The 57,671-nt window shown below is 39.1% G+C and carries 59 protein-coding genes and 3 pseudogenes (1 of these 62 running past the window's edge); 22 read left to right on the top strand and 40 right to left on the bottom strand.

Annotated features, from left to right (window positions below):
• Both AQUSIP_RS11655 and AQUSIP_RS11650 read right to left on the bottom strand, forming a co-directional pair.
• Window positions 1-821, bottom strand: the 5' portion of a protein-coding gene (locus AQUSIP_RS11655) for an IS481 family transposase (protein WP_114835537.1). The gene continues 226 nt to the left of window position 1, outside the view; only the first 821 of its 1,047 coding nucleotides appear in the window; the start codon lies at window positions 819-821; its stop codon lies beyond the left edge, outside the window.
• A gap of 81 nt (window positions 822-902) precedes the next feature.
• Window positions 903-2,255, bottom strand: a complete 1,353-nt coding sequence (locus tag AQUSIP_RS11650; protein ID WP_170131897.1) for a U-box domain-containing protein — start codon at window positions 2,253-2,255, stop codon at window positions 903-905.
• A 397-nt stretch (window positions 2,256-2,652) separates the two neighbouring features.
• On the opposite strand from AQUSIP_RS11650, the gene AQUSIP_RS11645 reads away from it, so the two are divergent.
• From AQUSIP_RS11645 to AQUSIP_RS11630, 4 genes are all read left to right on the top strand, one after another.
• A complete protein-coding gene (locus AQUSIP_RS11645) occupies window positions 2,653-3,483 on the top strand; it encodes a hypothetical protein (protein WP_114835517.1) in 831 nt (276 codons plus the stop codon).
• Between the two features lie 346 nt (window positions 3,484-3,829).
• Entirely contained in the window at window positions 3,830-4,060 is a 231-nt protein-coding gene (locus tag AQUSIP_RS11640) for an antitoxin (protein WP_114835516.1), read from the top strand.
• Complete coding sequence (gene vapC, locus AQUSIP_RS11635; protein ID WP_114835515.1) at window positions 4,060-4,464, top strand: type II toxin-antitoxin system tRNA(fMet)-specific endonuclease VapC; 405 nt, start codon at window positions 4,060-4,062, stop codon at window positions 4,462-4,464. Before AQUSIP_RS11640 ends, vapC begins: the two co-directional genes overlap by 1 nt.
• A 416-nt stretch (window positions 4,465-4,880) precedes the next feature.
• Window positions 4,881-5,222 carry an RCC1 domain-containing protein gene (locus AQUSIP_RS11630; protein WP_114835514.1) on the top strand — a complete coding sequence of 114 codons (342 nt, stop codon included), beginning with the start codon at window positions 4,881-4,883 and terminating at the stop codon, window positions 5,220-5,222.
• A 51-nt stretch (window positions 5,223-5,273) separates the two neighbouring features.
• Here AQUSIP_RS11630 and AQUSIP_RS11625 read toward each other — a convergent pair whose 3' ends face one another.
• Window positions 5,274-6,320 carry an IS481 family transposase gene (locus AQUSIP_RS11625; RefSeq protein ID WP_114835537.1) on the bottom strand — a complete coding sequence of 349 codons (1,047 nt, stop codon included), beginning with the start codon at window positions 6,318-6,320 and terminating at the stop codon, window positions 5,274-5,276.
• A 165-nt stretch (window positions 6,321-6,485) separates the two neighbouring features.
• Here AQUSIP_RS11625 and AQUSIP_RS11620 point away from each other — a divergent pair, with 165 nt between their 5' ends.
• The 3 genes and pseudogenes from AQUSIP_RS11620 (at window position 6,486) to AQUSIP_RS11610 (ending at window position 9,201) form a co-directional block, all read left to right on the top strand.
• Window positions 6,486-7,463, top strand: coding sequence for an RCC1 domain-containing protein (locus AQUSIP_RS11620; RefSeq protein WP_114835533.1), 978 nt, complete (start codon window positions 6,486-6,488; stop codon window positions 7,461-7,463).
• Window positions 7,432-7,922, top strand: a pseudogene (locus AQUSIP_RS11615) (recombinase family protein). The gene AQUSIP_RS11620 and the pseudogene AQUSIP_RS11615 overlap by 32 nt, the downstream one beginning before the upstream one ends.
• Before the next feature lie 232 nt (window positions 7,923-8,154).
• Window positions 8,155-9,201 carry an IS481 family transposase gene (locus AQUSIP_RS11610; protein WP_114835537.1) on the top strand — a complete coding sequence of 349 codons (1,047 nt, stop codon included), beginning with the start codon at window positions 8,155-8,157 and terminating at the stop codon, window positions 9,199-9,201.
• A gap of 187 nt (window positions 9,202-9,388) precedes the next feature.
• Here the strand turns inward: AQUSIP_RS11610 and AQUSIP_RS11605 are convergent, their stop codons facing one another.
• Entirely contained in the window at window positions 9,389-11,290 is a 1,902-nt protein-coding gene (locus tag AQUSIP_RS11605; protein ID WP_114835519.1) for a protein kinase, read from the bottom strand.
• Between the two features lie 249 nt (window positions 11,291-11,539).
• Here AQUSIP_RS11605 and AQUSIP_RS11600 point away from each other — a divergent pair, with 249 nt between their 5' ends.
• Entirely contained in the window at window positions 11,540-11,974 is a 435-nt protein-coding gene (locus tag AQUSIP_RS11600) for a cupin domain-containing protein (protein WP_170131898.1), read from the top strand.
• Window positions 11,975-11,991: 17 nt separating this feature from the next.
• Window positions 11,992-13,365, top strand: a complete 1,374-nt coding sequence (locus AQUSIP_RS11595; protein WP_114835521.1) for a thiamine pyrophosphate-binding protein — start codon at window positions 11,992-11,994, stop codon at window positions 13,363-13,365.
• 32 nt (window positions 13,366-13,397) lie between these two features.
• Here AQUSIP_RS11595 and AQUSIP_RS11590 read toward each other — a convergent pair whose 3' ends face one another.
• Window positions 13,398-14,444, bottom strand: a complete 1,047-nt coding sequence (locus AQUSIP_RS11590; RefSeq protein WP_114835537.1) for an IS481 family transposase — start codon at window positions 14,442-14,444, stop codon at window positions 13,398-13,400.
• Between the two features lie 100 nt (window positions 14,445-14,544).
• On the opposite strand from AQUSIP_RS11590, the gene AQUSIP_RS11585 reads away from it, so the two are divergent.
• Window positions 14,545-14,886 (top strand): thiamine pyrophosphate-dependent enzyme, encoded by a 342-nt coding sequence (locus AQUSIP_RS11585; protein ID WP_148326099.1) that lies wholly within the window; start codon window positions 14,545-14,547, stop codon window positions 14,884-14,886.
• Window positions 14,887-14,950: 64 nt separating this feature from the next.
• On the opposite strand, the gene AQUSIP_RS11580 is transcribed toward AQUSIP_RS11585, so the two are convergent.
• Window positions 14,951-15,376 carry an HIT family protein gene (locus tag AQUSIP_RS11580; RefSeq protein WP_114835185.1) on the bottom strand — a complete coding sequence of 142 codons (426 nt, stop codon included), beginning with the start codon at window positions 15,374-15,376 and terminating at the stop codon, window positions 14,951-14,953.
• A gap of 268 nt (window positions 15,377-15,644) precedes the next feature.
• On the opposite strand from AQUSIP_RS11580, the pseudogene AQUSIP_RS12625 reads away from it, so the two are divergent.
• The 3 genes and pseudogenes from AQUSIP_RS12625 to AQUSIP_RS11570 all read left to right on the top strand — a co-directional run.
• A pseudogene (locus tag AQUSIP_RS12625) lies at window positions 15,645-15,815 on the top strand (LysR family transcriptional regulator); the annotation flags it as partial.
• Between the two features lie 12 nt (window positions 15,816-15,827).
• Window positions 15,828-16,556, top strand: coding sequence for a type 2 periplasmic-binding domain-containing protein (locus AQUSIP_RS11575; protein ID WP_232058704.1), 729 nt, complete (start codon window positions 15,828-15,830; stop codon window positions 16,554-16,556).
• 92 nt (window positions 16,557-16,648) lie between these two features.
• Window positions 16,649-17,119 carry a PepSY domain-containing protein gene (locus tag AQUSIP_RS11570; RefSeq protein ID WP_114835183.1) on the top strand — a complete coding sequence of 157 codons (471 nt, stop codon included), beginning with the start codon at window positions 16,649-16,651 and terminating at the stop codon, window positions 17,117-17,119.
• A gap of 18 nt (window positions 17,120-17,137) precedes the next feature.
• Here AQUSIP_RS11570 and motB read toward each other — a convergent pair whose 3' ends face one another.
• From motB to flgB, 21 genes are all read right to left on the bottom strand, one after another.
• The gene (gene motB, locus AQUSIP_RS11565; protein WP_114835182.1) at window positions 17,138-18,052 is read right to left on the bottom strand and encodes a flagellar motor protein MotB; all 915 of its coding nucleotides are present in this window, start codon (window positions 18,050-18,052) and stop codon (window positions 17,138-17,140) included.
• A complete protein-coding gene (gene motA, locus AQUSIP_RS11560) occupies window positions 18,052-18,990 on the bottom strand; it encodes a flagellar motor stator protein MotA (protein WP_114835181.1) in 939 nt (312 codons plus the stop codon). Before motA ends, motB begins: the two co-directional genes overlap by 1 nt.
• Window positions 18,991-19,002: 12 nt before the next feature.
• Window positions 19,003-19,704: a flagellar basal body P-ring formation chaperone FlgA gene (flgA, locus tag AQUSIP_RS11555; protein WP_114835180.1), complete on the bottom strand. Its 702-nt coding sequence runs from the start codon at window positions 19,702-19,704 to the stop codon at window positions 19,003-19,005.
• A gap of 3 nt (window positions 19,705-19,707) precedes the next feature.
• Window positions 19,708-20,145, bottom strand: coding sequence for a hypothetical protein (locus tag AQUSIP_RS11550; protein WP_114835179.1), 438 nt, complete (start codon window positions 20,143-20,145; stop codon window positions 19,708-19,710).
• Between the two features lie 2 nt (window positions 20,146-20,147).
• Window positions 20,148-20,429 (bottom strand): flagellar biosynthesis anti-sigma factor FlgM, encoded by a 282-nt coding sequence (locus AQUSIP_RS11545; protein WP_114835178.1) that lies wholly within the window; start codon window positions 20,427-20,429, stop codon window positions 20,148-20,150.
• A gap of 68 nt (window positions 20,430-20,497) precedes the next feature.
• Complete coding sequence (gene flgJ, locus AQUSIP_RS11540) at window positions 20,498-21,427, bottom strand: flagellar assembly peptidoglycan hydrolase FlgJ (protein ID WP_114835177.1); 930 nt, start codon at window positions 21,425-21,427, stop codon at window positions 20,498-20,500.
• A gap of 9 nt (window positions 21,428-21,436) precedes the next feature.
• Window positions 21,437-22,585, bottom strand: coding sequence for a flagellar basal body P-ring protein FlgI (locus AQUSIP_RS11535; RefSeq protein WP_114835176.1), 1,149 nt, complete (start codon window positions 22,583-22,585; stop codon window positions 21,437-21,439).
• Between the two features lie 94 nt (window positions 22,586-22,679).
• Window positions 22,680-24,101 (bottom strand): RNA polymerase factor sigma-54, encoded by a 1,422-nt coding sequence (gene rpoN, locus AQUSIP_RS11530; protein ID WP_114835175.1) that lies wholly within the window; start codon window positions 24,099-24,101, stop codon window positions 22,680-22,682.
• A 40-nt stretch (window positions 24,102-24,141) separates the two neighbouring features.
• The gene (gene fliP, locus AQUSIP_RS11525) at window positions 24,142-24,894 is read right to left on the bottom strand and encodes a flagellar type III secretion system pore protein FliP (protein WP_114835174.1); all 753 of its coding nucleotides are present in this window, start codon (window positions 24,892-24,894) and stop codon (window positions 24,142-24,144) included.
• Window positions 24,895-24,925: 31 nt separating this feature from the next.
• Window positions 24,926-25,255, bottom strand: coding sequence for a flagellar biosynthetic protein FliO (gene fliO / locus AQUSIP_RS11520; RefSeq protein WP_114835173.1), 330 nt, complete (start codon window positions 25,253-25,255; stop codon window positions 24,926-24,928).
• Window positions 25,245-25,667 carry a flagellar motor switch protein FliN gene (gene fliN, locus AQUSIP_RS11515; RefSeq protein ID WP_114835172.1) on the bottom strand — a complete coding sequence of 141 codons (423 nt, stop codon included), beginning with the start codon at window positions 25,665-25,667 and terminating at the stop codon, window positions 25,245-25,247. The genes fliO and fliN overlap by 11 nt, the downstream gene beginning before the upstream one ends.
• A gap of 11 nt (window positions 25,668-25,678) precedes the next feature.
• Window positions 25,679-26,614 (bottom strand): FliM/FliN family flagellar motor switch protein, encoded by a 936-nt coding sequence (locus AQUSIP_RS11510; RefSeq protein WP_114835171.1) that lies wholly within the window; start codon window positions 26,612-26,614, stop codon window positions 25,679-25,681.
• Window positions 26,615-26,708: 94 nt separating this feature from the next.
• Window positions 26,709-27,938 carry a flagellar hook-associated protein FlgL gene (gene flgL, locus AQUSIP_RS11505; RefSeq protein ID WP_114835170.1) on the bottom strand — a complete coding sequence of 410 codons (1,230 nt, stop codon included), beginning with the start codon at window positions 27,936-27,938 and terminating at the stop codon, window positions 26,709-26,711.
• A 2-nt stretch (window positions 27,939-27,940) separates the two neighbouring features.
• Window positions 27,941-29,905, bottom strand: coding sequence for a FlgK family flagellar hook-associated protein (locus AQUSIP_RS11500; protein WP_114835188.1), 1,965 nt, complete (start codon window positions 29,903-29,905; stop codon window positions 27,941-27,943).
• Between the two features lie 31 nt (window positions 29,906-29,936).
• Complete coding sequence (locus AQUSIP_RS11495) at window positions 29,937-30,665, bottom strand: flagellar basal body L-ring protein FlgH (RefSeq protein ID WP_114835169.1); 729 nt, start codon at window positions 30,663-30,665, stop codon at window positions 29,937-29,939.
• A gap of 8 nt (window positions 30,666-30,673) precedes the next feature.
• On the bottom strand, window positions 30,674-31,462 hold the full coding sequence (gene flgG / locus AQUSIP_RS11490) for a flagellar basal-body rod protein FlgG (protein WP_114835168.1): 789 nt from the start codon (window positions 31,460-31,462) through the stop codon (window positions 30,674-30,676).
• A 20-nt stretch (window positions 31,463-31,482) separates the two neighbouring features.
• A complete protein-coding gene (locus AQUSIP_RS11485) occupies window positions 31,483-32,223 on the bottom strand; it encodes a flagellar basal body rod protein FlgF (protein WP_114835167.1) in 741 nt (246 codons plus the stop codon).
• Window positions 32,224-32,241: 18 nt separating this feature from the next.
• Complete coding sequence (locus AQUSIP_RS11480) at window positions 32,242-33,447, bottom strand: flagellar hook protein FlgE (RefSeq protein WP_114835166.1); 1,206 nt, start codon at window positions 33,445-33,447, stop codon at window positions 32,242-32,244.
• 10 nt (window positions 33,448-33,457) lie between these two features.
• A complete protein-coding gene (locus tag AQUSIP_RS11475; protein WP_114835165.1) occupies window positions 33,458-34,147 on the bottom strand; it encodes a flagellar hook assembly protein FlgD in 690 nt (229 codons plus the stop codon).
• A gap of 7 nt (window positions 34,148-34,154) precedes the next feature.
• Complete coding sequence (gene flgC / locus AQUSIP_RS11470) at window positions 34,155-34,589, bottom strand: flagellar basal body rod protein FlgC (protein ID WP_114835164.1); 435 nt, start codon at window positions 34,587-34,589, stop codon at window positions 34,155-34,157.
• A 2-nt stretch (window positions 34,590-34,591) separates the two neighbouring features.
• Complete coding sequence (gene flgB / locus AQUSIP_RS11465; RefSeq protein WP_114835163.1) at window positions 34,592-34,975, bottom strand: flagellar basal body rod protein FlgB; 384 nt, start codon at window positions 34,973-34,975, stop codon at window positions 34,592-34,594.
• A 236-nt stretch (window positions 34,976-35,211) separates the two neighbouring features.
• Between flgB and AQUSIP_RS11460 the strand changes: the two genes are divergently transcribed.
• Window positions 35,212-35,529 carry a hypothetical protein gene (locus AQUSIP_RS11460; protein WP_114835162.1) on the top strand — a complete coding sequence of 106 codons (318 nt, stop codon included), beginning with the start codon at window positions 35,212-35,214 and terminating at the stop codon, window positions 35,527-35,529.
• A gap of 27 nt (window positions 35,530-35,556) precedes the next feature.
• On the opposite strand, the gene AQUSIP_RS11455 is transcribed toward AQUSIP_RS11460, so the two are convergent.
• From AQUSIP_RS11455 to AQUSIP_RS11435, 5 genes are all read right to left on the bottom strand, one after another.
• The gene (locus AQUSIP_RS11455; protein ID WP_114835161.1) at window positions 35,557-35,874 is read right to left on the bottom strand and encodes a hypothetical protein; all 318 of its coding nucleotides are present in this window, start codon (window positions 35,872-35,874) and stop codon (window positions 35,557-35,559) included.
• Window positions 35,874-36,272: a flagellar export chaperone FliS gene (gene fliS, locus AQUSIP_RS11450; protein WP_114835160.1), complete on the bottom strand. Its 399-nt coding sequence runs from the start codon at window positions 36,270-36,272 to the stop codon at window positions 35,874-35,876. Before fliS ends, AQUSIP_RS11455 begins: the two co-directional genes overlap by 1 nt.
• A 7-nt stretch (window positions 36,273-36,279) precedes the next feature.
• On the bottom strand, window positions 36,280-37,698 hold the full coding sequence (gene fliD / locus AQUSIP_RS11445; protein WP_170131868.1) for a flagellar filament capping protein FliD: 1,419 nt from the start codon (window positions 37,696-37,698) through the stop codon (window positions 36,280-36,282).
• A gap of 70 nt (window positions 37,699-37,768) precedes the next feature.
• Window positions 37,769-38,602, bottom strand: a complete 834-nt coding sequence (locus AQUSIP_RS11440) for a flagellin N-terminal helical domain-containing protein (RefSeq protein WP_114835158.1) — start codon at window positions 38,600-38,602, stop codon at window positions 37,769-37,771.
• Window positions 38,603-38,673: 71 nt separating this feature from the next.
• Window positions 38,674-40,032, bottom strand: a complete 1,359-nt coding sequence (locus tag AQUSIP_RS11435) for a flagellar hook-length control protein FliK (RefSeq protein WP_170131867.1) — start codon at window positions 40,030-40,032, stop codon at window positions 38,674-38,676.
• Window positions 40,033-40,198: 166 nt separating this feature from the next.
• Here AQUSIP_RS11435 and AQUSIP_RS11430 point away from each other — a divergent pair, with 166 nt between their 5' ends.
• The 5 genes from AQUSIP_RS11430 to AQUSIP_RS11410 are packed head-to-tail and all read left to right on the top strand — an operon-like array spanning window position 40,199 to window position 46,822.
• On the top strand, window positions 40,199-42,643 hold the full coding sequence (locus AQUSIP_RS11430; RefSeq protein ID WP_170131866.1) for an HAD family hydrolase: 2,445 nt from the start codon (window positions 40,199-40,201) through the stop codon (window positions 42,641-42,643).
• Window positions 42,644-42,658: 15 nt separating this feature from the next.
• Window positions 42,659-43,357 (top strand): hypothetical protein, encoded by a 699-nt coding sequence (locus tag AQUSIP_RS11425; protein ID WP_114835155.1) that lies wholly within the window; start codon window positions 42,659-42,661, stop codon window positions 43,355-43,357.
• Window positions 43,354-44,112, top strand: coding sequence for an FkbM family methyltransferase (locus AQUSIP_RS11420; RefSeq protein WP_114835154.1), 759 nt, complete (start codon window positions 43,354-43,356; stop codon window positions 44,110-44,112). Before AQUSIP_RS11425 ends, AQUSIP_RS11420 begins: the two co-directional genes overlap by 4 nt.
• A gap of 35 nt (window positions 44,113-44,147) precedes the next feature.
• The gene (locus tag AQUSIP_RS11415; protein ID WP_114835153.1) at window positions 44,148-46,211 is read left to right on the top strand and encodes a class I SAM-dependent methyltransferase; all 2,064 of its coding nucleotides are present in this window, start codon (window positions 44,148-44,150) and stop codon (window positions 46,209-46,211) included.
• Window positions 46,212-46,237: 26 nt separating this feature from the next.
• Entirely contained in the window at window positions 46,238-46,822 is a 585-nt protein-coding gene (locus AQUSIP_RS11410; protein ID WP_114835187.1) for a KpsF/GutQ family sugar-phosphate isomerase, read from the top strand.
• Window positions 46,823-46,864: 42 nt separating this feature from the next.
• On the opposite strand, the gene AQUSIP_RS11405 is transcribed toward AQUSIP_RS11410, so the two are convergent.
• Both AQUSIP_RS11405 and AQUSIP_RS11400 read right to left on the bottom strand, forming a co-directional pair.
• Window positions 46,865-47,224 carry a MoaF-related domain-containing protein gene (locus AQUSIP_RS11405; RefSeq protein ID WP_114835152.1) on the bottom strand — a complete coding sequence of 120 codons (360 nt, stop codon included), beginning with the start codon at window positions 47,222-47,224 and terminating at the stop codon, window positions 46,865-46,867.
• A gap of 55 nt (window positions 47,225-47,279) precedes the next feature.
• The gene (locus AQUSIP_RS11400) at window positions 47,280-47,930 is read right to left on the bottom strand and encodes an NAD(P)-dependent oxidoreductase (protein WP_114835151.1); all 651 of its coding nucleotides are present in this window, start codon (window positions 47,928-47,930) and stop codon (window positions 47,280-47,282) included.
• A gap of 94 nt (window positions 47,931-48,024) precedes the next feature.
• Between AQUSIP_RS11400 and AQUSIP_RS11395 the strand changes: the two genes are divergently transcribed.
• Window positions 48,025-48,921 carry a LysR family transcriptional regulator gene (locus AQUSIP_RS11395; protein ID WP_170131864.1) on the top strand — a complete coding sequence of 299 codons (897 nt, stop codon included), beginning with the start codon at window positions 48,025-48,027 and terminating at the stop codon, window positions 48,919-48,921.
• Between the two features lie 167 nt (window positions 48,922-49,088).
• Here the strand turns inward: AQUSIP_RS11395 and ltrA are convergent, their stop codons facing one another.
• The 4 genes from ltrA to AQUSIP_RS11375 form a co-directional block, all read right to left on the bottom strand.
• Complete coding sequence (gene ltrA, locus AQUSIP_RS11390) at window positions 49,089-50,342, bottom strand: group II intron reverse transcriptase/maturase (RefSeq protein ID WP_114835532.1); 1,254 nt, start codon at window positions 50,340-50,342, stop codon at window positions 49,089-49,091.
• Between the two features lie 899 nt (window positions 50,343-51,241).
• Window positions 51,242-51,589, bottom strand: coding sequence for a hypothetical protein (locus AQUSIP_RS11385; protein WP_114835307.1), 348 nt, complete (start codon window positions 51,587-51,589; stop codon window positions 51,242-51,244).
• Complete coding sequence (locus AQUSIP_RS11380) at window positions 51,589-52,590, bottom strand: ParB/RepB/Spo0J family partition protein (RefSeq protein WP_170131880.1); 1,002 nt, start codon at window positions 52,588-52,590, stop codon at window positions 51,589-51,591. The genes AQUSIP_RS11385 and AQUSIP_RS11380 overlap by 1 nt, the downstream gene beginning before the upstream one ends.
• On the bottom strand, window positions 52,580-53,455 hold the full coding sequence (locus AQUSIP_RS11375) for a ParA family protein (RefSeq protein ID WP_114835309.1): 876 nt from the start codon (window positions 53,453-53,455) through the stop codon (window positions 52,580-52,582). The genes AQUSIP_RS11380 and AQUSIP_RS11375 overlap by 11 nt, the downstream gene beginning before the upstream one ends.
• A 281-nt stretch (window positions 53,456-53,736) precedes the next feature.
• Here AQUSIP_RS11375 and AQUSIP_RS11370 point away from each other — a divergent pair, with 281 nt between their 5' ends.
• Entirely contained in the window at window positions 53,737-55,089 is a 1,353-nt protein-coding gene (locus AQUSIP_RS11370) for a replication initiation protein (protein WP_114835310.1), read from the top strand.
• Between the two features lie 105 nt (window positions 55,090-55,194).
• Window positions 55,195-55,716 carry a CC0125/CC1285 family lipoprotein gene (locus tag AQUSIP_RS11365; protein ID WP_114835311.1) on the top strand — a complete coding sequence of 174 codons (522 nt, stop codon included), beginning with the start codon at window positions 55,195-55,197 and terminating at the stop codon, window positions 55,714-55,716.
• 87 nt (window positions 55,717-55,803) lie between these two features.
• Here AQUSIP_RS11365 and AQUSIP_RS11360 read toward each other — a convergent pair whose 3' ends face one another.
• Together AQUSIP_RS11360 and AQUSIP_RS11355 are read right to left on the bottom strand one after the other, a co-directional pair.
• On the bottom strand, window positions 55,804-56,205 hold the full coding sequence (locus AQUSIP_RS11360) for a hypothetical protein (RefSeq protein ID WP_114835312.1): 402 nt from the start codon (window positions 56,203-56,205) through the stop codon (window positions 55,804-55,806).
• A gap of 131 nt (window positions 56,206-56,336) precedes the next feature.
• Window positions 56,337-57,074, bottom strand: a pseudogene (locus AQUSIP_RS11355) (sigma-54 interaction domain-containing protein); the annotation flags it as partial.
• Between the last annotated feature and the right edge of the window lie 597 nt (window positions 57,075-57,671).

Raw genomic sequence — 57,671 nt, 5'->3', positions numbered from 1 at the left:
TCACAGATGCCATTGGTCTGGGGTGATTGAGCTTTCGTTTTGGTGTGCTCAATATCATTGAGCGCCAAATACAACTCGTAATCGTGTTGCTCTACCTTGCCGCAAAACTCAGTGCCACGATCCGTTAATACGCGCAGCAAGCCCAAGCCTTGTTCTTCAAAGAATGGCAACACACGATCATTTAACAGGTCAGCAGATGTAATCGGTGTTTTTGTGGTATATAGCTTGCAATGAGCCACTTTGGAGTAGGTATCAACAAATGTTTGCTGATAAATGCGCCCAACACCCTTGAGATTGCCAACATAAAAGGTATCTTGTGAACCAAGATAGCCAGGATGTGCTGTTTCAATTTCACCGCAGGCCATATCATCGTCTTTTTTGCGTTCTAGCGCGGCCAGTTGTGCTTCAGTTAGAATTAAGTTCTCCTCGGCAGATTTCTTTTCCAGTGCGGTTAGACGCTGTTTAAATGATGCCAAATCATGCCTTAGCCAGATGCAACGAACACCGCTAGGAGAAACAAAAACACCTCTTTTCCTAAGCTCATTACTGACTCTTAATTGACCATGCGCGGGGTACTCAATGGCATAGTCCAATACAGCATTCTCTGTAGCTTCATCGGTGCGGTTCTTGATGTTTGGCTGCCGTCTGCTCTTGTCGAACAAGGTCTCAATGCCTCCTTGCTCAACTGCTGATTTATAACGATAAAACGTATCTCTGGAGAAGCCCATTACCTTGCAGGCTCTTGATACATTCCCTAGCTCTTCTGCCAAATTTAACAGACCGACCTTGTTTTTAATGATTTTTTGCGTACACTCGTACATAAGGTTACCTCTTTAATGTTTTGATTTTTACTCGACATAACTATCAAAACGGGTAACCTTACTTTTTTCAAGTAGCAAGTGTCAGATTAGATCGGAACTAATGCAGCTATTCCATGCTAGCGATTTCTTAACTTCGGTATCCACTTTATTTTCTTCATCAGCAATAAAATGTTCTCTTATTCTATTATTATTGAAGAGCGTAAGAGCACCATAGCTTGTTGTAACAACTTGCTCATTCTTTTTAGAAAAGAAGTCTTCCCATTTAGTAATTTTATTAATTATCTTAGCTATCTCCTGTTCCTCAGCAATGCACATGTCCATGATTTTTTTATTTTTGATGGCATATTTAATATTCATTAGAGGGAATTTTGCGTATTCATGGTTTATCAGTGGAGATAAAGCATTTTGAAACATAAAATAACTTGCAAGACACAGGGTGAAACTCATCATCAATTCAACGTCATTTTCCACTGCTAAAACAGGAGCCAGTAATGTTAGTAATGGTTGTAAACGATCTACAGCGACTCTTCTATTAAAACCTTGGTAACTACCTGTTACAGTAAGTGGAACTAGGACAGTTAAAATAGACATAAAAAATAGTAAATGGATGGCAACCTTGATACCATTATCAATAAAGTTGCTGTGATGATCAACCCATTTAAATATGTTCTTTAAATTCTTAAGATTTGTCATAGATTGCTGAGGGTTTATCGCATACATAAAGTTAGGCTGATTCAGCTCCTTTATTATGGCATTTCTAATATCTTGAATGGATTCAAACTTACTTTTATATTCTTTAATTGTATTTCTAAATATCTCAGCATCTTCAAACCGTTTTCTTCTTTTTAGGATAGATTCAGCTTCTATCATCTGTTTTAAATTAACAAGGATTAACTGCAAGAGCGCTTTATTTGGGATTAGATCAGAAATTGAAAGAGGTAATTGATTTATCGGATCATGGCTATTCATCATTAGCCATCTTATAATAGCATATGCCTCAAAATTGTTTCCCGCTGGTGTTAGAACTGGTCTAGTAGGAACAGATCGACCTATGGCGCATTGCGGAATTTGAGTATTTAATAATTTTTTTGATAAATTAGTGCGGCACAAAGCCTCAGCCAAAGGTTTATTATGAATAAGCAAGGAACAAAGATTTCTGTTTAATTGCAAATCCCTTATATGCACTAATTCCCGATTAGTTTGAGGGAAATAGATTTCTTCATAGATATCAGAAGCCTCCATAACATCTTCCAGTAGATAGGTATGGCCTGCATTAGAGACAAGCAAGTGTGATTCCAATTTTACAATTTGGGATTGATCGATCTTGACAATACCATTAACTTCAGTGACCTTAATAATTTGATCTTTTATGATTCGTTCCATAAAATCACGAACTTCTTTGGCACTTAAAAAATGGATTGGAGTTAATTTCATGACCTCTCCCCTGAGTGGTTCTTGTTTAAAATAAATGCACATTATTTAAGCAAAAAATTATTAACAATTTATTAAATTTATTAATAAAATCATTTTTCGACTCTAAGGTCATCTGACATATCTGGCGGATTAGTCGGTCATCAAGTAAACATTGCACTACAAAGCGCTGAAGACAGAAAGTGAAAGTTCGTGCATTTTCTCTTCTCTAACTTCACGCAATCTTCTACCCACCGTCTTAAAAAAGAGCGTTCTAATGTTATGTTATACCTACAGCAAATAGATTATTATATCTCTATGATTTTAAACGTAAATTACTGCTATGATGCTTGTTCCAACTGTTTTTGCAGGGCGGTATAGTTTGCTATAATTTAATAAACGACACGCTAATGCTAAGCCAATGAATGACCGTCAATTAGATGAACGTCAGCTTATAGAATCTCTTGAGAGAACTGCTTACACAACAGGCGCTGGGGCAAATTGTTTTTTTCAAGGCTTTATTCATACGCTTTGTGTTCAACCACCTGAAGTGATAGAGAACATGTCTAAATTTCCAGGACCTCATAAATTAATTGAGGTTTTTAATCGAGAAGCGCCTGAAATTGAAGTTAAGAGCATGAAAGACTTGCTTGTGATAGCTAATGCAATGCATCCTTTGGAGCGTGAAATAATATTCGGCCACCTAATGAGGATGACATTAAATGAACTTGATTTGAAAAGTCCGACTCCAGAATCAACGCCTTTAAAACTAGAAAAAGAATCCATCATTTTCCCTCCTCATGCGATAGCGTTTTCACATGCATTTGGATTTTCATATGATGAATATACACATATAGATGAAGCTAAGGATATGCCAGCTCATTTAAAAAATGATATCGTTGGAAACAAATTTTATCGAGTAAGGTATCCTCTCGAAGGAAGTGTAGGCACTATCAGTTTAAGGCTTAAGAGTTGTCATTTTGAAGTTGGTGGTTTAACACCAGATCAAGTTGAAAATCATCAAAAAAAAATAAAACCAGAAATGCTTAAATCTAACGAAAATAGACCAGAAATGCCAGGTGCTCGTTATTATGAAGAACCATCTCCTGACAGCGATTGTGCTATTAAAAATGCAAAGGTAAGTTTTTCTGAAGCTATTTCTCAAACAATAGCCGCATTACGAGAACGTCCAGGGCAACACTTACATTTACTTTTGAAAGAAACGCCATCGCCAAGACGACTAAGGTTTTAATTATTTTAATGGCACTGATATTCGGCATAAATTAGGATTATGTGCTACTAAACTACAGGCATCGAATGTGTCCCAGTGATCAAAAATGGTATACGCACATTATCTTTTCGATGTGATAAAAGAACACAGGCAGGCACGGGGTGGAATAGTGGTGACAGTGTCGACACTATTTACTACTAAGTGGTGCTAAACTTCCGAGGTTCTTATTTGTAGGCTTAATGAGATTAACTTATTGAAATATAACTAATATTCCAGTATGAACTATTGTGGAATAATAAGTCATAGTTGACTTAAAGATAGGCGATGTATATACTTTATGTATATACTTGGTTTAAGGTACATCGCTATGAAATTTGCAAAAATATTTAAATCGGGCAATTCTCAAGCCTTACGCTTACCAAAAGAATTTCAATTTCATACTAAGGAAGTCGAAATTTTCAGACGTGGTAATGACGTTATTTTACGGGAAAAACCTGAAAATTTAAGACATGCATTCGAATTATTATCTGGCATGCCCAAGGATTTCTTTTCAGATGAGCGAGAAGATACTTTACCACAGGAAAGAGAATTTTTTTAATGCGCTTAAGATATTTATTGGACACTAATATTTGTATTTATATAGCTAAGCAAAAGCCTGCAACAGTTATGAAGAAATTTGAAGAGCTAGAAGTCGGACAAGTAGCAATGTCTGTTATTACCTATGGTGAACTTTTATATGGCGCTAATAAAAGTCAATCACCCGATGCTGCACATTCTAAACTAGTTGAACTAACCACGTTAATCCCTGCTTTAGAATTAAATAATGAAGTAGCTGAACATTATGGTGATATCAGAAGAAATTTAGAAAAATTTGGTAAACCAATTGGCAATAATGATCTTTGGATTGCATCGCATGCACGCGCATTAGATGTCATACTGGTTACAAATAATTTAAGGGAATTCGATAGAGTGCCAAAGTTAAGGATAGAGAATTGGGTTTAACGAATTAATATAAAATCTTTGAATCTAACTTATTTTATTTGAAACATCATATAAAGAGCTAATCAATTTCATATAGAGGTAATTCATTATTGGAAGCAGCCCTTGATGGCGAAATGGATGCCCATATTGCCGATTGCAAGGATGATGGGCAGCCTAATCGCCGCAATGCAAGACAAAGAAAACCGCAAGACAGGTACTGGTCAGATAACCGATAAATTGTTACCCGTTAGGTTGTCTAACAAACCCCCGTTTTCCTAACAGCAGCGACAGTTGCACAGGCGATGCATTATCTGTCTAATTTGGTGTTAAAGATACTATAACAAATTCAATGTGAAGTATCTTTATTAGGTTAACGGATTAATGTACAATCCTTGCTCAATTCTTAAAGATATATCTACTTACCTAAAGGAAAGGCTATGTTTTCAAGTTCTAAGATTGAAGAATTGAATCAGTTTCTAAAAACACAAGTGAGTAAAAAAATTTGTCCTGGGTTTGATCGACACTCTGTCTTTTTAACTCATCAAGGTGATGTTTACACGCGTGGTTTAAATAATAATGGTCAACTTGGATTAGGTGATACTGAAACACGATATAGACATCGTGGTCACCTCATGCCGATTCGCGTGCCAGGATTAGAAAATATAATTGATATTGAAACAGGTACGCATCATACTTTGTGTTTAAATAACGAAGGGCATGTTTATGCATTTGGTAATAATACAAGCGGGCAACTGGGTTTAGGCGATAATAAAGTGTAAAAGTTCCGACTTGATCTGACAGTTACCCGTTTTTCAGTTACGGTTTTACTGTCAGTTCAAGTTGAGATTATCAACTTTTTCCTTCCAGATTCTTTTACCATCAATCAATGTCGCCATCGGAGTTCGGCCACAACACATTTTACCCTGATGTGTGCGTTCATTGTTGTAATAACCGAGCCAATCATCCAGATCTTTTTGCAACTCGTCAATAGTTGTGTAAACTTTCTTTCGGAAAGCAACCTGATAAAACTCATTCAGAATCGTCCTATGAAAGCGTTCACAGATGCCATTGGTCTGGGGTGATTGAGCTTTCGTTTTGGTGTGCTCAATATCATTGAGCGCCAAATACAACTCGTAATCGTGTTGCTCTACCTTGCCGCAAAACTCAGTGCCACGATCCGTTAATACGCGCAGCAAGCCCAAGCCTTGTTCTTCAAAGAATGGCAACACACGATCATTTAACAGGTCAGCAGATGTAATCGGTGTTTTTGTGGTATATAGCTTGCAATGAGCCACTTTGGAGTAGGTATCAACAAATGTTTGCTGATAAATGCGCCCAACACCCTTGAGATTGCCAACATAAAAGGTATCTTGTGAACCAAGATAGCCAGGATGTGCTGTTTCAATTTCACCGCAGGCCATATCATCGTCTTTTTTGCGTTCTAGCGCGGCCAGTTGTGCTTCAGTTAGAATTAAGTTCTCCTCGGCAGATTTCTTTTCCAGTGCGGTTAGACGCTGTTTAAATGATGCCAAATCATGCCTTAGCCAGATGCAACGAACACCGCTAGGAGAAACAAAAACACCTCTTTTCCTAAGCTCATTACTGACTCTTAATTGACCATGCGCGGGGTACTCAATGGCATAGTCCAATACAGCATTCTCTGTAGCTTCATCGGTGCGGTTCTTGATGTTTGGCTGCCGTCTGCTCTTGTCGAACAAGGTCTCAATGCCTCCTTGCTCAACTGCTGATTTATAACGATAAAACGTATCTCTGGAGAAGCCCATTACCTTGCAGGCTCTTGATACATTCCCTAGCTCTTCTGCCAAATTTAACAGACCGACCTTGTTTTTAATGATTTTTTGCGTACACTCGTACATAAGGTTACCTCTTTAATGTTTTGATTTTTACTCGACATAACTATCAAAACGGGTAACCTTACTTTTTTCAAGTAGCAAGTGTCAGATTAGATCGGAACTAATGCAAATAAAGATAAAACATCACCTTGTTTGATCGAGTCTTTAAAAGATTGTGTCATCATTTCGATGAAAACTAACGCTTGTGTCTCCTATTTTCTTGATACGGAAGGAAACGTTTATTCATGTGGGGGATTCAATAATAGTGCTTCTCTAGGTTTGGGAAAAGATCAGCCTAACAAACTTACCTTACCAAAAAAAATTCCAAATTTGCCCGCTATAAAAGAAATCATTCCTTGCGGCGATCATGTTTTTTTCTTGACACACGCTGGTGAAGTATATGGCTGCGGCAATAATCATGAAGGACAACTTGGTGTGGAGGATGATAAAAGCAGATATGAAGCTACAAAATTAAATCTTTCATCTGTTAAACAAATTGATGGACTTTGGGACTCTTCATTTTTTCTAACCAAAGATGGAGAGGTATTTATTTGCGGTAAATTAGCCAAAGAAAAATTATTAATTGGCAAAACAGATGCTAAACCTTATTCTCTAATAAAGTTAAACATTGATCCTATTGTTAAATTACAAGTCGGTAGTCAACTCATTTTTATTTCAGAAAATAATGATGCTTTCATTTATTTTATGAGACAAGAATTTTGCTATTTGGAATCAACAGAAAGTCGCGGAGAAATGGCTGATTTTTTAGACTATAGATTGACAATTCCAGATGAAATACAAAAAACCTTGAGCTATGTTTATTTTCATGCGCCTTTATTTAAAGCTGAAAAGGATTCAATTCTTGAAAAAGAGTGCCATATAAGAGTTGATAATATGGATGGTGATTGGTGCTTAAAAAATTCATTAATTTTTAAACATGGAATCGATCCTGATTCTGCCTCGCACTTTGCACCGTACATCAAAACTGTTAGTCAACAAACAGATAAAAATAAAATTTCTGGAACTGTTCCTTCTCTTAAATTCTTAAGTGCATTATCTTTTATAAATCAACATAAAAAGATACCGAAATTTTCAGAAGTTCAAGAAAACATAACAGAAGATATGAATATCTCTGATGGTTTTAAAAGATTGGAAATTAAAAAGTAGGATAGTTATGAAAATCGGTTATGTCCGAGTTAGCGCTACTGATCAGTACTTAAGAATGCAAGAATATGCATTGAAAAGTGCTGGCTGCGAAGAAATTTATACTGATGTAGCGAGTGGAGCGAAGTTACAACCTCCTGGATTAGATAAAGCACTTAATTATCTTCGTGAAGGCGACATGCTTATAGTGTGGAAATTAGATAGACTCAGATCTATACAACATTTGATTCAAACTATTACCATGTTTCAAGAAAAAAAATTTATTTTAAAAGCTTACAAGAATCAATTGACACAACTACTAGCAGTGGCAAGTTGATCTTCCATATTTTCAGTACATTAGCAGAATTTGAACGTGATCTTATTCGTGAAAGAACCGAAGCTAGGCTTAAGGCAGCAAGAGCACGTGGACGTATGGGTGGTCGTCCACCAAATGGAATCAGCCTATGCATAATTGGGCGTTGATAGCATCCCAGCTCCAGATTTATTTTGACGGTCGCTTAAATTTAGAGCTGAGATGATTTCGGACTGACACAGTTTGATGAACGCTTTTATGGCCGGTAATAAGAATTACCGGCCTTGTAACCTAAATTGCATTAGTTCCGATCTAATCTGACACTTGCTACTTGAAAAAAGTAAGGTTACCCGTTTTGATAGTTATGTCGAGTAAAAATCAAAACATTAAAGAGGTAACCTTATGTACGAGTGTACGCAAAAAATCATTAAAAACAAGGTCGGTCTGTTAAATTTGGCAGAAGAGCTAGGGAATGTATCAAGAGCCTGCAAGGTAATGGGCTTCTCCAGAGATACGTTTTATCGTTATAAATCAGCAGTTGAGCAAGGAGGCATTGAGACCTTGTTCGACAAGAGCAGACGGCAGCCAAACATCAAGAACCGCACCGATGAAGCTACAGAGAATGCTGTATTGGACTATGCCATTGAGTACCCCGCGCATGGTCAATTAAGAGTCAGTAATGAGCTTAGGAAAAGAGGTGTTTTTGTTTCTCCTAGCGGTGTTCGTTGCATCTGGCTAAGGCATGATTTGGCATCATTTAAACAGCGTCTAACCGCACTGGAAAAGAAATCTGCCGAGGAGAACTTAATTCTAACTGAAGCACAACTGGCCGCGCTAGAACGCAAAAAAGACGATGATATGGCCTGCGGTGAAATTGAAACAGCACATCCTGGCTATCTTGGTTCACAAGATACCTTTTATGTTGGCAATCTCAAGGGTGTTGGGCGCATTTATCAGCAAACATTTGTTGATACCTACTCCAAAGTGGCTCATTGCAAGCTATATACCACAAAAACACCGATTACATCTGCTGACCTGTTAAATGATCGTGTGTTGCCATTCTTTGAAGAACAAGGCTTGGGCTTGCTGCGCGTATTAACGGATCGTGGCACTGAGTTTTGCGGCAAGGTAGAGCAACACGATTACGAGTTGTATTTGGCGCTCAATGATATTGAGCACACCAAAACGAAAGCTCAATCACCCCAGACCAATGGCATCTGTGAACGCTTTCATAGGACGATTCTGAATGAGTTTTATCAGGTTGCTTTCCGAAAGAAAGTTTACACAACTATTGACGAGTTGCAAAAAGATCTGGATGATTGGCTCGGTTATTACAACAATGAACGCACACATCAGGGTAAAATGTGTTGTGGCCGAACTCCGATGGCGACATTGATTGATGGTAAAAGAATCTGGAAGGAAAAAGTTGATAATCTCAACTTGAACTGACAGTAAAACCGTAACTGAAAAACGGGTAACTGTCAGATCAAGTCGGAACTTTTACACCTAAATATCGGCGGGCGGATTCCACAAATAAGTGCATATGCAATTTATATTACTCATTTCCTAATTTAGCATTTGTTATAAGATTTCATTAAACAAAGTACGGACAGTATACTTGGGGTCAGCTTGCGCATTATTGTTTAACTCTATATTGAGTAGTATGATTTGTGCCTATGATTTTTTGAATTTGACTTGCCAATTCACTTCTTCCAAGTAGGCCAGTTTTAATATTTTTACAATAACTGATCAATTGCTCTGTTAATTCGTCTCTAGTTTTAGCTTGATCTATTATTTTTGTTATTTCATTAATATCTTTTTTTCTCGTGTCAGACTGAGATCTGCTGCTTATAAGTGTATTAAATAATGTAGTATATTCTGATTGGCATTTTCGGACAGAAAAAATCAATTTTTCTTTTAAATGGATAAATTCAAGTTCAGATAATTTATCCGTAAGACCAGCATTTGCGAATTTGCTCATAAAGGGGAATAATTTACCAGGCGTTTCTTCGTGGTTAACCTCACTTAATATCTCAGCAATAAACTTATCAAGTTTTTGCGCAACCTTAACTATATCATCACGAATAGTCATATTCGCAGTCTTTTCATTTAACAAATATTCAATGTATTGAAGATAATTACTAATTCTATTATGATCATACTCCTGCCTAGCCCCATTTTTAGCCATTTCCTCGCATGATAGCAGGATATTTTTTATTCTGATAATATCACCTTTTTTTTCCTCTACGCTAGCGTAAGCTTTGGTAACTTCTATTAATGTGTTTATAACATCATCGGTTGTGCGAGCCTTAAGTAAGTAGTTTATGCCAAGTGTTTCAACAAAAGTTTTTACACAAATTTCGTCATTTTTAATAGACTGGGCATATTTAATAATTATTGATGCGTGTGCTACCAGAGAATCTAATTTTGATGTAGCCGTGTTTATTTCATGGACCGCGAGATTAGCCTGGGATATAGAATTTTCTAAATATGACCTTTCACTTCCATTCGTTGAATCAAGCAGCCTACCAATACCAAGCTGACGAAATTGATCAATAAATAAATCAACTGAATTCAGTTCAAAATCATTCATGGTTAATCGCATAAACTTCAATAGCTCACTAATATGTTTATCATTTAAGCCAAGGTTTTTTAAATGGTCATATTCATTCTCACCCTTTTTAATATCATCTAACCATAATGTTCTTATGTGACAAATAATGCAATATATATTTTCCTTTAATCTGTCACTTTGCTCTGCATTAACCAATGACACTGGTCCACCAAAGTCAATTATAAACGCATCAAACGTGACAGGATCTATCATGACATTTAAGTTATGCATATCGTCACAAACCATATTGCGTCTATTTAACTGCTTAACACATTTTAACAAATTAATGCTTATCTTAATACGCTCATCAGCGGTAAATTTTTGGTTGTTATTTAATAATCGTAGGTCTGCATCTCTTAGAAATTTTCCATCTGACGAAATATAGGCTACTTCTGCTAATGTATGACCTTTAATAAACTGGATTACCATATACATTTCAAATTTTTTTGGTAAAGAATATTTTTTCTGAAAAATGATAGGGGATTTAACTTTAAAAAGTCCAGCTAATCGAGTCATTTGATATTCTTTAATTAAATAATCTTCGCTTTCTTTAGTAACATGTTTAATTGCCATTTCTCGACTTTTAAAGCAAATTTTTTTCCTAACATGATCAAAATACAGATATCCGACACTTTTGAAAACCTCTCCATTTTCTCCAGCACCGATACGCGGTCCGATGACCTCATAGACTGTTTCATTAGAATGAGAACGCTTCCGTTTAAGCAGTCCGTAACCTGCTTGATAATCCAAGCGAAAATAGCTTGCATTGCCTTTTTGGTCTTTTGCTGTCAATTTTTCGTCAGGCTTAATAACATCCTCCTTGTTGTTCAACAAAAATTGATAAAGAAGGGAAGCATCATCCGAATGACTTTCCAAATTAACTTTTGTCACATCAATATCAGGATAATAACGGCTGGTAGTCATGCTTTCTCCATAAATATGAGATCATATTAAGTATAGCTAATCACTCAATATTTTTAACTAATTGAATATTTAGTAAATTTAATAGGATAGAAACAGTCAGGAGCTATCTATATCAGAAATAAATTTATTCAAATGAGGGTCAAGTGTTACCAAAATAAGCAAGCTGATAGATTATGTTAAAACAAATATGTTAATATGAGTATAAGTCATTTCTGTTTTTATTTTCGCCCAGCTTTAAGAGGAAATTGTGTGAAAACGAAATCAAAAGGACAGAAAAGTAAGACTTCTGGTATTGTTCCTCATATTTTTGAGCATTATAAAGCATCTCCTATTTTCTACAATTTTGAAAATATGTCTATCGAAACGGTTAACGATAAAATTTCGCGTCAATACATATATTCTGGTCAATCTATGCTAGTTAAATGGATATTTAAAAAAGGCGCAGAAGTTCCTTTGCATCACCATGTAAATGAACAAATTACGTGGATAACTAAAGGATCAGTCAAAGTTTTTTCACAAGGAAAAGAATTTATTATAAAGTCTGGCGAAATTATTATTTTTCCACCGCACGTTCCCCATGAATTTTTTGCTTTAGAAGATACGATTGATATCGATTTTTTCACCCCTGTGCGCGAAGATTGGATTAACGAGAGCGCGTCTTACTTGAAAAAGAAATCCAAATAATATTTGGAAATCCATACATGAAGGCTACTGAATATTTAATTAAAATGTTCGAACAAGAAGGTATTCGACATTTATTTATGGTGCCTGGTTTTCATGTTGATCCTATTATGTCAGCACTTCAAATATTTCCAGACTTTACTGGGATTGTAGCTGCGCATGAAGGTGGTGCTGCTATGATGGCTGATGGTTATGCGAAAGTCAGTGGAAAATTTGGTATCGTGGCAGGTATTGGAGGACCTGGTATTACTAATATGATGACAGCCATTACAACGGCCTTTAGCGACAAAACGCCAATATTTATAATCACTGGGGATGCAGAATCAAATTTACAAGGACGTGGTAGTTTTCAAGATACAACACCCTCTAATTTTGATGCAAATACTTTTTTGATGCCAGTAACTAATAAACGTTTGGTTGTGACTCACGCTGAAACACTTAAACCGCACATCGATTCATTATTGAGAAATATGCTTGGTGTTAATCGTGGTCCTGTGCAACTTACGATTCCATCTGATTTTGAAAATTGTGAAATAAATTCTACAATAAAAAAACTGTCCCCTTCACTTTATCATCCTCGCAGTTTGGACCGCGAGGCATGTGATAAAATATGGAGCTATTTAAAAAACGCTCAAAGAATAGTTGTTCTTGCAGGAATGGGATGTTTGCATTCTGAAAGCACCGAGGAATTGGTTCATTTCTCAGAGAATTTTGAGATCCCCATTGCAACGACCCTGGCCGGAAAAAGCGTTTTTCCAGAGAACCATCGGTTATCCTTGGGCGTCCTCAATTGGTTTGGAAATCCTCGAGCTATAGAAACAATATTAGGCGATGAAATTGAAGTATTAATTGTGTTAGGTTCTCGATTAAATCAAGTTACTACTGCCAAGTGGTCGAAAAAGTTTTTGCCAAGTAAGGCTTTGATAATAAATGATATTAACGAGAATAGTTATTTCGGAAATTTCCCGCCTGATTTATTTATTTTAGGGGATACTAAGACGTTTTTAGCAGAATTAAATCGATCCAGCGATAATAAAATACTACGACATTCAATTAGCGAAAGAAAGAAATGGATTGAAACAATCAACAAAAAAATTCCTCAATTTTATGACGAAGAAAATTTATCTAGCAATAAGATCCCTATCCATCCTGCGCGTGTTATAAAAGAATTACGTGCTGTGATGCCAAAAAATACGATATTATTTTCTGGTGAAGGTGCCAGCGGATTTATCGCGTCGCATTATTGGATTTGCTACGAACCAAGACAACACTTCACTCAGGTAAAATCGATGAGCCCAATGGGTTGGTCAATAGCAGCAAGCATAGGTGGCAAAGCTGCAAATCCTAACGTTCCTGTAGTATCTATTATTTGTAAAAGTTCCGACTTGATCTGACAGTTACCCGTTTTTCAGTTACGGTTTTACTGTCAGTTCAAGTTGAGATTATCAACTTTTTCCTTCCAGATTCTTTTACCATCAATCAATGTCGCCATCGGAGTTCGGCCACAACACATTTTACCCTGATGTGTGCGTTCATTGTTGTAATAACCGAGCCAATCATCCAGATCTTTTTGCAACTCGTCAATAGTTGTGTAAACTTTCTTTCGGAAAGCAACCTGATAAAACTCATTCAGAATCGTCCTATGAAAGCGTTCACAGATGCCATTGGTCTGGGGTGATTGAGCTTTCGTTTTGGTGTGCTCAATATCATTGAGCGCCAAATACAACTCGTAATCGTGTTGCTCTACCTTGCCGCAAAACTCAGTGCCACGATCCGTTAATACGCGCAGCAAGCCCAAGCCTTGTTCTTCAAAGAATGGCAACACACGATCATTTAACAGGTCAGCAGATGTAATCGGTGTTTTTGTGGTATATAGCTTGCAATGAGCCACTTTGGAGTAGGTATCAACAAATGTTTGCTGATAAATGCGCCCAACACCCTTGAGATTGCCAACATAAAAGGTATCTTGTGAACCAAGATAGCCAGGATGTGCTGTTTCAATTTCACCGCAGGCCATATCATCGTCTTTTTTGCGTTCTAGCGCGGCCAGTTGTGCTTCAGTTAGAATTAAGTTCTCCTCGGCAGATTTCTTTTCCAGTGCGGTTAGACGCTGTTTAAATGATGCCAAATCATGCCTTAGCCAGATGCAACGAACACCGCTAGGAGAAACAAAAACACCTCTTTTCCTAAGCTCATTACTGACTCTTAATTGACCATGCGCGGGGTACTCAATGGCATAGTCCAATACAGCATTCTCTGTAGCTTCATCGGTGCGGTTCTTGATGTTTGGCTGCCGTCTGCTCTTGTCGAACAAGGTCTCAATGCCTCCTTGCTCAACTGCTGATTTATAACGATAAAACGTATCTCTGGAGAAGCCCATTACCTTGCAGGCTCTTGATACATTCCCTAGCTCTTCTGCCAAATTTAACAGACCGACCTTGTTTTTAATGATTTTTTGCGTACACTCGTACATAAGGTTACCTCTTTAATGTTTTGATTTTTACTCGACATAACTATCAAAACGGGTAACCTTACTTTTTTCAAGTAGCAAGTGTCAGATTAGATCGGAACTAATGCATATTATTGGGGATGGCAGCATGTTGATGCATGGTCTTGAAATTCAAACTGCTGCACGTTATGGTCTGGCTGTTATCTTCGTGCTGATTGACAATCAAGCCCATGGAAATCCTCAATTGCGTGCACGTGAGGTTGGTGACTTTGAAACAGAATTTCTTAAATTGCCGTCACATGATTGGGCAAAAATTGCTGAAGCTTTAGGTGTTGTTGGAATCACTGTTTCAGAACCCGAAAAATTATCTGAAACTTTTTCATATGCACTACAATTGAATAAACCCGTTCTGATTCATATTAAAGCTGGCAATTACCCTACACCCGTCAAAATTTCTCCATTTTAATTTGGTTCTGCATATCAGCATTCGATCTATCCTACAATTAAATGCAAGTTTAATTTACAAAAGCTTACTTTATTATGCCCTTTAGACTAGACTTAATTTTATTTTGGGTCCTTTGCATATGTGAATCACTCTCATATTTATGCCTTGGCCAAAAAAAACCGATCAGACCATCTTTATTATTTCTAGGCACAATGTGAATATGCAGATGAGGAATACTTTGGCTGACTCGGTTGTTTATGGCAATAAAGGTTCCTTCCGCTTTCATACCTTTCCGGACCGCATTGGTAATAACCTGGGATAAAACGAATAATGGCCTGATTAATTGTAAAGGAAGTTTATCGAATGTTTCAATATGCATTTTGGGAATTAAAAGGCAATGCCCAGGAAATAAAGGGCGTTGGTCAAGAAATGCAATAAAACGACTATCTTCAAAAACGATGAATGCTTTTTCTTTTTTAGCTGAAATCATGCAAAAGGTACAAGTTTCCATGAAAGTACTCTCAGTATTTCAACTAACGGAACCCATTAATTTAATGATAGCATATTATGCTGGACCAAGAGATAAACATATCCAACTCAATTTATTGTATAAATTTATTCGTCTATGTGCGGCTATCTTGCTGTCCAATCCATATTACTGCTGTAATGAGCGATAAAAAATAGTCGCTGCATACTTACCGTTTACGCTACGATTGCGCTTTTAGGCCTAAAGCAATTATTGATATTATTTCATATGTAATATAACATTATGTTCCATAATGGACACATACAGACTAAAACAATTTTGCACAATTGCGGAAACTGGCAGCATGACAAAGGCCGCTAAGCTGTTGCACATAACGCACTCTGCCCTTTCGAAGTCTATGAAAGTGCTGCAAGAGGAATTGTGTTGTGCGCTTTTACGTCCCTCTGGGCGTGGGCTCGCCCTCACGGACGAAGGTTTGCGCATTTATCCATTAGCCAAAGAATTTCTTAAACAGGAAGAACTATTTTTTAAAATAAAAAAATCTCGCGAGCCTACTTCAATCCGGATTGGAACAGTGGAAATTTTTCTTCTCACTATTATTGAGCAATTTAAGTTTGTTGAATTAGGCCAAACTACCATGACCCTTCTGGATCTTGATCCGGGAAATATAGAACAAATGATTGTCAACAGGCAACTTGACTATGGCATTACCTATGCACCTTTTCCCATGTCAGGAGTTGAAATTACTGAAATTGGCGATTTTTATTTGAAGTGTTATCACTTACACGGTACTTTTAAAGGGTTAAACATTTCAGAAATTCCTTTCGTTGTTCCGGCTCAGGGTCTTTCAAACAACCCGTTGGGAATAAGAGAGCGTGACGGTTGGATAGAAAGTATCTATCCCCGCAATAAGAAATATTCAGTTAATCTTTTAGCAACAGCCATTGAATTAACATTACAGGGGCAATGCGCCATATATCTACCAGACTTTGTGGCAAATAAAATCAATGCCCAACACGGATCTGATAACCAGCTTGTTGAATATCCGCTGCCTAAGCTTCATAAAAACAAGCAAACTGCATTCCTCCTCAGGCATAAAGATAAGGAAGAAAGTTCAGAATTTAAAAAATTATATAAGGCTATCAAGAAGACGATTACAGCTTCCTCTGGCCATTCAAAGCGAAATCGTGCTGCTTCATATTGAAGGTGAAAGTTTAACTCTTAAGCGCTAAACGGACTTGCTGCTATTTTAAATATTATGGCCTTACCGTACAGATTTATGGAAAACCTAGAGAGGTGAATGTGATTAATTTTATACTGGGCATCATAGCTAATCTTCTTATTTTTTTTACCCCAGCCTATGCGGATAGCACATCGCACGGATCATTAGAAACACCAGAAGTAATTATCCACTTGCAAGAGCAAGGGTATACCTCTATCGAAGAAATAGTATTAAATCATGATTGCTATGAAGCTATTGTCATTACGGCAGAAAATAAAATTACAAAATTATTTATCGATGCTGAAACCAATGAAATTTACGATTCAAAACCTATAGCTAAAAATAGCATCAAATTTCATCCAGCAAAATTGACGATGCTCGAAGCCGTCAAAAAGGTCGAGGAAGCAGGATACCATCATATTTATCACATTGAGCTAATTGACGGAAAATATGAGGTTAAGGCCCTTTATAAAAATGAAGTAAGCACTGAGCTAAACGTTGATGGCAACACCGGTGTGCTTAAGAAAAAATGGTGGTTTAACTAGAAAATATCATAAAAACTCCTATTTTTTATTGATCTTGTTCACTGCCTCATCCGTCAGAATGATAATTTCAATCCGACGGTTAGCCGGATTTAAACCGTTATTTTTGTCCAGCAAATCGGTATCTGCTTCGCCAATGATACGCATGACTTTATTTGGGTCCATTCCATAGTTTATCAATGTCCTGCGAGTAGCATTAGCCCGATCTACTGATAACTCCCAATTAGTATATTTGCCATTTTTAAATTTTGCTGAATCAGTATGGCCTATAATGACGAGTTGATTGGGATAATTGTTTAATTCCTTGGTTAACCACTCCAAAATAGGTTTTGCATATTTTTCGAAATCAGACTTACCAAGAGTGAACATTGATTTATTTTCTAGATCACGCAGCACAATTCGCAAACCATCTGCTGTTACAACAAAATTGAGTTGATTTTTAAATTGGCTCAGCTCGGGATGCGACGCCAGCTTATCTTCAAAATCTTTCTTCATTGCAAGTATTTTATCCATTTTGTCCATCATCAATTTATCTTTTTTGCCTTCGTTCATTTTAGATTCAGTTTGAAGCGGGCTCTTAATTTTTTCCTTTTCCTTTTCTTTTTCCTTTTGTTTCTCTTTTTCCAGGTCTTTCCACTTCTCTTTTTCTTTGCCCTTCTCAAGGTAAAAATCAAATTTTTGATCTTTATTAATTTTCGTTCCCTGTTGCACAAGGCCTGTTTTCTGAGGATGTTTGAAATATTCCGCTATACTTCTAAGTTGCGATTTGTTCAATAATGATAATAACCAAAGCAAAAGAAAAAATGACATCATTGCCGTCACGAAATCTGCATAGGCAATCTTCCAAGATCCACCGTGATGCCCATGTTTTTTGACTTTCTTGATGCGCTTTATAATGATTATTTGTGGTTTAACTTCGTCGTGCGATTCATCCATTATGAAACCTCGTCGGTTTGCTGTGATTCACCCGCTTCCTTGGTCTCAGCAGTTTCTCCTTCACCAGGTGGTTTATTACGATTGTTTCTTGCTTCTTTCAACAATTGCTCTAACTCACTGCTCGTAGGTCGCTCCGCGGAATATAAAACTTTTCTAGCGAATTCCACAGCAATAGATGGAGCAAGATTATGTACAGAGGCGAGCAGCACAACTTTGATTGACTGTAATATAACAACCTCAGCATGAAGGCGATTTTCAAGAATTGCAGCAATCGGTGCAGTGAATCCATAGCCCAATAGAACACCCAAAAAGGTGCCTACCAGGGCTGCTGCTACGTGGTGCCCAAGCTCTTCCGGTGGACCATTGATATTCTGCATGGTGGTTACAATACCCATTACTGCAGCGACAATACCAAATGCCGGTAAACTATCTGCAACCTTTGTTATTGCAGCAATCGGCAGCTCAGCTTCATGAGAATATGTTTCAATATCTTCGTCCATCAATTGTTCTAAATGCATTTTATCAACCCTGCCGGTCACAATTAACCGCAAGTGATCGCAAAAAAATTCCATAATTTTTTTTTCTTTTATCACTAGTTTATAAGGGCTAAAAAGAGGGCTCTCTTTGTAATTTTCAATATCTGACTCGATAGATAAAACACCGTCTTTTCTGATTTTGTTAGTCAATTCAAAGAATAACGACAGCAATTCAATGTAAAATTTCCTGGTGTAGTTTGTTCCCTTGAATACAGACATTATCGATTTTAACGTTGCTTTAATTACTTTCATGTTATTCGCAACAATAAATGAACCAAACGCTGCACCACCGATAATCAGCAATTCAAAAGGTTGGAACAATGCATATAAATTACCACCTGATAGTGCAAAGCCACCAAATACGGATAATAGAATCACTAAATACCCGACAATGATTAGCATGTTTTTTTCCTGTCAGGATATGACTTCAGCTTTATTAAAGCCAATGACAATGGCTTCCATTGTTTTTTTGGATGAAGGATTATAGGCAATAATGCTTTCATTTAAGCAACCATCTGATTTTGCTATTCCCTTCATGGTGACAACGATTGAATTTTTTCTGGCAATCAAATCAATTACTTGATTTTTATGCACCAGTTGCTGCCGGCGAGTATTTTTTTTTGTAATTACCGCGCCAGAATTTATCATCTGTGCCGCAACATACCCTTTGATTTGTGTCTTGTCATTAAAATACCCACTGTACAAACGACTAATATTTGCTTTTGCATAATCTACATCTGATTCCGAAATAATTTCGTTAGCCGATATGGGATGCTTAGCAACAACCACTTTAGTAAAAATTTGCACATCTGCTGGAACAAATATATGCCAGGAAGGAGCATCATTGCAGCTTAATTCAACCGAGTTGATTTTTTCCCGACTAAACTCGTTAGGAAATTTTGCAGTAATTTTTTTTGAACACTTCGCTAACTGCGCTGGCAAGTCAGATAAATTAATATTCACTTCCAACGTTTCGTCGGTTTCCAGCGGAACGCTATTAATAATGAACTCTCTCGCTATATTTTTTAAATCTTCCACGTTTTCATAAGATAACGCCGAAAGACTGCAAGAAAATAACGAGACAAAAATAATAAAGAATATGTTAATGTATTTCATGTTTCACCATTTTTCTATACTCCCAGCCTCATTATAGGTTATTTGCTTACCTGATTTTAATTCTATTAATTTATCGCCGATTTCTTTGATCATTTGCAAATTAGAAAAAACAATATTGCTATTTACTACAATATGCTTGTAGCAATTCATAATCTCTTCATTAAGCTGGTTAACAGCAATTTGAATTTCATCGTGCCCAGATGACTGAGGAGCGTTCCCAGCTACTTTCTCCATCAAATATTTTTGATCTTTTACATCTAATTGGTTTACTAGTCGCTTTATTTTTTCAGTCAGCTCTAGTTTTTTTGCATTACTTTGATCAACAAGGTCAAATTGATCATTTTTAAAATGATTATTGTCATCTTTTAAAAGATGATGGATCTCACGACAACAGGCTAACATCTCATTTAAAGTTGAGAGAAGGAGTGTATTAGTTTGCATATTTAATCACCTATTGTTAACAATCCGCTGCTTAACAACCTGTCTGAAAGCTGGTCTAAATCTACCTTATATTCATGCTGCTCAATCTGATACTTTAACGCATTTAATGACGCCGCCCCTACTGGCTCTTGGTAAGTATTAATTGATTTTACAAGATCATTCAAATGGTTAGTTACATCTACATCCTTCTGAGCCGTATTAGGAGAAGGCTGGCTATTGTTTTGAGTAGTGCGGTCAGACGAATAATATGAGTTAATTTTATCCAATTTTATCTCATTGACCATTTTCTTCTCCTTCTCAATACGATTTATATGTCCTTGCCATTAATAATATCTGCCAGTTTTTGTCAAACTTAAATACTTTTTAGTTTTCCAATTATGTTCTTAAACATAGGGCTAGAGAATATTTTTAATATTTTTTCCCCGTATTTAGGATCTGTCGCATAACCAGCATTATGCAGTGCACGCACAAATTGTTCTGGATCAGAGGCCTTATTCAATGCATCATTGTAGCGGACGTTTCCTTTTAACAAATTAATGTAATCCATAAAACTTTCTATGTAGGAGTCATAATTTTTAAATTTCGCATTTTCCTTGACCAGAATACCGTTTTTATATTCGATCGCATTGACGACAGTAACTTTTTTATCCCAATCTGTATCTGCTTTGATGTTGAATAAATTGTGGCTCGCTCCGCCTCTGCCCAAAATATTTTTGCCCCAATTGGTTTCGAGAGCAGCCTGCGCAATTAGTACCTCAGGTTTCGCTCCGATATAATTTGCTGCTGTTTTCGCCATGGACCATAACTTCCTGACAAAATCTTCTGGTGAAGGGAAAATAGCCTGTTGAGATTCATAAGCAGGTTCACTTGTTTTATTTTCAAGTACCTTATCCGTTATTGAAGTTATCGCGGTTGATTTATCTTTAATATTATTTTTACTGACATACGTATACTGCTGTGGCTGTTCCTGCTTTGCGACCATCATCTGGTCAATGTTATCCTCAATTGTTTTAGCAAATCCAATATTATTATTGGACATCATAAGCGATAACTGTTTATCAAACATATCCTCATAAATTTCCATTTGTTTGTTGCTAAAAAGACCGCTTGAAAATGCATTAGTTGCATCACGCATACTGCGAAGTACCATTTGTATCATTAGCGCTTCAAATTGCTGCGCAATTTCTTTTTTGGCACGGGATTGATTTTGATCATAGCGTAAACGTTCTATCCCTTGAATGTCTGTATAAATCCGCGTGTTATAAAAAATGTCATCAGTCATGTACTTCCCTTAAATTACTTCTAGATCTGCATTCAGAGCACCAGCAGCTTTAATTGCTTCTAGAATAGCAATTAAATCGCCTGGTGCAGCACCAACACGATTAATTGTTTCGACAAGATCATTCAGTGATGCCCCTGGAGCAAATACAAAAGCCCGATTATTTTGTTGGTTGATATTAATATCTGAGGCTTCTCCCTGAACTGTCTTGCCTTCAGAAAATCCCTCTGGCTGGCTTACGTAGGGTCGCTCTGTAATAATGACAGCAAGATTGCCATGCGAAACAGCAACAGGCGCAATTGTCACATTGTCCCCAATAACAATGGTACCTGTTCTGGAATTAACGACTACCCGTGCACCGACTGCAGCTGGTTTGAGTTGAATATTTTCAATGCGCGAGATTAATGGGACGTACCTTCTTTTCTCACTTGCTTCATCTAAGAGACCGCCTTCGCCCTTAAGAGCCATGTGATGGAAGTTGACTTTTACCGACGCTGCGTCCTGGGCTTCGGCCACTTTATACCCGAACTCCTTATTAATCGCTTTTTCAATTCGCAATGCCGTCGTAAAATCAGGACGGATTAATTCAAATGTCACTTCACCCTGCTGCACAAAAGGGGTATCAATCGTATTTTCGATTGTAGCTCCATTTGGTATGGTCCCACTGCTAGTGACATTTACTGTCACTTTGGATCCATCAGAGCCTTGCGCGCCAAAGCCGGATACAACGACGTTACCTTGCGCCATGGCATATACTTTGCCATCCGCCCCTTTTAGAGGAGCCATTAGCAAACTCCCTCCTCTTAAACTCGTCGCATTGCCTAGCGATAAAATGGTTACGTCAATTTTCTGACCAATGCGGGCAAAAGGCGGTAATTTGGCATGGATGGCAACAGCTGCTACATTTTTCAGCTGTGAGCCCCTATCGAATGGCAGTCGTATGCCAAATTCCAGCAGCATGTTTTTAAATGTCTGATCAGTAAAGGGTGCCTGATTAGTTTTATCCCCCGTACCGTCAAGTCCTACGATTAAACCATAGCCAACCAATTGATTGTCACGCACTCCTGCCAGCGCAGTAATGTCTTTAATACGAGCAGCAAACACTGCGGACGATAAAATAAATACACAAATAATATAGTATAGATATATCAGTGACCGCATAGTGAAGCCTTTTTTAAATCTGTATTTTATTATATGCAAATTCCATGCCATCTTTTAAAAATAAATAACAACAATGCTAATCAGACTCTATGCACTAAGCAAAATCAGGGATCAACTCAGATTCGTCTTCATACTCTAATACGTTGTGTTGCATTTGCCTTTGGAATGAAGATAAAATATTCATAGACTCCCGATATTTGGCCACAGTTCGTCTTGCGATTTTTATCCCTTTTTGCCTCAAAAGCTCAGTTATTTCATCATCGCTTAACGCATGATCCTTTGTTTCGTTATCAACAATTTCCTTGATAAATGCTTTTACCGCCGTCGTAGAACAGGTACTTCCTTCTTGTGTATTAACATGGGATGGAAAAAACGCTTTTAACTCCATAACACCTCTTGGTGTTGCTATGAATTTTTCTGTGGTAACGCGTGATACAGTTGATTCATGGATTCCTAATGCACTCGCAACATCAATAATATTCATGGATTTCATATACTCATGACCATTTTCTAAAAAATCTTCCTGGAGTTTTATAATATGCGATGCGACTTTTAAAAGTGTATCGTTTCTTTTTTTAATTCCGTTTACAAGCCACCTCGCTTCCTCGAGCTCTGATTTCAACGAAGAATAACTATTGTTTATTTTGTTTTTTTTAATTAATTCCTGGTAATATTTGTTAATTTTAATTCGAGTCAAAACACTATCTACCAAAAACACACGCCATGAGCCACTAATTTTTTTGACATATAACTCAGGCTCAATATAAATGTTATGAATAGAATCATATTGCGAACCAGGATGAGTGTTCAATCTACGAATGAGTTCTGCAGTTTCCTTATAATCATTGTCTGCAATTTGCAATTTTTTAATCAACTTTTTGATAGTATCTAATGAATTATTTTCTGGTAGGTCATTAATGATTTTATGTGCCAGATGCCATGACTTATTCCGAAGCGTTATTTCATTAAGTTGAATTAAAAGACTTTCCTTAATCGATCTAGCGCCTACACCTGAAGGGTCAAACGTCTGGATTTTTTTTAAAACAAACTCCATGTTATCAATTGTTGTACTAACGGTATCGTTTAGCGAATCTCGTATCTCTTCAAGAGACATGGATAGATATCCGTTTTCATCTATAGCGTCAATAATTGATTCAGCTATCACTTGGTCTGTTTCATTGAACCGGCATAATAGCGTTTGCTCCATCAAATACTCTCGTAAGTTCTTTTGCCTGCTGTAATTTTCAATTAAATTGCTCTCATTAAGCTGATTGTAGTTTTTGCTTTTTATCGTTGAATAAGACTGGTGATGAGTGATATATTCTTCTGCTTTATAGATAGGCTCTGTTTCCTGCTCCTCATCAACATCGATGAGGGGGTTAGACTGGATATATTGCTGGATAACTTGCTTGAGTTCGATAGTATTATATTGCAGTAGGGCAATCGCCTGTCTTAACTGCTGGTTCATTGCAAGACGCTGATCAAGCTTCATCGTTACTAATAGTTTTGTGCTCATACACGTACCTCTGTCTGAACATCAAATATATTTATAATAATTAAACTCTAAAGCTTGTAATCAAACTTGAAACGATTAATGTCCATCCATCGACCAATACAAAAAATAAAATTTTAAATGGCAAGGAAATAACCATTGGCGAAAGCATCATCATGCCCATTGACATCAAAATACTCGCTATTACCAAATCAATAATTAAGAATGGCAAAAATATTAAAAAACCAATTTCAAATGCTGTTTTCAATTCGCTTGTGATGAAAGCAGGTGCCAGCACTAACATTGAATAGTCATTTTTCTTATCGACCTTGGTTTTGGATATATTCATAAATAATTTTAAATCAGCTTTGCGTGTCTGCTTTAACATAAACGTTTTAAGAATATTGCTTGATACTTCAAAAGCCTGCTGATCACTGATACTCCCCTGCAAATAAGGCTGCACACCCATCTCATTGATTTTTCCCAATACGGGCGCCATCACGAAAACAGTCATAATTAATGACAAACCAATAATAATTTGATTGCTTGGTATGCTGGGAATACCAATGGCTTGCCTTGCTATTGCTAAAACAATAACTATTCTTGTAAAAGCAGACATTGTCATTAATAAAGCTGGCAAAACGGTTAACAACGTCATGAAGGCAAGTATTTTAATACTTAACCCATACATAACATCCCCGTTGGCCTGTTTGGTTACTAGAAATGGAATAGTTTGCACTTCAGCAGAATAGACAAGTGAAGCTGGGAATAAAAAAAACAAAAAAATTATAATAACTATATTGATTATTTTATTCATACCAGATCGAAAATCCTTTTCGATGCTATTGTCATTCCATTTTATTGCTTGAGTTTATGCCGGCTGCAATGGAAAAATAATCGTTTGCAGTATGCTCTTTTAATTCTTCTGTGTTTAAACTGTCAAATACATGCAATTTTTCGATATGATTAGCTGTGACGCCCAACAGAATAAATGTATTATTGACTTCTACAAATAATATTTTTTCCTTTGCGCCAATTGGCAATACATGCATTACCCTTATATAACTGCTATTTTTGTATCTGCCTAGCTTAAATTTTTTCAATATAAAAAACAGAATAATGATCAGTGATGTCACAATAAATAGGTTAAATATTACATGAGTATACTCATTTTCCATTTGGATCAGCTCCGAAATGGCTGCTTTCTGGTATAGCGGTTAAGCGCACACAATATTTGCCATTTGCTGTAATGATGTTTCCTATTGAAATCAATTTTCCATTTGCATATATATCAACTGGTTCACCTGCGGACTTGTTTAATTCGATAATTGAACCCTTGGTCAATGTCAAAAGATCACGTATTTTTATTTGCGCCCTGCCAACCTCAATAGTTAATGAGATTGATACATCGTTCAAAATACCCAGTTTGGCAGGATCCAAGAGATTTTCAGTAGTTTTGTCTTCACCTTTTTCGTCATTTTTTTCTATGGGTTTCTGCTTTGCTTCATTCTCACTTGCACTTGGACTTGCAGTTTCATTAGCGGGTTTATTTTCCATTTTTGGGTTATTTTCTGGTTCTTTGTCTGCCATAATCGATTCCTCTATCGCTCATCCACTATTTTTGCAATAAGAATTGAATTCGCCTGCGCTACGGAAGCTTTAAATAACTTGACTTCGTTCAAGCAGATATCTACTACCGTCGGATCGCTTATAGGAATGACATCTCCGTTTTTCAATGCAAGTAAATCTTTTGCTTTTATATTTATCGCTGGAAGCGTGGCCACAACCGATACGTACGAATCAACCACCTGGCTTTCGATTGCCTTTCGCCATGATTGATACCTTTTTTTGGATTCTGGACTATCTAATTCATTTTTGGGAATAAATTTTTGCAGGAAACCAACGGGCAGCAAGGCTGTCATACCTGATTCCGTATCACCAATGGTGACTGTATATTCCATCGAATATACTTCATCTTCCATACTCAGTTTCGATATCAAATTGGGCAGTGTAATCGTTTTAAATAATTCGCTTGTGACCTGGCCATAATCCTTGCAAGCCAGAATAAAACCCTCCATGATTAATTCATTTATTTTTTCTGCAATAATGATCCCTATATTGCCGGGAGCTTCAATAACAGCATCTTTTCCATTAATAGAACCGCCATAGAGTGCGCTTATCATTTGGTGCAATAAGGGTAGAGGCAGGGCAACTAGGCAGTAGTACTCATTCGGCATGATACGAAATATACTGTAGACGTGTTTTTCAGTTTTCCCTTCAAGGCATTCCGCTACCTTACCGAATTTCGTTTCTTTTGTGCGAATAATAACTTTTTTTCTTATAAAATTTGAAAAAATCTTTTCGCATTCTGCCCACGTAAGTTCAACAATATTAGAAATGGCTTTATAATTCAGGGATTCTATTTCATCGGTGGTGCTGGCGCGGCTTAGAAGCTTGCTCAAGTCCGTATCTTTGTCTTGAGCAGCCTTCATCAAAGCATCAACTTCATCTGTTGATAAAATATTTGAATCGTCCATAATCCCTCATTCTCTCATTTCATACTACCTCAACAGCGCTCAAATTAGAACCGCTTTTAATACGCCATCTCAACAGGCTATATTTTAAACACCCCTACAATCTTAAAATTTGCATAAGCGTTTCCTGCAGCTTTATGTAACTCGCCTGCGTCGCCTGAAGGGCCACTGACTTTTGTGCCAAGGCCGAATAGACTTGGTCCATGTGCGCATCCGCCAAACCACTTAAAGCAATTTTATAGTTATTAATAATGGTATCATTATTTTTAATCTGGCTGTCAACCGCCGCGCCTCTGGTTCCTGCCTGGCTTAGATAGGTAGTTAGATGTGTTGAAACCTGGCCGATGGATGCGCTTAATTGCGATAGCGCCTGATTATAATTACCTTTATTCCCTACGGGGTTTTTGAGGGTCGTAATAAGGTTTTGCACAGTCTCAAAAACGTTCTGTTGTGTGCTGGGTTGAATAGTAAATACGTCTCCCACATTAGCACCAGCGCCAATATTAAAGCTCAAGCCGTTAAAAGTTATATCTGAATCGGGAATGTAAGCCGGCGCATCGTCCGGAATAGTTGCAGGCGGCGGCGGAATCACCTGCCCACTTGCCGCGCCAATTACTTGATAAGCGAGCTGACCGGCGCTATTAGTAACAAGGGTTAAAGTATAGGTATCAGCAACGTAATTTACTTGGTCAACCACGCTACCCGGGCTAGTTGATGCTGTACCTGTGTTAGTAGCAGAGGCATTAACCGTAAAAGTCCCATTGCCCAGGAAAATGTCGCCAAAAACTTTAAAACCGGACTCGTAATATAAGGTACTTATATTAGGACCAATATCAATCATAGCCTGATTGAGGCCACCCTGGTATTGATAACGGCCATTGACCTGAACAAACGGCACGGTATTCGTATTAAATCCAGAGAAAATGTAATTTCCGTCACCATCAGTAATATTTGCATAAGTCAGTAGCGTTTTTAAATCACCTTCAAGTTGTTCAGCAATACTCGCGCGGTCCCCATCGCTTAAAATATCACTTTGCACTTTTTTTATGAGTGTCTGAATATCGCCCACTATGTTTACGGAGTTTTCTATTGAAGTCTGGAATAATTTCGAACGATTTTGAGCTAATACGCTATTATTGTAATAATTTGACATATGGTCAATGAAGGTTTCATTGGATTTAATCTGATTGGCTAGAACAGGGTCTTCTGACGAAGACTGGATTTTTCTTCCTGATGATGCCTGCATGAAAAGACGATTCATTTGGTCAAATTGTTTGGAAATCATATCCGCTTGATGCTGAAACTGACGAAACGTCGGGATACGCATGATTACCCCCTCGTAATGGCAATAATAGTATCAAATACTGATTTAGCAATTTCGAGTACTTGCGCACTCGCCTGATAAGCTGTCTGGTAACGGGCCAGATTGAGCGCTTCTTCCTCAAGACTCACACCTGAAATTCGGTCTCGCCTTTCTTCTGCTTGCTCTCTCACCCGTGCACTTGTTTCATATCGCGCTGCCGCTTCATTGGTTTTCACGGATACGTCGCTAGCCAATAAGTTATAACCCTGATTAAATGTAATTAATCGCCCATCTGCACCTAGCAAACTTCCCTGCTGATATAATTGCACCATTGTTCTTGCATTACGGTTATCACTGGCACTGTTAGTGTTATATGCAATATTAAAAGTATCGCCATCCTGAATGTTATTTCCTGAAATTGATACTCGGTAACCTGGATCATAATTAGCAGGCGTCGGAAAAATATTTGCGCCACTCGTGGGATCGTATGTAATGGGCCCTTCAATCAGCGTACTTGTAGTAGCATTGTACAGGCTATACTGAACGATACCGCCTGAGGAAGTGAAGCGAATTTCTATTGGTGGATTCAGTTGCTTAGGAATCGAAAAATCGCTAGTGGTTGTATCGGTAATATCTTTAACTTCGATCGTTCCATTGCTGCCGGGCTGTTTCGTACCTTCGCTTGCAGTGACCGGCCATCCGAGAGCTAGCTGTGAAGGATCAGTGATAGCCAACGCCAAGTTATTAGCCGCACCGTATGTCGGCGATATTAAATATTGGTCTCCAGCTGATAAGGTTCCGCTATTGACGTTAATGGTGAATCCATCCACTGTAACCGCCTGAGGGAAAGAAGAAATGGTACCACTGCTAACGACGGTGTTATCACTCAACCGAGTCAAGACATACGTATTAGACGCACCAATACTCAGCCGGTAATCACTTGTTGTTAGCTGACTAGTATCATCAATATTCACCGTCATGCTAGCACTGCCAGCGTTGTTACTGTTTGCTATGACGCGATTAGCCATGGCGCTGGCAGTATTAATATTCGCAAAAATATTTCCACCGAGATTACCGTTTCCATCAATACCCAATTTATTCTGGGTATTCAATTTATCAGAAAAAGCAAGCGCCAATCTGCCTAGCGCAGCCTGTGCGGCAGCTAATCCGTTTGTTCTGTAATTGATCCACCCAGCAATCTCGCCACTCGTAATCAGCTGCGTAACATCAATGGTTGTTGTCCCGTTTTTCACGCCGATATTAAGATTAGTAGGATTAGCAGGATCCGTCAAAGTTACAAATTCTACCGGCGGATTGCTTGATAATAACGACATTCCATTGCTTAAGCTAATGTCTAATTTTCCATTTTGATCTACACTAGCCGTAAAGTTTAAGTATTTTGCCAGCTCCTGTACGAGCGCCTCACGCTGGTCAAGCAAATCAGGGCGTTCAACCCCACCCGATCCGGTAATTTCTCTATTAATTTCAGCGAGGCTGCCCAACAGGTTGTTTACCTGTTTTACTTCCGTTTGCAAAGACAAACTAACATTTTGAGTTTGACGATTAATTTCGCCATTAATATTTTGAAATTGTTGCGAAAGTGCAGCAAGCTTGCTCATAAACAGTGCACGATTGTTAGGGTTAAAATTATTTTCGATTTGCTGCAATGCGCCGAGCGTATCTGTAATAAATTTTCCTATATTTGTCGTATTATCGTCAAATAAAGGTTCAAAATTACCTAGTTGCTGCAAATATACCGACCATTTCGAGTAATCGCTATTACTGATTTGCGCATACCGATTCGCGGTTTCGTCAACAATTCGCCTGACATCACTTACATTCACGCCCGAATCAAATGGAAATTCCGTGAAATTTATTTCTCTTCTACTAAAATAAGGTGTATCGGCGTTTGCAATATTCTGGCTGGCTACATTCAAGGCGGATTGATAAGCCATCAATGCTGATATCCCAATGCGCATGATATCGCTCATAACTACCTCACTTCTAAAATTTGGCGCTTCCCTAGAAAGGAAAGAATTTTGTAAATAACTGTGTTATCAAGCCACCACGCGATGCATTACCAACTTGCCCAGTTCCACTATAACTAATGCGCGCGTTGGCAATGCGTTGCGATGACACAGTGTTGTTAGCATCAATGTCTTCAGGACGAACAATACCTGTCAATCTAATATATTCACGTCCCTGGTTGATTACCACCCAGGATTCGCCCTGAATAATCAGGTTATTATTTGACAGAACTCGCACCACCGTTACTGAAATCGTGCCGCGCAATCTATTTGATTGATTAGTTTGTCCCTTGCCATCGAACTCCATGTCACTGCCCATGTTAAAAATGAGCGCTTGCGCTGGTTGCCCAAAAAACACGGGACGCAATGACCCGCCACCATTTGTGCTAGGATTGTTTGAAGTTGAGCCATTATTTGTATCGATTGAGGAAATTTTGTTAGTTTTAGTATGGGCTGCTTTTTCACCTTGTGTGGATTCTTCCAGTTTTACGGTCAGTATGTCGCCTATACGGCGGGCAATATGATCTTGATAAAGTGATATGGCATAATTTGACTGATAGATTGATCCATGTTGCTTCGGTGGTGGTGGCTCATCGACAGGATAAGCGGGAGGAAGCACTGTTTCATCCCGCAAACCCCAATCATCCAACATATGCGCACAGCCGCCTAATGAAAAAAAAAGCAACAAAAAAACGGTTTTTTTTAACCTGGTTAATATGCTCATGAAATAAATTATGCTTCCCTGCTAAGGTATTGCATCATATTATCAACCGCCGAAACTGCTTTCGAGGTAACTTCAAACGAACGCTGCGCTTCAATCAGGTTGACCATTTCTTCAACTACATTCACATTAGATCCTTCAATGAAATTTTGATAGATGGATCCCATGCCATTTGCGGCTGGATTATTCAAAGTCGCTGTACCGCTCGATGTGGTTTCAAGATACAAATTCTCGCCTATAGGTTGTAAGCCGTCCGGATTAATGAAATCAGCGAGTTGGATTTGGCCAAGCTGTTGCGAAGTTGTCGAATTTTCAGTTGTCGCGGAAACCACGCCATCTTTGCTAATGGTCAAGTTCTGATAGCCTTGTGGTAACGTGATAGGGGGTTGCACAATGTAACCACTCGGCAATGTTAATTGCCCCTGGTCATTGGTAGTCAGTGAACCTGCACGCGTATAAGCAAATCCACCGCCATTTGGCAATTCGACTTGCAAAAACCCGCGTCCTGAAATGGCTAGATCAAGCTGCCTGCCTGTAAATGTTTGAGAACCATCCGTGTAGACTTTTGTATTTCCTACGAGCTTTGTACCTGTTCCGATGACAAACCCAGATGTAGAATTGGTTTCTTGCGACGTCGCTGAACCCGGCTGTTTGATGACTTCATAAGGAAGATCTTCAAATACAGCGCGGCTTTTTTTATACGCGGGCGTACTCGCGTTGGCGAGATTATTACTGATAATTTCAATACTTTTGTGTTGCGCTTCCAGGCCAGATTTTGCGATTGTTAATGCGAGATCCATTTGTTTTTCCCCCTCTCACTTTATCTTGGCAACGATAAAATTTGATTAGCTTTTGAAGCATTATCTTTAAAATCTTTCATTAAATGCGTATGCATTTCAAAACGACGGGATAATTCAATCAAGTCCGTTAATGCCTCGACCGCATTAACATTGCTGCCTTCCAACGCACCGGGACGTACCCTGACAGAATTATCCTGGCGCGCTGATTCCCCTTCAGCCAGATAAAACAAACCATCAATCCCTTTGTGCAGTTTGCTAATATCAGGATTAACTAATTTTATACGGTCTATATTAACCATGTCCGTCTGGCCGGCAATTTTGACGGTTATTGTTCCATCCTGCCCAAGGGCGATGCGCTGTGCTTGATCGGGCACGTTAACGACACCGCTCGAACCTAAAACCAGATCGCCTGCCTGGGTGGTGAGAAAACCATTTTTAAGCTGCAAATCTCCGGCCCGTGTAAACGCTTCTTGACCGGATTTGGACTGGACTGCGATAAAACCCTGGCCAGAAATAGCCACATCGAGATCACGTCCAGTTTCTGTAATAGGTCCAGGTTCAAAGTTTGAGAAACTTTTATCGACAGATGAATAAAATCGAGTTTGTTTATTATTTTCATTAATCGGCACTTGCTTGATGACCTCATGGTCTGCACGAAAACCTGTGGTCGTTATATTCGCAAGATTGTTTGCGAGGATTTCCAATTCATGCATGGAATCCTTTGCACCGCTTGAGCCAATAAATAGGGCCTTGTCTACCATGATTCATTCCTCATTCTGCTACGCCAGTTTGGTAACAGTCTGCATCACTTGGTTATAAACCTGCTCCACTTGCGCGTTCGCCTGAAAAATATTTTGCGCTGTAATAAGACTTACCATTTCAGAAGCCAAATCCACATTTGACATTTCGAGTGCGGCTTGCTGAATACCATTTTGACTATTCGCTTGATTAACATTAGGTTCGCCCGAATCGCTTGTTGCAATCCACGACATGTTTCCGACATTTTGTAATCCTTGCGGCGATTGAAACATGGCAAGCGCAATTTGACCGGCAACCGTCGTTTGATTATTACTATAATTGACCGTCACCTTACCATTTTTATCTATCGTATAACCCGTGAAATTGCCCGCAGCATAACCATCTGAACTAAAAGGATTTGCCGTGTAAGGATTGGCATATTGTGTCGCGCCTGTCATGCTAACGGAGAAAACCTGCGGCGAAGTTGCGCCTGAAGTCGGCGAGAAACTTAAATTGCTTAATCCCGTCGCACTGCTTAACGTACCGTCACTTGAAAATGTCAACGAACCTGTACCCACTGATGTGCCATTGACATACGCATTCACTGTCCATTCATTTGCTGCTGTTTTGACATAATATAAATTCAACGTATTACTTGATCCAAGGCTATCATAAACAGTTGCCGTGCTTGAAAAATTGAAACTGGTTGGATCGTTAGGATCAAAAGGAGTAGTAGATGGAACACTATCGCTCGCATTCAAATTAAGCTGCTGCTGAGTAATAGTACCCGTTGCTTGAGCAGGTATCGACGCTGTATTAATGTATAAATCCGTTGGCGTGCTGCCAGGTGGAATAGTATTATTAACAGCCGGGAATCCTTGCAAACGCTGATTGCCCACCATGAAATAACCTTGATTGAAATTAAACCGGCCAAAACGGCTGTAACTGGTCTGCCCGCTTGATGCGTCTTTTAAAACAAAAAAACCGTCATTTGTAATCGTTAAATCGGATGCAATGCCGGTGGGTGTGGGCCCGCCTGGTGAGAAATCCTGTTGTATCCCTGAAACGCTAACACCCAAACCAGCTTGCACACTTGAAGCATTACTGCCTGATGGATACATATCGGCAAAATTGGCATAGGATCCTTTATATCCGAAGGTATTTGAGTTAGCAATATTATTACTGATGACTTCCATATTAGTCATTGCTGCCTGCATGCCAGTCGTGGCGATATTTCCAATACCCATGGCATTTCTCCTATAATATTTTGATGATATCGTTTAATCCTAGTCCACCCAAACCGTCTACGTTAAGAATTAGTTCACCTGTCATTTGGTTTGTGGCAACACTTTTGATCTTGAAAGCACCTGCCGTATTAATTGGTGTTTCCTTTCCATCTATGACGGCTTTAGCTGAAATCTGGTAGTAACCCGGATCATACATCGTTCCATCGTCCTTTAACCCATCCCATTTAAATTCTACTAGACCCCCTGTTTTAGCAGGCTCGAGCGTCAATTCTTTCACTACCTTCCCAGCCTCATCCTTGATCGTTACTTTGATATCTGTTGCTGCAGCTGGCAGCATGACTGAACCGGATAGTCCTTCTTCCTTTGTTAGTGGGCTGATTCCGCTCGGGACTTCCACTTTTTTTCCGATCATTTGTGTAGCAGTCAAGAGCTGTGTGGTTGCAAGACTGTAATTAATATTTTGCTGTACTTCTTTTAAAGTTTTTTGTGTATCTTTGGATGCACTAATGGAACTGATATCAGCCATTTGTTGCAAAATGGTGCTGCTATCCGCAGGATGCAGAGGATTTTGGGATGTCAGTTGTTTTAAAAACAAAGTAATAAAATCATCCGGTGTCAACTCTTTCTTACCGCTAGCATATCCCTTGTTAGCGCCCAAGGTTTCATTGTTTAAGTTATTCACATTATTAATGGTAGTCATTATTTCCTCATTCTTTCAGAACATTAATTGCTTGTGTAATCAGATTTTTTGTTGTGTTGATGACTTCAACATTGGCTTCATATTCTTTTGATGCAGCAATCATGTTAGTCATTTCTTCGATTGAATTAACGTCGCTTAAATAAACATAACCCTCTTCATTTGCAACCGGATTATCCGGATCATATCGACGCTCTAGTTGTTTTGTACTGCTTTTTATGTCAGTCACTCGCACGCCGCCTACGGGTTGATCATCCGAGTTTAAGCCAACGATTTCACTTGTGACTTCACTGAAAATAGGATATCGCTTGTGATAAGTTGTTTCGTTGCTGTTACCAACGTTTCCGGCATTGGCAAGATTACTTGCAATGGTGTTCATACGAATGCTTTGTGCGCTTAATCCGCTTGAAGCATTGGTCAAAACTTTATCTAACGAATTAATCATACTTACTCTCCCTTGATCGCCTTCATGATTTGGTCTGTTTTATTTTTAACGAAGGTCAAATTAACCTGATAATTAAGCGCATTCTGAATAAAGTTTTTACGCTCAATATCTTCATCCACGGTGTTGCCATCAAGATTTGATTGCATTGGCACGCGATAAAGGACTGGCAAAGACCCATCAGTTCCATTTGTTTTTATATGTTTTGGGTCAGATACACCTAATGCATCAGCCTGATTAGAAGCATCCTGTAGCAGCTTGTGGAAATCGATATCACGTGCTTTATAATGCGGTGTTGCGCTATTAACAATATTACTTGATAACAGATTGGCACGTTCTTCGCATAGCACCAATGCCCTCTCAGATAAACCGTATAGACTGTCCGCCATACCTTATCTCCTATTGCGTGCCTTATATATTGCAAATTCCGTGCCAAGCTTAGCTTATATAAAAAACTAATCAAAAATTTGATGATAGTAACTAAATTAAGCCGATTTGATGGGATTTTGATAATATCGGCTGGATTTATAAAAACTTAAATTAAAAATTATTGCCGGATGCGGCAATCTATTGCCATATGGAGTATGGTAAAATTTAAAAATAGAATGGGTAAAGCGAGGAACACATGCAAACCAAAATTTTATGTGAGCTTGCTTGTTTTTTAGGCCTTATTGTTAGCTATTCATCTGCATACGCTGATCAAATCAATGTAAATATGAATAACAATCCTAACACAGGGCAACCACAACAAGTGGTAGTACCACAATGCCCTCCAGCCAATCAAAACAATATTTACGACCCGCGCGTGCCGCCTGCTGGCGTTTATCAAAGCCAAAATAGCACTACCTATACAACCGGCGAAAAGAAACCCTATATTACCGATAATAATTGCAACTCTAACACCAATACGCAACCTTATGTATTTGTGAATCCTACGAAATAATGGTGCGCTATAAGAATTTAATGTAAATTATCTATTTGCATCTAATGCGTTATGAAGATAGGTGCTGACGTGATTGATATTGCGAATGACCTTTCTTATTTCTTCCTGCTTGTCATTAATGATTTTGGTAATTAAATCATTGTGTTGCCTCTGCTTAACTAAATAGATTTTTAACTCATCTCTATTACCTGCTGCTATCATGATGTCAGCAAGCATCTTTAATCGCCTAGCAATCAACGAGTCGACATCGTTAAGTTCTTCTTGCTCTAATTTTCTGACAATCTCTAGCGTAACAAGATCAATTTCGTTGCATAATATTTCGAAATTTTGATTGATATCTGTCATTATTTCTCCTGATTATATTCTTTTCCTATCTCGTCCCATCCTGATTTTATATTATTTATTACTATCAGCGCGATGTCCAAGTAAGCTTCGTCGTTTTTTAGCATGGCATTAAGTAAACATTTTTCTATAAAAACATAATTTGAATCAAGCAAGTTAGCCAGATCAACCGCGCTCTTTTCCTGAAAATTCAAGCATGCACGTAAGTAAAGGATGATTTCATTGGCCTTTTTAATACAATTATTCCGGTTATCCATTTCATTACTACTGACAAATGCCTTGGCTAATTGAATTTGTTGCAGACATTTTTCGAATAACATTTGTATCAGTCTGTGGCGTGATGCCGACATAACTTCAGTCGTAATTTCAATTTCACTATAGATAGCAGGAGAAGTATTCATTTTTTCCTCACTTATTGTTATTCATCGCTAACAACTGTTGGGAAAGGTATTGGCTTGTGACTTGTAATTGGCCTAAAAGTAAATCCAGTTTGGCATATTTCATCACAAGGCCTTCTTTCAGCCTATCTGCATTATCATTTATACCATCAATCTGCTCTTGTAAATCATCCACTTGCTTCTTGGTTAGCGGAATACCGCCATATTGTGTATCATTCAATATTTTCCAGATATCGCCTGTGGACGGCTCAAGCAGACTATTTAGCTCTGTAAAAACGCCACTCGTTCCCACTAATTGGGATTTAATATTCGCATAATTTGCCGTGAGCTTTGTCTCAAATGTTTCGCCCGTTACCGGATCATCAGCAATTTTTAGCATTCCTGTGGGATACATCGTTTGAATTGTTCCATCTGGCAAAGTAATAGTAAATGTCTCAACCTCGTTATATGGAACAGGAATGATGCCCAAACTAGTCAGTGTATCTGCGCTAACCAAATTTTTTAAGTTTGACTGAATCATGACAAGCGTGGAATCCGGCAATGCATTTGTGGCTTTTGTTTTTGCTATTGAAACCATTATATCGTTATATGCATTGACAACATTCTGGACTTCCGCTGCTACTTTGCTTATTTGGTTTGATTCGGTGACCGAAATTGAAATATTGCTGCCTGTGCCTAATAAAGTAATGTTCAAGCCCGCTATCAAATTTGAATTAGTTGATGAAGTATATGACAATCCATCCAGCTCAAACTGGGCATCGGCAGCTGTCATCAGTACAGTACCCGTCCCGCCCGGCCCTGTTGAGATATTAAGCGCGTCCGATCCCGTTCCTGTTTCGGAAATATTTACTTGGTTTGCCGTACCTGATTGAGTAGATGAGATCACCAATCTATACTGCCCTGTACCAGTTGAAATAACAGATGCAGCAGCACCTAAATCATTGGTCGAAGCGCTCAAATTGATTTTATTGGCGATAGTTTGCAGGGTATCATCCGAGGTAATTTCAATGTCAATATTATCTGAACCAATGCTAATAGTGACTGTATTTGTCATGTTTAGCGCAGTATTATCACTTGAGAAGACGCCTGATGCCACGCTTTCAGCTTGCGCAAGTTGTGTTACATTCAATACATGCATGCCAGGCGTCACTGTTCCATCAATTGACACCGTTGCTGCATCGGTGTTGGAAGATGTTGCCTGGTAAGTAGGATTAAAAGTAGTTGTTAAACTTTCAATCTTGTCTTGAAGTGCATCTAATAGCGTTTGAATTTGTGTATACGCGCTCAGGCGTGTTTTTAACGCACTTTGCGTATCATTTAATTGATTGGTTTTATTCAGCGTAACTTTATTGATTTGATTTACTTCACGCTTCATAAGTTGTTCGACATAAGCATTAACATCAATTGATTCAATCCAGCTAGATGGCATAGTCATGTCCTTGATAACTATATATTTTTAAATATCATGGGCACCTAGCGGTGCCCAGATTCCTACTGTATTATGATCTCAGTAATTGCAATGCCATTCCAGGCAGCGCGTTAGCTTGCGCTAACATAGCAATGTTAGATTGCGTCAAGATATTAAATTTCGCCAACATGGAGCTCTCAGATGCATAGTCAGCGTCTTGCACGCGCGATTTTGCAGCATCAAGACTTGCCACCAATGCATTGTTATTGCTAACAGCTGCAGTCAAGTTAACTTCGTTTGCACCGACTTGCGCTAATGCCGTGGTAACCGAGCTAACAGCAGTCTGTAATGTATCAATAGCTGTCTGTGCACCACTATTGGTTGAAATATCCAAGCTCGCTATATTTAATCCAGAAGAACCTGTGGTAAGTTCTTCCAGAGTAATAGTTAGACGGTCATTCGATGTGTTATTTGCACCGACTTGGATAGTAATGGAGCTTGTCGTGCCATTTAATAGATCGATTCCGTTAAATTGCGTGCTCTGCGCAACACGTTCAATTTCGTCTAACAGGGCTTGGAATGTCGTGTTCAAGTTGCCTAACTGAGTTGACGAATATGTACCCGTAGCAGCTTGAGAAGCTAATGTGCTCATTTGTTGAAGAATATTTGATATATTATTCATCGCACTTTGAGCTGTTTGCACCAGCGATACGCCATTTAGACCATTTTGGGCACCTTGGCTCAAAGATGAGGAGGTCTGACCCATACTGACAGCAATAGCCATACCCGCCGGATCATCTGCTGCATTGTTAATGCGCAAACCGGAAGATAATCGTTGCATTGCCTTGGTAAGCCCCGCTTGGTTCGACGTCAGATAATTCTGCGCAAGCAACGCGCTCACGTTAGTATTAATTACAATAGCCATGGGATTCTCCTTTGTAATTTTATATCCTCATAATAGCTATCGGCATCCTACTAAAATTCTTAAATGACATCTCAAGCATAGGTATCAACAAGTGTCCTACTTGATTGTTTTTGATCTTTTTTTTCTGATAATTGAGTTGAAGTTGGCGGATGATCATGGTCATAGGCTTGAGGTTGCCCACGATTCTGCGGGTGGTGATCTTGGCTCCTATCGCTGACTTGTGCAGTTTGTACTTGTATATTCGTCAGGTTAATATCCTGATCATGAAAATGCTGTTTAAGCAATGGCAAGTTGGATTCAACAACTTGTTTAACCTGATTATTTTCGGTCAGAATAAGCAAATCTACATTATTTTTATTGATCCTGAGTTTCGCCAAAATGTGGCCCAATTCAGGCGGATATAGTTTAATTTTCGCATCATAACCTTCTTTTAATTGCGTGTTTAAAGCAGAAGAGTGAGCAAGCTCAATTTTTAAATCATAGTGTGATGGATCATAGTGGCTTGCCGTCATCAGCTTAGCATTTGTCGGATCCCCCTGGACAGAGCGGTTAGCAGCTTGTGTAGTTTGACTATTGATTAAATGGCCTAAATTCATTAATGCTTCTTTATACTTATCTGCTAGATAACTTTCTGTTTTATAGGGCGATTCATGCTGGGTAGCCATACTTGGGGAAATATTGTCAGTTTGCAGCTGAATTTCGTGCTGCGACTTAGAAGGGCTAGAATAAGCTTCTCTATTAATTAATAAATTAATTCCATGTTTAACTGGTTCTATTTGAGAATCTAAATCAGCGGAAGGCGTTTTAATATCCAATGGCTTGGCTTCAGGTAATTTATTTGGCACTTGTTTTAAATTCAAGTTGGTAAACTCTTGCAGCAAATCGCCAACAGATATCTCATCTGCTAATTTAGTTTTGGATGCAATACTTTTTATTTCTGGGGATAACGCAGTGCTATCAATTTGATTCACTTCAAAATTCTGCTTCTGCTGCGCGAACGGTGATGGGATGGGCGGATTGGTTTTACTATCTATTGGCGCTGGAGTGGGATTTATATGATCCGGTTCAAGCAACTTATTCGTCACATTAAGTGGCGAAGCAACAGCTGTCGGATGATTTTCTATAGTCATCTGCTTATCAAATTGCTTGCTTACTTCATTCGCTATCATCCGCTGCATATCAAAAAGAATTGTGCTTGTATAGCTATCGTTATGATTTATCTCCGGAGTTTGTAGCAAATCACTCTGCTGATCAGAAGTCAGCGAGATGGGTTTATGCGGTGAATCTGCTTGGGGATGCGGCGATTCATTGTAAATCTGTAAAAGCAGATTAAACACTAAATCCAGAGATGTTGCTGCAATGGGAGCGGCTAAATTATCCTGACTCATTACTTGACCTTGCCCATCGTGTTTATTCGACTGTATTTTCATACACTGACCTGTGTAAAAACAACTGTCCTGAATTATTATATTACTCTCATGATGCATGCAGAGGAACTACTCATTCATGAAAAAATGTTATCAGGAGGGGGAGAAATTGCAGCCATTTTGGCACTGGTGTATGTTAGAATAAAAGCAGAATGTCAGGATGACAGCTATGGAAAGCACTATCGAACTGGATGAGCGATACGAATCTGCTCTAAATGAAAAAATATTCCCTGCCGATCTTCTCGCCGCTCTTAATTATTATGCCGGCAAAATTAAAGTACTCTCTCTCGATTGCTTCGACACGCTGCTTTGGCGCAGAACAGTTACGCCTATTGATGTATTTTATAAGTTGCAGCAAAAGCCCGCGTTTAAATCCATCGGCCTTAATGCCTTACTGCGTGCTCGATTGGAATCCCAGGCACGTAACTTGAAAGTTATTCAAGATAAAATTTCTGAAGTAAATTTACATGATATATATCAAGCAGGTTATCCAGCGCTCTCCGCAGCACAATTAAACGATCTTGCCGAATCCGAATTAGAAGTCGAAATGGACGTATGCTATGCTTTTCCGCCCATGCTTAGTCTAATGCGCGAGGCACACTCGCGCGGCATCAAAATTATTATTGTAAGTAATACTTACTTTAAAGAAAATGAATTACGTCGACTTCTCGCTCATCGATTGCCATCAGATATCATCAATATCATTGATCACATTTTTTGTTCTTGTGAATACGGTCTATCTAAAACCAATGGATTATATGCGAAGGTATTGGATAAACTTTCCTGCACGGCTGAAAACGTTCTACATATAGGTGACGATATCAACGCAGATTTCAAAGCAGCCAAAAAATATGGAATAAAATCGCTGCAATTACTCCATCATGATAATAATGTTAATGATCTTCAGCGATTGTATGCGGCATCAGCAGCTATTTTCAACCCTGCAAATCGCCATACTCAGCCAATGCTCACGCCTTTTCGTGCAATATTGGCAAGTACTCCTATTGATACGCCAGAAAAAATTGTAGGCTATGCGTCCATTGGACCTATCATGTATTCATTTGCACAATTTATCCTTAACGAAGTTGAAACACTAAAAAATCAGGGAAAAAACCCAAAAATTTTGTTTCTTATGCGAGATGCTTATCTACCATCCGTTATTTGCGAAACGCTTGCCGCCCGCCCCATTGGGAAAAAAATACGGATCAGCCGCTTTGCAGCATTTGCCGCTACTTTTAGGACGCGAGATGATATTGATCAATACTTGGCTGAAGTTTTGTTCTCTGGTAGATTCCGTGATATTGCGCGCCAGCTGTTGTTGCCGCAGGAAATTATTGAACCTCTTGTCCAGGTGACGGAGCAATCGGAAAGTCCCTTAGCAGAATTTATCGATCTTATCCATCGTGAGGATATTCAAAATATAATCTTGAAACTTTCCTCCGCATATCGCCAGAGATTAATCCGTTATTTAGAGAACGAAATTGATTTAAAACCGGGAGACACATTGTTATTTGTGGACTTAGGTTACTCTGGCACTGCTCAACGAAAGCTAGAGCCCGTCTTTCGTGAAGAATTAGGGGTAGAAATTCTAGGCCGATATCTTATTGAATTAGACATCCCCGCTTGGGAGTCATCACGCCGTGGTCTTCTCGATCCATCGTGGTGTGATGATAGAGCCATGCTTTCCCTGGTCTCCTACATTGCCATTCTCGAACAAATTTGTACGGCTAATGAAAAAAGCGTCGTTGATTATGATCAGCAGGGCCGCCCTATCTATTCTGAATCCGGGTTTGAAAAAAACCAATATGAAAAGCTAGATAAAATTCAAAAAGAATGTATTCACTTTATAAAAGATGCAAAAGCCTTTTTTGATCAAACAGGACACTTACCATTAACGGTTTTGCGTGAAGCAGCAATGGCAGAACTGGGACGATTTATTTTTCTGCCTACTGAAAATGAAGTTAATTATCTAGAATCTTTTCAGTTTGACTTGAATTTAGGAACACACGATGTGCTGCAAGTATTTAACCCAGCTGAGGGACTAACCAGTTTGCGTAAGCGCGGATTATTTTTCTCATTCATGGAGAAAAATAAAAAAACAATGCGAACCAATTATCCGGCTGAATTACGTTCAGCCGGACTTGAATTGGTCATGACCTTAATGGCTCAACATCGTTTTGGCATTGATTTGAGATTTAAGGATATGAGTCTGAGACGAGAATCCATTCAAGTGGTGGCATTAAATGGAGACGATTCCAGTACAGCAACAGTTGAAGCATTATTAACTTATGATGGTTATTATTCACTCACTGTTCCCATCAGTAATCATGGTTTTCACACTGGCATATTGTTAGGAAAAAAATATCGGTGGATACAGTTTGAAAGTGCCGAAATCATTACAATCAATTCATTCCTGAAGAAAACCGAGTCACTTTATGCAGAAGATTGTTGGCAATCGCTAGTATTCAATGACATGACGCATAAAGGTGGAAAACTTTATGAATGCGAGACAACGCTGAGTTCGGTTGTGATTCCGGCGCTTAAGAAACTGAATAATAAAAATTATCTTGTGCGGCTTGTTTTCAGACCTATTGTCTTACAGTCTGCGTCATAGATCAGGAGAATAACCATGCAGTCCGTCTTAGACCGATTAACGAATAAAATTACCATGGCACCCATCGACCATGTTCCCTCGGATAATATTTATATGGAAAATATTTTGCCGCCTTCGCTCTATTCACAAATTTTGGCTAATTTGCCGGCGGATCATGACTATGATTTCATTAATCATCCTGATGCGGTTCTTCCGGATGGAACTATTACACGAAAATTGCTGGACCTTTCAGATGAATCGATAAAACGGATGAAATCAGCTGACCAAGATTTTTGGAAGGAATTAAAAAATATATTTGTTTCCGAACAATTATTAAAAATTTTAGTCTCAAAATTTCGGGATCGGATCAACGATCGCTACGGCCCTCGCTGGCCCGAAATGGTGATAGTGCCCATTTTATATCGTGACTTTGCTGGTTACAAAATAAATGTTCATACTGATGCGCCTTATAAAATCGCTACCATGCAATTTTATCTCCCTAAAGACCATACTCAAATCCATCTAGGCACTTCATTTCACCAAAAAATTGACGGCAAATTTTATTTATTGAAAACGAATTTATTTAAGCCCAACTCCGCTTATGCATTCGCCAGAACTGAAACAAGCTGGCATAGCGTAAAACAATTGGCTAACCATGAATCCAGGCGAGACACACTGGCACTTACCATTTATGAAAAAGGCCATGAATATAAATCGGTAAAGGAGTATGTATGACTAAATCGATTGCAAATCTGGGTCTTGGCGAGATTAAAACCGGATTCTTTAAGCAGCATGTTATCCATTATTTAGCCAACGGAAGTGGATGGCGTTTTGATACATTACTTGCAAAAGAACCTGAAACCATTGAATGGATCGAAAGCTTTAAGCCAGGTGAATTATTATGGGACATAGGTGCAAACGTGGGTATTTATTCGATTTATGCTGCAAAATGCGGTATTCGCGTCATTGCCTTCGAGCCCCACTTTGCGAATTATCTCCAGCTCTGTATTAATGTGATGCTAAATAATCTCCAAGACATGGTCATGCCACTTTGCCTTGCTCTGTCAAATCAAAAAGCAGTCAGCACTATTAATCTCGCGAGTATTGAGTTTGGCACTTCTATGTCAAGTTTTGGCAGCAATCTGGATTTTCGGGGTAATCCTTACGTTCCCATTTTCAAACAGGGTATGATTGGTTATGACATTGACAGTTTTATTGATGAATTCAAGCTAAATTACCCCAATCATTTTAAAATTGATGTCGATGGTATTGAGTTAGACATCGTAAAAGGTGCTAAACAAACATTTGCAAACCAGAACGTCCGATCGGTTTCCATCGAATTAATAGACACGGATCAAGAACAAGTAAATGGTGTGACAAGCATTTTATCGCAGGCTGGTTTTAATTTTATACACAAAAAACAAAACGCAGCTTTCGCCACACCCCAGACCAGGGACGTCATGAATTTTTTATATAAGCGTCGAGCGTAATTATTATTTTAATATTTTGATAACAGGAGCCAGTCATGATCAGGGATGCAGAATCGATTTTAAGAATTTGCGGAATCGGCAGCTATTTGCATATTGGATGTGGTGAGAGCAAACTTGTTTTTGATTTACTTAAAAGATCGGTTGACGCTTATGGAATGGATCCGTCACAGGAAATAATCGAAAAAAATCTTGCTTATGCACCTGGCCGCTTTATTCATGGCTCGCTTTCCAATTACCCGTTCAAACCTGAAAGTTTTGACACGATCATCATCGGCATCGAGCTCTTTAATTTCAACACTGACCATTTATCCGCCGTACTCAAAACACTACACTCACTGACTAAGCGCAACCTCATCATCTACTTTCCACCCGATGTTATCAACATGATCCCGCCTCAACGCGCTGAAGCCAATCGATTATTTTGGGAAAAAATCGCGATCGAGGCCGGCTTCCGGCACCACCCTCGGAGTATGTTACATACGCCCTACCATGAATATGAAAATGAAAAAATCAGCAACATGATTTTCTTTGAACGTGTCGCACCTAAGGCACTAAACGATTTCCCCTTATCATGGTTGCTCGCGACACGTGATTTACATATGGATATGCTGCGTGAAGCAGGCAGACGCGCAGATGGACACGTATCGCGTTATGTATTAGCCGCTTCTAAAATAAGACCAGGCGACACCGTACTTGATGCAGCATGTGGTTTAGGTTATGGCACCGCCGTACTTGCCGCATGCAGTCCAGGCGCAAAATTTATCGGTGTCGATATTGATGAAACATCCGTTGCTTATGCCAACGCTAATTTTGCAGCATCAAACCCTGCCATTTCTTATCATACCTGCGATGTCGCTAAGCTCGCTTTTATTCCCGACCATTCCATTGACGTTGTTGTTTCATTTGAAACTATTGAGCATTTGCAGGATTACGATCTCTTTCTTACAGAGGTAAAGCGAGTGCTTAAACCGGACGGCCGCCTTATTGGCAGCGTGCCTAATTTGTGGTGCGACGAAACGGGCAAGGATCCTAATCCCTACCATTACCACGTATTTGACTGGAAAAAACTCTATCATGCTATTGGGAAGCATTTCATTATTGAAGACCGCTGGGCTCAAACGGCTGGTGGCGGCTTTAAACTGCGTAATGGAAAGCGTGAACTTCGGCATGTTCCTATTACCTTGCCTGATAATATCGAAACCGAATGGTGGATTTTTTCCGCCTGCGCAGATCCAAGAAGCGCAAAATCCATTCCTTATAGCAATCCTTTTTGCAAACAGGATGCTGCTATTCCGACCGTGGTTGATTTTGGGAAATACTATGCTAATCCATGGATATATCGAACCATGGTGCAATTAGGTGAAAGAATTGCGAACCGGGATATCCTGATTTTATTTTGCGTCAGTATTGCAAATGAACTGCCGCCAGGCTCCCCTGACCACGGTGCTGCGCTTTGTGTTCTCAGTTATCAAATACTTGAATCAGGACTTATTAATACGCAGGATGTACAGAAACTCATTTCTGCCATCAATAAATTTGATGAAAATTATGACCGTCAGAACCCACACGCGTGGCGCTGGGCTATCTCCCTGCATTATGTAGGAGCACGCATATTGTTAATGACAGGGAATCGCGAGGATGCATTAGCCACGTTCATTACCTGCGCAGAAATGGATCCCTTGCGTTTCAGCCCGCTCCTTGCCACAAAAACAATTTCCGCACGCATGTATGCAGGGCTTATCCTTGCTGGGAATGGTGATCTGGAAAAAGCGCATGAACAATTCAGTCTGGGTGTTAAAGAGGCAAGGCGCGTGCTGCAAAGCGATTGGAAAGACGCCATTGGTGACATTGAGCTTCCATTATCATTCGGCTTACAGGAAATTGCTGAAGTCGCTGACATTGCCAGCCAATGCGCTCAAGCCGTCAACGCCATCGAAAGACAGGGAACCGTACCTGGATACTTCTGGGATCGCATTAACTTGCGGCGTTTTGGTATTGTTGAATGGACCAAAAGTGTTGAACGTGAAAATGAATCGTTACGGCAACAAATCCAGCTCCTTGCTACCAGCAATATGATGAAAACTGAGGTCTGTGCCTGACACGAAGCATGATGGGTGAACAAAAGATGCATACTGATGATTTTTGTAATATAGGTAAACAGGTCATCGAGCAAGAGGCCAAGGCGATTCAACTGCTCCTCTCCCGTATTGATGAGCATTTCGCCCGGGCCTCGGATATTCTGATGAACTGTAAGGGATATATTATTGTGATGGGTATGGGGAAATCCGGCCATATTGGCAAAAAACTTGCGGCAACATTTACAGCCACCGGCAGCCCCTCTTTTTTTGTCCATCCAGCCGAAGCCATGCATGGTGACAGCGGTATGATCACTGCCCGTGATACCGTCATCATGCTATCCAAGTCCGGTGAAACAGAGGAAGTACTTGGTATTATCCCCCTCATCAAACGTTTAAATATTCCTTGCATTTCACTCACCGGCAACACGCGGTCAAAGCTTGCCAAATCCGCCACTATCAATCTGGATGTCAGTATCACTCGTGAAGCCTGCCCTTTGGGACTTGCTCCCACTTCCAGCACAACAGTTACACTTGTCATGGGTAATGCATTGGCTGCGACAGTGTCAGAACGCAGAAAATGGCTTATGGAGCAGAACCAGGATGAGAGTAAGATTAGCCTAATCGGTATTTAGAATACTATCGCATCCCTATCTTCGCTGGAAACGATAACATGGTTAAACGGCTATCGCTTTTCCAGACCATAACCATGTACCTGTGGAAAATTTTCCTGAACTGATTACATTAAGCTGAGCGCGATCCAGGATAACAGTCACAAACGTTCCATCATTTTCAGCCCATTGAACAATCTCAATATTCTTTGAAAGCTTTTTTCTGTTAATAAAATCTGTTTCGGTTTGGCCTTTATCGGGTCCACTCAAGGATTGCCAAGTAATAGTATTATCAGTAAGTTTGACATCAAATGCCCTGTCGCTCTCGTATTTAAAAATATAGTGTTCAACCTTCGGCGCAGCAGCGACACTGGAAGTTGCAAAAAATGCAAAAATGAATGCGGCAAATGCGATTTTTCTTTTCATGATTTCAATCCTCTCGGTGCTATTTTAAATCAAGCTGAACTCGGTTCTTTTGCGATTAATACCCTACGGTAAAGCGTTGCCGGATATGTTCTGGATTTTCTAATTCGTCCAGCATTGCAACAGCATAGTCCTGCGTTGATATCTTGCTTTCACCTTTTTCATTGCTCAGCAGTTGGTTCTTGCCCAGCCTGAATTTTCCTGTGCGTTCGCCTGGTTGCAGTAGCGCGGATGGGCTCAGAAAAGTCCAATCTAGGCTAGATTCCGCTTCTAAAATATGGAGTACTTCACGCATCGCCAATGCCATAGATTTATACTCTTCTGGAAATTCAGCCGTATCAACTAATTGCAGCTTCGGCCTGACGTCAAGACTCCCTGCTCCACCCACTACTAATAGACGTTTAAGCTTTGCAGTTTTAACTGCATGTATAATTAATTTTATCCCTTCTACTTGTAGCCGCATGGCCTTGGAATCAGGCAATCCTTCCCCGAAGGAATTAAAAGCACTGATAACCGCGTCATGGCCTGCTATTGACTGGGCTAATTTAGCTTGATCAAAGACATCCATCTTTTTGCCTATTAAATTACTATACTGCGGCAGTTTCTCAGGATAACGAACAAGCGCTGTTACCCAATGCCCGCGATTCAATGCCTCGGCAAGAATGTATGAGCCAACAAAACCTGTCGCGCCAATTAATGCTATTTTCATCAAAAACTCCTCGCATCAGTTAATTCTTGTACATACATTAAAGCCAGTTATTGTATTTGTATAATGCATAATATATATTTCTGCTATGCGTGAAATGAATATAAAAAATTTAGATCTTAACTTGCTGGCAGCATTAAATGCTTTACTGGAAGAAAAAAACGTTACACGTGCTGCTGCGCGTATCAATTTAAGCCAGCCGGCAACAAGCCGCGCTTTAGCTCGTCTGAGAAACATGTTCCAGGATCCTTTGTTAGTAAAAGGGGCAAGGGGGATGGTATTAACAGCGCGGGCAAATGAACTTTATCAACCATTACAGCATATCTTGAACGATATAACCGCTATGGTTTCTCCCCCTTCGATTGAACCTGGCGCTATGCAAGGAGAGGTTGTAATTGCAACGCGTGATTATGAACTAGCCGCCATTCTTCCCAAAGTAATTAACCGGCTCAGAGTTGAATCGCCTAATTTAACGCTCCGCATCATTCCACTAATAGGCGATGATTTGAGTTCTTTAGAAAATCAGCATGTGGATTTTATTTTAACAGCCACTGAGAGCAAAGCAGCCACCTTATATCGTTATACCGTTTATAAGGAAAGCTTTGTCTGCTTGGCCTCAAAAGATAACCCCGCTATCCAGAAAGGCATGACTTTAGAAACTTATACGGCGGCAAAACATTGTCTGGTCACCATTTCAGGTTTTGGCTTAGGTATAGTTGATACACTCCTTGCGCAGAAAAACCTTAAGCGCAATGTCGTTGTTCGCGTTCCCCATTTCTTAGCTGTGGCACATATTATTGCCGACTCAGATTTGGTGGTAACCCTACCCCGCCGGCTTGGTGAATTGTTATCTCGGCAAGAAAACATCATCTTAATAAATCCGCCTCTCAAAATCCCTTCCTTTCCTGTTTATTTGTATTGGCATGCGCGCAATCAAAATAATCCTATACATCGTTGGATTAGAAAGGTAATTCAAACAAGCGATGGAAAGTAGGAGCATAAAATATAACGATATAAGTACGAATGCTAAGCTATTAAAATGGTTTATCCTGTAAATCTACACCTTCAGTTAATATCAGGGTCGAGTAGACCGCGGGAATTGCACCCGCAGTCCCTCACAGAACCGTACGTGAACCTCTCGATTCATACGGCTCTTGTTATTCAAACCAAAGGTGATCCCCAACCATAGCGCCAATGCTCGAATAAGTGTGGTTTATATTTCCTTACCTGTCCGAGATATTTGAGCGCTTGATCCATTGAGGCTTTGTGACACTTGCCTCTAAACTTGTTTTTACACCAGCGCTTTAAATAGTGCTCTACCTGCAAAAGGGGCGATTGCATCTCTGATCGATAGAATTTTCCATAATAATTGACCCATCCACGAAGGTAGGGATTGATCCATTTTGCAAGACTCTCTATCGTTTCATAGGTGCGTCGATGTATTCGCCAGCGTTTTATCACTTGACGAAGGCTCTTCTTAGCACTATTGCTAATTGCTGGAACAAAGCCTACAAATTGCTTGCCAATTTTTGACCGTGTTAACCTATGTCGAAAGGTGTACCCCAAGAAATCAAATTTTCTATGAGGATAATCGTCATAAGCCTCTGACAAGCCACAGTAAACAATCTTTGTTTTCTCACGATTAGTTGATAATTTACATTCAGCTAATCGTTCTGAAATGGCCTTGAGTATTGTTTCCGCTTCTGCTTTTGTTCGGCAATGCACAAGAATGTCATCCGCATACCGCTCAAAGCATATATTTGGATAAGCTTTTCTCATCCATTTATCGAATGCATAATGTAGAAACAAATTTGCCAGCAACGGGCTAATTACTCCCCCTTGAGGCGTACCTTGTATTCGCATAACCCGCGTACCATCTGGCTGCTGACTATCTGCGGTTAGCCACCGCTTAATGTACAGCAATGCCCATCGGCACGACGTGTGTTTCTCAACGGCGCGCATCAAAAGCCCATGGTCAATACTGTCAAAGAACCCTTTTATATCAAGGTCAATGACCCACTGATACTTCCAGCATCGCTGCCTTGCTGTAGCAACCGCATCCAGTGCTGATTTCTTGGGACGGTACCCGTAAGAATCTTCATCGAAATGCGGTTCTAACTGGGGTTCAAGTATTCTTTTTACCACAGTTTGTGCAATACGGTCAGCAACAGTCGGAATACCAAGTGGCCGTTCTCCTCCTGATTTCTTAGGAATTAGAACGGTTTTAACTGGCGGTGGAAAGTAACTTCCTGATGACATCCGATTCCACAGTTTGTATAAATGCTGCTTATGTTCCTCATGGAACATTTTGATCGAAATTTCATCTACCCCAGCTGACCCAGCATTTTTAGCCACCTGTTGATAGGCACCAAAAACAAGTTGTTTAGGAATATCAAATGATTTTGCTTTATCCAAAAGCTCCTCCCATTTCTGGTTGACTGATCAATAAAGCGGAATAACTTAGTCTCTTCGTTCCACAACCATTACAGTTGTATCTGCACTACTACAGACTAATCCGCCCCTGTGATTTGCATTGGTACTCTCATCCTAGGGTTTTATTCCTTGGACTTCTCCCTTATCATCAAACCGCAGGTTCCCGCAGTTCCGCATTTAAGCCTGAAACAGCCTCGCGCCACCTCCATACCGGACACCGTTCACCCAGTAGACAGGTTTCCGATGAACTTATCCTAAGGTTGTGAAAACACCTTAGTTTTGATGCCATCCGAGTTCTATTTCGATACGTCAGCAGTGGTTCACTTCCGTTCGCCTTGCTGTTTCGCACATGACTGCTAAATGCAGCCTTTTCCCTAACGCTCACGACAAGGACTTTTGATCCATGCCGCTTAGGGTTGTTTAAAGCCTACTCCTGCAAGTCGGCTTCGGAGGGCCTTCCTCCATCTCAAATGCAGCTTTTAAGTTCGAAGTTATTCACTCCTATGCAGCTGCGGCGCACTTCCATGTAGAACAATATGACACATTATTAATAATATAATCATATAGTTAATTTTAAAGATCCCTCCAAATTGATCTAAAGAAATCAGATGGACAGATCTGGACTTTGGCCATTTTTGAAAAGCGTTCACAATCAGTCATTCCGAGCGCAGCGAAGGACCTCCTTTTGTGCATTGGGAAATCCTTCGAGCAAAAAAAAACGCTCTCAGGATGACAGCATTATCGAGCACCTTCTCGGCGGGAGTGTGTAATGCTTAAATCCTGTAAATCTACACTCTTACTAAGTATGCTTATTTAAGGGGATCCTACCTATTTTTATTAAAATAATCAATTAATTATAGAATTTTTTTCCCTGGGAAAAATTATTTTAGCATAAGACGATAAATGACAGCAGATCGAATCAGAGAACTCTGTAGTCCTTCAAATAGCGGGTACTTGATTCGAATATCAACAAAAGCGTTTTTGAGCAAGTGCATGGTATCATTATCAAGATAAAACGCCTCAACCTCCGATAATTCTGCCTGATTAATATCACCGCCATGCTCAACGTAATCGACAAAACTAGGCTGAAGCAAAAAATTAGAAATAGCCTCTTTGAGCCACCTGCTTTTGCCGTGAAGACCATACCCTGACTTAATTAACGCAGTTTGCATTTCAGCTTTAAGGCGTTTTGGGAAACGAACCGTTACTTTTTTGGTTTTACCTTTCATTAAACACACTCTTCAACACTGAATTCTTTTTCGATTGTCTTAAACAAGTCCTTAAATGCTTTTTTTACCGATTTGGATGAAGCCCAATCAATATTCTTAAATCCGTGCCGATACTTAACCAATCGTGAATCTGACAATAGTATTTCAAGCAATTGCTTTGCCACAGATACATTACTGATCTTACCCAAATTAACAGCACCACTTGTCTGAGATTTGGGAACGATTGGCTTTTTGCCAGCGACTTCTCGGTAATGGGTCAGTGAAGTAATTTCCTCTTTTGACGATTGGATCCAGGAAATAATTTGGTTACGCGCTCCCTTGTCTTTCATCGTCACAAGTTCTTGTACAAGTTTTAAATTGTTTAGCTTACCAGACTCAATTAATTGAATTATTTTTTCATCCGCTTTTAGCAAACAAAAATAGCGATAAGCCTGAATAGTGGATACACCTAACAGATTTTGCAGGATACGCTCGTTAAAGTCGTCCTGATGTGTTTTTTGGTAAGCATCTGCCATGGCAAGAAGATTGTTAAATTTTTCCCACAGTGATAAATCCTGCCTATTAACATTTTCGACCCACTGCGTATAACGCAAATTAAATTCTTCAGGCTTTTGATTAATGCGCACAGGTACCGCTTTCTGGCCCGTCAAGAGCGCAGCTAGATAACGTCGCTCACCAGAAACAATACGGTATTTAGGACCCTCTTTATAAACTTCGATAGCATTTCTAATGCCCACACGTTTGATTGATTCAGCCAGCTCATTTAAGGCATCAAGTTCTTTGATTTTGACTTGGTACTGTGCGTCTGCCTGGTTTAATCCATTAAACAGTTCTTCGCGGGAAATGCTTAGTTTACGAGGATTTTCCGGGTCAGGTTCAATCATGTCGATTGCCATCATGTCATAATGCAATTGTCCCTGGTTAGAGGCAGCAGATTGTATTGTGCTACGGATACCATTCGCCAAATCAGGGGAAATACTGAATCGCTTTTTAGTTGACATATACATTCATCCTTTCTTCAATTTCCATACAGGCCGACAAAACTTCTTGTTTTGCAGGATTTTTATCAGGGTACATAAAAATAGAGGGTGGAACTGCACCGTCTGCATCCGCTTCTGCATAGATGAGCCTTCGGCCTATTTTTGATTCCAAGACATAGTCGGGCATTTCGCGCTTCAAACTGTCTAAATGATCCTTATGTATGATCCCACGTCGATCAAATGAATTGGGTAACACCCCGATAAGATTGAGAGGATGGTGGTCCGGACGTCGCAAGGTTTCTGCTTTCCAGAGATGGATCATTCCATAAATACCTTCAATAGGCTGAGGCTCCATAATAGAAGGAATGAGCAGATCTGTTGCAGCACGCACTACGCTGATGGTTACCGGTCCTTTAGAAGGTGGCGTATCAATGATAATTTTATCGTAGCTATGCCGAACATCATCGAGGGATAAAAATTTAGAAAGTTGATCGTAAACTTTTTGTACAACTTCGTCTCGAGTAACAGCTTCCGCCAGCAGAAGCTTGGAACTATGGGAAGGCGCAACCTCAAGCGTGTTAATGTAGGTGGAATAGGGGAAAACCATTTCACCAAAAAAAATACCGGCAATACTACTTCTTCCATCCCAATCCTTGTCTTCCGGCGCGCTTGAATCATAACTTGGATGTAACGGAGGGATTCTACCTTCTTGTTGATAAGGATCAATTTCCATTTTCAAGTATCGGTTGCTGAAGTTAGCTTGAGGATCCATATCCAGCGCAAGAACACGTTCTTTTTTAACAATGGAAAAATATTCGGCAAGAATCCTGCTCGTTGTGGTTTTGCCAACTCCACCCTTGTTATTGACAATCGCAATAATTCTCATTGCATTTCTCCTTTTTTTCGCCTACATTCTACTAAGTATTACGGTATTCCACAATAGAATGTAAATAAAATCCTCTATAGAAAAGCACAGTGTGTTTATTTTATTTAGTTATATTTAATTTGTTTAACAAGGCTAAGCACTTGTGTTTGTTAAATAAATTGCTTTATAGGTGTAGGGCTGCGGGATGACAGGTGTAGGATAACAGGATATAAAGTGTAGTGTTACAGGATGACAAGTGTAGGGCTACGGGATTAAAAGTGTAGGGTTACAGGATAAGATAAATGGACAGTAAAAAGAAAAGGACAAGGGAAAAGACGGAAGACCGAAAGGATTCCAGTCTAATTTTAAAAAAGCATGTAGGTCTGATTCATTGTGAAAATAAACTAACATTGATACAGAGAAAAATATGCAACATCTTGCTTTTTAATGCGCTGGATAAAATAAATGATCAAGATATCTATGAGATTCCGTTACGGAAGTTATGCAGCCTGGTTGGCTACAATAGCAACGACATCAAGTTAATCAAGGAATCAATCAAGAGCTTAATCGCTGTAGTCATGGAATGGAACCTGCTCGAGGATAGAAAATTTCTAAACGAAGAAGATTACCCTGAAGATGCTATTACCTGGAATGCCAGCTCGCTGCTCGCAGGTGCTTCGATAAAAAATGGCATTATCCGTTATTCCTATAGCCCGCAAATGAAGTCCATATTATCTTCGCTGGACATATATGGGCGTATAAATCTCTTTGTTCAAGCCAAATTCAACTCCACTTATAGTCTGGTGCTCTACGAAAATTGTGTGCGATTTAAAAATTTACAGCAGACATCCTGGTTCCCACTCTATTTATTCCGTTCTTTAATGGGAGTTACGCAGGATAAGTATCGGTCTTTTAAGGAATTTAAACGTAACGTGATTAACGTTGCCGTCAATGAAATCAATCAAAAGGCGGATATTTATATAGAGCCTCAATACAAGAAGTCGGGGCGCAATATCACCGCGATCCAATTTTTACTGTCTGAAAACCAAAAATATAAGCCAGCATTTAAAAAAATAAGCCGGCAGGAGAAGGTAGGTGACTATCCAAGGCAGCGATCGAGTATTATCGAGATTCTCATGGCCGAATTTAATTTTTCAGAAAAGCAAGCCAACGAAATGGCGGCGGCTTATGCGTACGAATATTTAATAGAAAAAATCCAGATGGTAAGAGCAAAACAAACCAACGTGCAACAGCCAGCCGCTTATCTTATAGCTGCATTAAAAAAAGATTACAAGAATCAAACTGGTCATAAATTATCATCCAACAATAAAACAAATGAGCAACCTTATCAGCGTGTAGCCCAGAGTGCTTCAGAAATATCATCGCTCAGAAATAAATACATGACATATCGTTTGAACATGTACATAAAATTTGTACAGCAACAGGCAGAAAATATTCAAAAATCCATCCAGGAAAAATTTGAGCTGTCTTTAAAACCAAAGTTAGAAATATTCAAATTTTATAAAAGGAAGGGGTTAACATCGCCATTTGTAATGAGTGATTTTATGTCTTTTATAGACGAGCATTATCCGCAAATAGTGAACGAATATCTGGATTTTGAGGAGTATATTACAGCAGACGAAGTCGAAGCATAGATGCGTGGACAAAGCATGTCTGCAACTTATTGATTGTTAATTGACACTCAATCATGACAAGCATTAATGATAAAATGAGGATATGTTCTCAGCGAGGTATCACTCATGAGACTCTATCAACTGCCTATCATCATAATGTTGCTGACAGGATGTGCGACTTCTTATGGACCAGCAGGGGAGATAGGGGGATTTGATACAGGTGGTTATGCGGATAAAAGAATTAATGCAAACACGGTTGCCGTTAGTTTTAGTGGGAATTGGCTCACGAAGCAAAACACGATCAGGGCTTATGTTTTATATCGTTGCGCAAAAATAACCATCGAAAATGGCTATGACTATTTTATCGTGACTTCCTCCAGCGTTTCACCAGTCAATGTAAGCGTTAAAACGGGAAGCAAAAATTATCTCACTATCCCGCCAAAACTCTACGATATTTTTTATACGAAAACAGATTATAGATCCTACCGTTTATCGGCTTCACGTGCGGCAAAGTGCTATCCATGCAATCAAAATAATCAGCACGCTGTAGTTGTCGTTATAAAAATGTTTGAAGGGAAAGCGCCTGATATTCCTAATGCATTTGATGCAAATGATGTTATTGCACACCTTGGACCAGCAACACTTTAGCTGATTTTTCTGTTATGAGATACAGAAAATTACAATAATCCCAATTTATAAAATTGGGATTATTGTGTCTAAATTAAATAGGAAGATTTAATTATACTGCCCATATTGACAGATAATACGTGAAGTGCCGTAGTTATCCAAAATAACGGCGCCAGCGTTTGTTGGCAAATCACAGCCATGAGATAGCGAAGCGACTTTATTTCCGTTCGCATCTACAATGGCGGCGGCGGTAATAGTAAGATTTTCTAGTTTAGGTTTGAGCTCACCCAAAACAGTGAGATGATTGTTGCCAGCCTGGGAAGAACCTAATTTATGTTCCTTAATGAGCGAACAGATTTTTTTATCGGCATCACACATGGAATAGCTAACTACCATTGGCATTTTGGTATTATTAACAATCATAATAGGATGATGTGGTGAAGCGACAGCGATTGAGCTAAAAAACGCTGTGCCCATTAATAAGACGAGTGGCTTGACAACATTCTTCATAACTTTCCCTCCGTAGAATTATTCATGAAGTAAGAAGCTATTTTATTGCAGAATAGCAGGAATTACAATCAATTGTGCACGAAGAAAATAAGCATACTAAACTTAATTAATATTTATTTGCAGCGCAGACACAGTTTGTTGGTATCAATAACATGATCAGGATACAAAATAACCATACGCTCCAAGAAATTTTGCAATTCCCTAATATTTCCAGGCCATTGATAATCACATAAATAGGATATGGCTTGATCAGTAAATAGAACGCGATGCTTTAATCGTTCATATATTTTGTCAAGATGATAATCAATAATAAGCGGTATATCATCTTTTCTTTCCGATAAGCTTGGGAGTTCGATAGGGAAAACGTTAAGCCGATAATATAAGTCTTCACGAAATTTGTGTTTTGTTACCATTTGTTCGAGATTTTTATTGGTGGCTGCAATTAATCTTACGTCTACATCGATGGTAGTATTGCCACCTACGCGTTCAATTTTGCGGTCCTGGATAACACGTAACAGTTTTACTTGCATCTGCAATGGCATGTCGCCAATTTCATCTAAAAACAACGTGCCTCCTTTCGCCATTTCAAAGCGACCAGCTCTGCGCGCCATCGCTCCTGTAAATGCTCCTTTTTCATGGCCAAATAATTCACTCTCAATTAATTCGCCAGGAATAGCACCACAATTAATAGGCACAAATTGATGCGATTTTCGATCTGAAAGTTGGTGAATGCAAGAGGCAACGATGTCTTTACCAGTACCTGATTGGCCTAGAATGAGCACGGTCGTGTCGGATTGCGATACCTGCATAATAATTGATTTAATCGCGCGAATTTTGTCACTATTTCCGACCAGTTTTTCAAACACTTTAGAATTTAACAGCTCGGTGTTATCAAAGTTTCTTTCGAAAAGAGAAAGCGTTTTTTTTAACTCATATTTATTAAAAGGCATGCTTAACAAATGAATGGCTGCGCTCCACGAATCATGCAGGGTGTCGATTTTACCCCAAGAAATAACCTTTTTTTGGGCAGCATTTACTAATTCATGTATTTTTTGCGCATGCTGGCTCTCGATATTGTTGCATACAAAGGTAGCTATGGAGCTAGAGAGCATGCTCAAATTCAGTTCGTGCAAAGAAAGTTTTTTATAAGGAAGCTCCAGCAAGGAAAGGGCATTTAAAACATAACAGCAATCATGACAGTCATCGCTTACTAAAACATATTCCATTTAGGCAATTTAAATGCGGTTGTCGCATTTACTCCATGTATATGCTAAGCAAATATTCCAATCTACAACATAACAACCATCTAAGATATTGTCAAATAAGTAATACAATCGATTGCACAGCTGCATAAATACTTTTTCACCACGCAAGAACAAAGCTTAATTTGCTAAGACAGATAATAGATTAGAAGTTGGTACGGAAATTGCATAATGAATAATGCAATGATTGTTTCTATGGAGTTA

This window comes from Aquicella lusitana (assembly GCF_902459475.1).
Classification (GTDB): domain Bacteria; phylum Pseudomonadota; class Gammaproteobacteria; order DSM-16500; family DSM-16500; genus Aquicella; species Aquicella lusitana.
This window is presented reverse-complemented; position numbering and strand designations above follow the sequence as displayed.

Bases quoted from the DNA above. Each gene is read 5' to 3' on its own strand.
- vapC (WP_114835515.1), top strand. From the start codon at position 4,060: ATGCGCTTAAGATATTTATTGGACACTAATATTTGTATTTATATAGCT.
- AQUSIP_RS11510 (WP_114835171.1), bottom strand. From the start codon at position 26,614: ATGGACGATTCAAATATTTTATCAACAGATGAAGTTGATGCTTTGATG.
- AQUSIP_RS11500 (WP_114835188.1), bottom strand. From the start codon at position 29,905: ATGAGCGATATCATGCGCATTGGGATATCAGCATTGATGGCTTATCAA.
- AQUSIP_RS11650 (WP_170131897.1), bottom strand. From the start codon at position 2,255: ATGAAATTAACTCCAATCCATTTTTTAAGTGCCAAAGAAGTTCGTGAT.
- AQUSIP_RS11360 (WP_114835312.1), bottom strand. From the start codon at position 56,205: ATGAAGAATGTTGTCAAGCCACTCGTCTTATTAATGGGCACAGCGTTT.
- AQUSIP_RS11480 (WP_114835166.1), bottom strand. From the start codon at position 33,447: ATGGGTATTGGAAATATCGCCACGACTGGCATGCAGGCAGCAATGACT.
- AQUSIP_RS11620 (WP_114835533.1), top strand. From the start codon at position 6,486: ATGAAAACTAACGCTTGTGTCTCCTATTTTCTTGATACGGAAGGAAAC.
- AQUSIP_RS11625 (WP_114835537.1), bottom strand. From the start codon at position 6,320: ATGTACGAGTGTACGCAAAAAATCATTAAAAACAAGGTCGGTCTGTTA.
- AQUSIP_RS11400 (WP_114835151.1), bottom strand. From the start codon at position 47,930: ATGAAAATAGCATTAATTGGCGCGACAGGTTTTGTTGGCTCATACATT.
- fliN (WP_114835172.1), bottom strand. From the start codon at position 25,667: ATGGCAGACAAAGAACCAGAAAATAACCCAAAAATGGAAAATAAACCC.
- fliO (WP_114835173.1), bottom strand. From the start codon at position 25,255: ATGGAAAATGAGTATACTCATGTAATATTTAACCTATTTATTGTGACA.
- AQUSIP_RS11365 (WP_114835311.1), top strand. From the start codon at position 55,195: ATGAGACTCTATCAACTGCCTATCATCATAATGTTGCTGACAGGATGT.
- AQUSIP_RS11410 (WP_114835187.1), top strand. From the start codon at position 46,238: ATGCATACTGATGATTTTTGTAATATAGGTAAACAGGTCATCGAGCAA.
- AQUSIP_RS11455 (WP_114835161.1), bottom strand. From the start codon at position 35,874: ATGACAGATATCAATCAAAATTTCGAAATATTATGCAACGAAATTGAT.
- fliD (WP_170131868.1), bottom strand. From the start codon at position 37,698: ATGCCATCTAGCTGGATTGAATCAATTGATGTTAATGCTTATGTCGAA.
- AQUSIP_RS11440 (WP_114835158.1), bottom strand. From the start codon at position 38,602: ATGGCTATTGTAATTAATACTAACGTGAGCGCGTTGCTTGCGCAGAAT.
- AQUSIP_RS11475 (WP_114835165.1), bottom strand. From the start codon at position 34,147: ATGACTACCATTAATAATGTGAATAACTTAAACAATGAAACCTTGGGC.
- AQUSIP_RS11405 (WP_114835152.1), bottom strand. From the start codon at position 47,224: ATGAAAAGAAAAATCGCATTTGCCGCATTCATTTTTGCATTTTTTGCA.
- flgA (WP_114835180.1), bottom strand. From the start codon at position 19,704: ATGAAATACATTAACATATTCTTTATTATTTTTGTCTCGTTATTTTCT.
- AQUSIP_RS11420 (WP_114835154.1), top strand. From the start codon at position 43,354: ATGACTAAATCGATTGCAAATCTGGGTCTTGGCGAGATTAAAACCGGA.
- AQUSIP_RS11425 (WP_114835155.1), top strand. From the start codon at position 42,659: ATGCAGTCCGTCTTAGACCGATTAACGAATAAAATTACCATGGCACCC.
- AQUSIP_RS11435 (WP_170131867.1), bottom strand. From the start codon at position 40,032: ATGAAAATACAGTCGAATAAACACGATGGGCAAGGTCAAGTAATGAGT.
- AQUSIP_RS11415 (WP_114835153.1), top strand. From the start codon at position 44,148: ATGATCAGGGATGCAGAATCGATTTTAAGAATTTGCGGAATCGGCAGC.
- motB (WP_114835182.1), bottom strand. From the start codon at position 18,052: ATGGATGAATCGCACGACGAAGTTAAACCACAAATAATCATTATAAAG.
- AQUSIP_RS11385 (WP_114835307.1), bottom strand. From the start codon at position 51,589: ATGAAAGGTAAAACCAAAAAAGTAACGGTTCGTTTCCCAAAACGCCTT.
- AQUSIP_RS11495 (WP_114835169.1), bottom strand. From the start codon at position 30,665: ATGAGCATATTAACCAGGTTAAAAAAAACCGTTTTTTTGTTGCTTTTT.
- flgC (WP_114835164.1), bottom strand. From the start codon at position 34,589: ATGATTAATTCGTTAGATAAAGTTTTGACCAATGCTTCAAGCGGATTA.
- AQUSIP_RS11545 (WP_114835178.1), bottom strand. From the start codon at position 20,429: ATGGTCAATGAGATAAAATTGGATAAAATTAACTCATATTATTCGTCT.
- AQUSIP_RS11430 (WP_170131866.1), top strand. From the start codon at position 40,199: ATGGAAAGCACTATCGAACTGGATGAGCGATACGAATCTGCTCTAAAT.
- flgB (WP_114835163.1), bottom strand. From the start codon at position 34,975: ATGGCGGACAGTCTATACGGTTTATCTGAGAGGGCATTGGTGCTATGC.
- AQUSIP_RS11380 (WP_170131880.1), bottom strand. From the start codon at position 52,590: ATGTCAACTAAAAAGCGATTCAGTATTTCCCCTGATTTGGCGAATGGT.
- flgJ (WP_114835177.1), bottom strand. From the start codon at position 21,427: ATGACTGATGACATTTTTTATAACACGCGGATTTATACAGACATTCAA.
- AQUSIP_RS11590 (WP_114835537.1), bottom strand. From the start codon at position 14,444: ATGTACGAGTGTACGCAAAAAATCATTAAAAACAAGGTCGGTCTGTTA.
- AQUSIP_RS11585 (WP_148326099.1), top strand. From the start codon at position 14,545: ATGCATATTATTGGGGATGGCAGCATGTTGATGCATGGTCTTGAAATT.
- AQUSIP_RS11375 (WP_114835309.1), bottom strand. From the start codon at position 53,455: ATGAGAATTATTGCGATTGTCAATAACAAGGGTGGAGTTGGCAAAACC.
- rpoN (WP_114835175.1), bottom strand. From the start codon at position 24,101: ATGAGCACAAAACTATTAGTAACGATGAAGCTTGATCAGCGTCTTGCA.
- AQUSIP_RS11610 (WP_114835537.1), top strand. From the start codon at position 8,155: ATGTACGAGTGTACGCAAAAAATCATTAAAAACAAGGTCGGTCTGTTA.
- flgG (WP_114835168.1), bottom strand. From the start codon at position 31,462: ATGGATCTCGCATTAACAATCGCAAAATCTGGCCTGGAAGCGCAACAC.
- AQUSIP_RS11630 (WP_114835514.1), top strand. From the start codon at position 4,881: ATGTTTTCAAGTTCTAAGATTGAAGAATTGAATCAGTTTCTAAAAACA.
- AQUSIP_RS11485 (WP_114835167.1), bottom strand. From the start codon at position 32,223: ATGGTAGACAAGGCCCTATTTATTGGCTCAAGCGGTGCAAAGGATTCC.
- AQUSIP_RS11395 (WP_170131864.1), top strand. From the start codon at position 48,025: ATGAATATAAAAAATTTAGATCTTAACTTGCTGGCAGCATTAAATGCT.
- AQUSIP_RS11550 (WP_114835179.1), bottom strand. From the start codon at position 20,145: ATGCAAACTAATACACTCCTTCTCTCAACTTTAAATGAGATGTTAGCC.
- fliS (WP_114835160.1), bottom strand. From the start codon at position 36,272: ATGAATACTTCTCCTGCTATCTATAGTGAAATTGAAATTACGACTGAA.
- AQUSIP_RS11595 (WP_114835521.1), top strand. From the start codon at position 11,992: ATGAAGGCTACTGAATATTTAATTAAAATGTTCGAACAAGAAGGTATT.
- AQUSIP_RS11580 (WP_114835185.1), bottom strand. From the start codon at position 15,376: ATGGAAACTTGTACCTTTTGCATGATTTCAGCTAAAAAAGAAAAAGCA.
- flgL (WP_114835170.1), bottom strand. From the start codon at position 27,938: ATGCGTATCCCGACGTTTCGTCAGTTTCAGCATCAAGCGGATATGATT.
- AQUSIP_RS11605 (WP_114835519.1), bottom strand. From the start codon at position 11,290: ATGACTACCAGCCGTTATTATCCTGATATTGATGTGACAAAAGTTAAT.
- motA (WP_114835181.1), bottom strand. From the start codon at position 18,990: ATGCTAATCATTGTCGGGTATTTAGTGATTCTATTATCCGTATTTGGT.
- AQUSIP_RS11370 (WP_114835310.1), top strand. From the start codon at position 53,737: ATGGACAGTAAAAAGAAAAGGACAAGGGAAAAGACGGAAGACCGAAAG.
- fliP (WP_114835174.1), bottom strand. From the start codon at position 24,894: ATGAATAAAATAATCAATATAGTTATTATAATTTTTTTGTTTTTTTTA.
- AQUSIP_RS11535 (WP_114835176.1), bottom strand. From the start codon at position 22,585: ATGCGGTCACTGATATATCTATACTATATTATTTGTGTATTTATTTTA.
- AQUSIP_RS11460 (WP_114835162.1), top strand. From the start codon at position 35,212: ATGCAAACCAAAATTTTATGTGAGCTTGCTTGTTTTTTAGGCCTTATT.
- AQUSIP_RS11645 (WP_114835517.1), top strand. From the start codon at position 2,653: ATGAATGACCGTCAATTAGATGAACGTCAGCTTATAGAATCTCTTGAG.
- AQUSIP_RS11640 (WP_114835516.1), top strand. From the start codon at position 3,830: ATGAAATTTGCAAAAATATTTAAATCGGGCAATTCTCAAGCCTTACGC.